60 protein-coding genes and 2 tRNA genes (2 of these 62 only partly in view) are annotated in these 56,787 nt (G+C 44.7%); 35 read left to right on the top strand and 27 right to left on the bottom strand.

Going from position 1 to position 56,787, the window contains the following annotated elements; genetic code table 11:
• From N746_RS0108590 to N746_RS0108580, 3 genes are all read right to left on the bottom strand, one after another.
• Positions 1-836, bottom strand: partial view of an anhydro-N-acetylmuramic acid kinase gene (locus N746_RS0108590; RefSeq protein WP_081836011.1) — the 5' portion only. It extends 259 nt beyond the left edge of the window; 836 of the gene's 1,095 nt are visible here — the first part of the coding sequence; the start codon lies at positions 834-836; its stop codon lies off the left edge, out of view.
• Positions 829-2,118, bottom strand: a complete 1,290-nt coding sequence (locus N746_RS0108585; protein ID WP_029935786.1) for a M23 family metallopeptidase — start codon at positions 2,116-2,118, stop codon at positions 829-831. Before N746_RS0108585 ends, N746_RS0108590 begins: the two co-directional genes overlap by 8 nt.
• A 144-nt stretch (positions 2,119-2,262) precedes the next feature.
• On the bottom strand, positions 2,263-2,499 hold the full coding sequence (locus tag N746_RS0108580; protein ID WP_029935784.1) for a sulfurtransferase TusA family protein: 237 nt from the start codon (positions 2,497-2,499) through the stop codon (positions 2,263-2,265).
• A 123-nt stretch (positions 2,500-2,622) separates the two neighbouring features.
• On the opposite strand from N746_RS0108580, the gene glyQ reads away from it, so the two are divergent.
• The 7 genes from glyQ (at position 2,623) to N746_RS10710 (ending at position 9,253) form a co-directional block, all read left to right on the top strand.
• Positions 2,623-3,555 (top strand): glycine--tRNA ligase subunit alpha, encoded by a 933-nt coding sequence (glyQ, locus tag N746_RS0108575; protein ID WP_029935782.1) that lies wholly within the window; start codon positions 2,623-2,625, stop codon positions 3,553-3,555.
• Positions 3,552-5,624 carry a glycine--tRNA ligase subunit beta gene (glyS, locus tag N746_RS0108570; protein WP_029935780.1) on the top strand — a complete coding sequence of 691 codons (2,073 nt, stop codon included), beginning with the start codon at positions 3,552-3,554 and terminating at the stop codon, positions 5,622-5,624. Before glyQ ends, glyS begins: the two co-directional genes overlap by 4 nt.
• A 93-nt stretch (positions 5,625-5,717) precedes the next feature.
• Complete coding sequence (gene gmhB / locus N746_RS0108565) at positions 5,718-6,257, top strand: D-glycero-beta-D-manno-heptose 1,7-bisphosphate 7-phosphatase (protein WP_029935778.1); 540 nt, start codon at positions 5,718-5,720, stop codon at positions 6,255-6,257.
• Positions 6,258-6,262: 5 nt separating this feature from the next.
• Positions 6,263-6,982, top strand: coding sequence for a lysophospholipid acyltransferase family protein (locus N746_RS0108560; protein ID WP_245603375.1), 720 nt, complete (start codon positions 6,263-6,265; stop codon positions 6,980-6,982).
• Positions 6,983-6,991: 9 nt separating this feature from the next.
• Positions 6,992-7,816 carry a motility protein A gene (locus N746_RS0108555; protein WP_029935775.1) on the top strand — a complete coding sequence of 275 codons (825 nt, stop codon included), beginning with the start codon at positions 6,992-6,994 and terminating at the stop codon, positions 7,814-7,816.
• A 22-nt stretch (positions 7,817-7,838) separates the two neighbouring features.
• Positions 7,839-8,582 carry an OmpA/MotB family protein gene (locus tag N746_RS0108550; RefSeq protein WP_051678598.1) on the top strand — a complete coding sequence of 248 codons (744 nt, stop codon included), beginning with the start codon at positions 7,839-7,841 and terminating at the stop codon, positions 8,580-8,582.
• Positions 8,579-9,253 (top strand): OmpA/MotB family protein, encoded by a 675-nt coding sequence (locus N746_RS10710; RefSeq protein WP_029935772.1) that lies wholly within the window; start codon positions 8,579-8,581, stop codon positions 9,251-9,253. Before N746_RS0108550 ends, N746_RS10710 begins: the two co-directional genes overlap by 4 nt.
• A gap of 13 nt (positions 9,254-9,266) precedes the next feature.
• Here the strand turns inward: N746_RS10710 and N746_RS0108540 are convergent, their stop codons facing one another.
• The 3 genes from N746_RS0108540 to pdxH form a co-directional block, all read right to left on the bottom strand.
• Positions 9,267-11,021 carry a methyl-accepting chemotaxis protein gene (locus N746_RS0108540; RefSeq protein WP_051678597.1) on the bottom strand — a complete coding sequence of 585 codons (1,755 nt, stop codon included), beginning with the start codon at positions 11,019-11,021 and terminating at the stop codon, positions 9,267-9,269.
• A gap of 109 nt (positions 11,022-11,130) precedes the next feature.
• Positions 11,131-11,817, bottom strand: a complete 687-nt coding sequence (gene ung / locus N746_RS0108535) for a uracil-DNA glycosylase (protein ID WP_029935769.1) — start codon at positions 11,815-11,817, stop codon at positions 11,131-11,133.
• A gap of 5 nt (positions 11,818-11,822) precedes the next feature.
• Positions 11,823-12,476, bottom strand: a complete 654-nt coding sequence (pdxH, locus tag N746_RS0108530; protein ID WP_029935767.1) for a pyridoxamine 5'-phosphate oxidase — start codon at positions 12,474-12,476, stop codon at positions 11,823-11,825.
• 233 nt (positions 12,477-12,709) lie between these two features.
• Between pdxH and parE the strand changes: the two genes are divergently transcribed.
• The 8 genes from parE to N746_RS0108485 all read left to right on the top strand — a co-directional run bounded on the left by parE (position 12,710) and on the right by N746_RS0108485 (position 20,284).
• Positions 12,710-14,596, top strand: coding sequence for a DNA topoisomerase IV subunit B (parE, locus tag N746_RS0108525; RefSeq protein ID WP_029935766.1), 1,887 nt, complete (start codon positions 12,710-12,712; stop codon positions 14,594-14,596).
• A complete protein-coding gene (locus tag N746_RS0108520) occupies positions 14,596-16,317 on the top strand; it encodes a tetratricopeptide repeat protein (RefSeq protein ID WP_051678596.1) in 1,722 nt (573 codons plus the stop codon). Before parE ends, N746_RS0108520 begins: the two co-directional genes overlap by 1 nt.
• Before the next feature lie 207 nt (positions 16,318-16,524).
• Positions 16,525-16,599 (top strand) — tRNA-Gln (locus N746_RS0108515).
• Positions 16,600-16,650: 51 nt separating this feature from the next.
• Positions 16,651-17,610, top strand: a complete 960-nt coding sequence (locus tag N746_RS0108510; protein WP_029935763.1) for a ribose-phosphate pyrophosphokinase — start codon at positions 16,651-16,653, stop codon at positions 17,608-17,610.
• Positions 17,611-17,792: 182 nt separating this feature from the next.
• Positions 17,793-18,380, top strand: coding sequence for a 50S ribosomal protein L25/general stress protein Ctc (locus N746_RS0108500; protein ID WP_029935762.1), 588 nt, complete (start codon positions 17,793-17,795; stop codon positions 18,378-18,380).
• Positions 18,381-18,422: 42 nt separating this feature from the next.
• Positions 18,423-19,001, top strand: coding sequence for an aminoacyl-tRNA hydrolase (gene pth, locus N746_RS0108495; protein ID WP_029935760.1), 579 nt, complete (start codon positions 18,423-18,425; stop codon positions 18,999-19,001).
• A gap of 20 nt (positions 19,002-19,021) precedes the next feature.
• On the top strand, positions 19,022-20,113 hold the full coding sequence (ychF, locus tag N746_RS0108490; RefSeq protein WP_029935759.1) for a redox-regulated ATPase YchF: 1,092 nt from the start codon (positions 19,022-19,024) through the stop codon (positions 20,111-20,113).
• Positions 20,114-20,207: 94 nt separating this feature from the next.
• Positions 20,208-20,284 (top strand) — tRNA-Met (locus N746_RS0108485).
• Positions 20,285-20,344: 60 nt separating this feature from the next.
• Here the strand turns inward: N746_RS0108485 and N746_RS0108480 are convergent.
• Positions 20,345-20,824: a host attachment protein gene (locus N746_RS0108480; protein WP_029935757.1), complete on the bottom strand. Its 480-nt coding sequence runs from the start codon at positions 20,822-20,824 to the stop codon at positions 20,345-20,347.
• 210 nt (positions 20,825-21,034) lie between these two features.
• Here N746_RS0108480 and N746_RS0108475 point away from each other — a divergent pair, with 210 nt between their 5' ends.
• From N746_RS0108475 to N746_RS0108465, 3 genes are read left to right on the top strand one after another with little or no spacing between them, the layout of a single operon-like run.
• A complete protein-coding gene (locus N746_RS0108475) occupies positions 21,035-21,331 on the top strand; it encodes a DUF1840 domain-containing protein (RefSeq protein WP_029935756.1) in 297 nt (98 codons plus the stop codon).
• Positions 21,332-21,371: 40 nt separating this feature from the next.
• Positions 21,372-23,552 carry a TonB-dependent receptor plug domain-containing protein gene (locus tag N746_RS0108470; protein WP_029935754.1) on the top strand — a complete coding sequence of 727 codons (2,181 nt, stop codon included), beginning with the start codon at positions 21,372-21,374 and terminating at the stop codon, positions 23,550-23,552.
• Complete coding sequence (locus N746_RS0108465) at positions 23,542-24,072, top strand: hypothetical protein (RefSeq protein WP_029935752.1); 531 nt, start codon at positions 23,542-23,544, stop codon at positions 24,070-24,072. The genes N746_RS0108470 and N746_RS0108465 overlap by 11 nt, the downstream gene beginning before the upstream one ends.
• A gap of 21 nt (positions 24,073-24,093) precedes the next feature.
• Here the strand turns inward: N746_RS0108465 and ubiB are convergent, their stop codons facing one another.
• From ubiB to N746_RS0108435, 6 genes are all read right to left on the bottom strand, one after another.
• Positions 24,094-25,719 (bottom strand): ubiquinone biosynthesis regulatory protein kinase UbiB, encoded by a 1,626-nt coding sequence (ubiB, locus tag N746_RS0108460; RefSeq protein WP_038125938.1) that lies wholly within the window; start codon positions 25,717-25,719, stop codon positions 24,094-24,096.
• 21 nt (positions 25,720-25,740) lie between these two features.
• A complete protein-coding gene (locus N746_RS0108455) occupies positions 25,741-26,007 on the bottom strand; it encodes a hypothetical protein (RefSeq protein WP_029935748.1) in 267 nt (88 codons plus the stop codon).
• Entirely contained in the window at positions 26,007-26,765 is a 759-nt protein-coding gene (gene ubiE / locus N746_RS0108450) for a bifunctional demethylmenaquinone methyltransferase/2-methoxy-6-polyprenyl-1,4-benzoquinol methylase UbiE (RefSeq protein ID WP_029935747.1), read from the bottom strand. The genes N746_RS0108455 and ubiE overlap by 1 nt, the downstream gene beginning before the upstream one ends.
• A complete protein-coding gene (locus tag N746_RS0108445; RefSeq protein ID WP_038125936.1) occupies positions 26,762-27,145 on the bottom strand; it encodes a gamma-butyrobetaine hydroxylase family protein in 384 nt (127 codons plus the stop codon). The genes ubiE and N746_RS0108445 overlap by 4 nt, the downstream gene beginning before the upstream one ends.
• Before the next feature lie 56 nt (positions 27,146-27,201).
• Positions 27,202-28,521, bottom strand: coding sequence for an ATP-dependent protease ATPase subunit HslU (gene hslU / locus N746_RS0108440; RefSeq protein WP_029935743.1), 1,320 nt, complete (start codon positions 28,519-28,521; stop codon positions 27,202-27,204).
• Positions 28,522-28,667: 146 nt separating this feature from the next.
• Entirely contained in the window at positions 28,668-29,759 is a 1,092-nt protein-coding gene (locus N746_RS0108435) for a hypothetical protein (RefSeq protein ID WP_156018316.1), read from the bottom strand.
• A gap of 352 nt (positions 29,760-30,111) precedes the next feature.
• Here N746_RS0108435 and dapF point away from each other — a divergent pair, with 352 nt between their 5' ends.
• Genes dapF through N746_RS0108410 form a run of 5 tightly spaced genes read left to right on the top strand, consistent with a single transcriptional unit; the run spans position 30,112 to position 33,826 of the window.
• Complete coding sequence (gene dapF / locus N746_RS0108430; RefSeq protein ID WP_029935740.1) at positions 30,112-30,960, top strand: diaminopimelate epimerase; 849 nt, start codon at positions 30,112-30,114, stop codon at positions 30,958-30,960.
• A complete protein-coding gene (locus N746_RS0108425) occupies positions 30,953-31,621 on the top strand; it encodes a DUF484 family protein (protein ID WP_245603358.1) in 669 nt (222 codons plus the stop codon). The genes dapF and N746_RS0108425 overlap by 8 nt, the downstream gene beginning before the upstream one ends.
• Before the next feature lie 55 nt (positions 31,622-31,676).
• A complete protein-coding gene (locus tag N746_RS0108420; protein ID WP_038125934.1) occupies positions 31,677-32,645 on the top strand; it encodes a tyrosine recombinase XerC in 969 nt (322 codons plus the stop codon).
• 12 nt (positions 32,646-32,657) lie between these two features.
• Entirely contained in the window at positions 32,658-33,215 is a 558-nt protein-coding gene (gene hslV / locus N746_RS0108415; RefSeq protein ID WP_029935734.1) for an ATP-dependent protease subunit HslV, read from the top strand.
• Positions 33,212-33,826, top strand: a complete 615-nt coding sequence (locus N746_RS0108410) for a YqhA family protein (protein ID WP_051678594.1) — start codon at positions 33,212-33,214, stop codon at positions 33,824-33,826. The genes hslV and N746_RS0108410 overlap by 4 nt, the downstream gene beginning before the upstream one ends.
• A 105-nt stretch (positions 33,827-33,931) precedes the next feature.
• On the opposite strand, the gene N746_RS0108405 is transcribed toward N746_RS0108410, so the two are convergent.
• From N746_RS0108405 to N746_RS0108395, 3 genes are all read right to left on the bottom strand, one after another.
• Positions 33,932-35,470, bottom strand: coding sequence for a methyltransferase regulatory domain-containing protein (locus N746_RS0108405; RefSeq protein ID WP_029935730.1), 1,539 nt, complete (start codon positions 35,468-35,470; stop codon positions 33,932-33,934).
• Positions 35,471-35,542: 72 nt separating this feature from the next.
• Complete coding sequence (locus N746_RS0108400; protein ID WP_029935728.1) at positions 35,543-36,409, bottom strand: tetratricopeptide repeat protein; 867 nt, start codon at positions 36,407-36,409, stop codon at positions 35,543-35,545.
• A 34-nt stretch (positions 36,410-36,443) separates the two neighbouring features.
• Complete coding sequence (locus tag N746_RS0108395) at positions 36,444-37,268, bottom strand: YdcF family protein (protein ID WP_029935726.1); 825 nt, start codon at positions 37,266-37,268, stop codon at positions 36,444-36,446.
• 103 nt (positions 37,269-37,371) lie between these two features.
• On the opposite strand from N746_RS0108395, the gene clpB reads away from it, so the two are divergent.
• The 7 genes from clpB to N746_RS0108360 all read left to right on the top strand — a co-directional run bounded on the left by clpB (position 37,372) and on the right by N746_RS0108360 (position 45,833).
• The gene (gene clpB, locus N746_RS0108390; protein ID WP_038125933.1) at positions 37,372-39,942 is read left to right on the top strand and encodes an ATP-dependent chaperone ClpB; all 2,571 of its coding nucleotides are present in this window, start codon (positions 37,372-37,374) and stop codon (positions 39,940-39,942) included.
• Positions 39,943-40,131: 189 nt separating this feature from the next.
• A complete protein-coding gene (locus tag N746_RS0108385) occupies positions 40,132-40,695 on the top strand; it encodes a CPBP family glutamic-type intramembrane protease (protein WP_029935722.1) in 564 nt (187 codons plus the stop codon).
• 53 nt (positions 40,696-40,748) lie between these two features.
• Positions 40,749-41,219 carry a GNAT family N-acetyltransferase gene (locus tag N746_RS0108380; RefSeq protein ID WP_051678593.1) on the top strand — a complete coding sequence of 157 codons (471 nt, stop codon included), beginning with the start codon at positions 40,749-40,751 and terminating at the stop codon, positions 41,217-41,219.
• Positions 41,220-41,372: 153 nt separating this feature from the next.
• On the top strand, positions 41,373-41,705 hold the full coding sequence (locus N746_RS0108375; protein ID WP_029935717.1) for a DMT family transporter: 333 nt from the start codon (positions 41,373-41,375) through the stop codon (positions 41,703-41,705).
• A gap of 191 nt (positions 41,706-41,896) precedes the next feature.
• Positions 41,897-42,649, top strand: a complete 753-nt coding sequence (locus tag N746_RS0108370) for a hypothetical protein (RefSeq protein ID WP_156018314.1) — start codon at positions 41,897-41,899, stop codon at positions 42,647-42,649.
• A 583-nt stretch (positions 42,650-43,232) separates the two neighbouring features.
• Positions 43,233-44,303 carry a GGDEF domain-containing protein gene (locus N746_RS0108365; protein ID WP_029935713.1) on the top strand — a complete coding sequence of 357 codons (1,071 nt, stop codon included), beginning with the start codon at positions 43,233-43,235 and terminating at the stop codon, positions 44,301-44,303.
• Between the two features lie 291 nt (positions 44,304-44,594).
• Positions 44,595-45,833 (top strand): adenylate/guanylate cyclase domain-containing protein, encoded by a 1,239-nt coding sequence (locus N746_RS0108360; protein ID WP_029935711.1) that lies wholly within the window; start codon positions 44,595-44,597, stop codon positions 45,831-45,833.
• A gap of 39 nt (positions 45,834-45,872) precedes the next feature.
• Here the strand turns inward: N746_RS0108360 and N746_RS0108355 are convergent, their stop codons facing one another.
• On the bottom strand, positions 45,873-46,232 hold the full coding sequence (locus N746_RS0108355; RefSeq protein WP_029935710.1) for a DUF1801 domain-containing protein: 360 nt from the start codon (positions 46,230-46,232) through the stop codon (positions 45,873-45,875).
• A gap of 131 nt (positions 46,233-46,363) precedes the next feature.
• Here N746_RS0108355 and N746_RS0108350 point away from each other — a divergent pair, with 131 nt between their 5' ends.
• A complete protein-coding gene (locus N746_RS0108350) occupies positions 46,364-47,566 on the top strand; it encodes a multidrug effflux MFS transporter (RefSeq protein ID WP_029935708.1) in 1,203 nt (400 codons plus the stop codon).
• On the opposite strand, the gene N746_RS0108345 is transcribed toward N746_RS0108350, so the two are convergent.
• From N746_RS0108345 to N746_RS10460, 6 genes are read right to left on the bottom strand one after another with little or no spacing between them, the layout of a single operon-like run.
• Positions 47,563-48,204, bottom strand: a complete 642-nt coding sequence (locus N746_RS0108345; RefSeq protein ID WP_081836009.1) for a DUF459 domain-containing protein — start codon at positions 48,202-48,204, stop codon at positions 47,563-47,565. The two genes, N746_RS0108350 and N746_RS0108345, sit on opposite strands and share 4 nt — an antisense overlap.
• Entirely contained in the window at positions 48,158-48,376 is a 219-nt protein-coding gene (locus tag N746_RS0108340) for a hypothetical protein (protein WP_029935705.1), read from the bottom strand. The genes N746_RS0108345 and N746_RS0108340 overlap by 47 nt, the downstream gene beginning before the upstream one ends.
• A gap of 1 nt (position 48,377) precedes the next feature.
• Positions 48,378-49,049: a class I SAM-dependent methyltransferase gene (locus N746_RS0108335; RefSeq protein WP_029935703.1), complete on the bottom strand. Its 672-nt coding sequence runs from the start codon at positions 49,047-49,049 to the stop codon at positions 48,378-48,380.
• Positions 49,046-49,714 (bottom strand): hexitol phosphatase HxpB, encoded by a 669-nt coding sequence (gene hxpB, locus N746_RS0108330; protein WP_038125932.1) that lies wholly within the window; start codon positions 49,712-49,714, stop codon positions 49,046-49,048. The genes N746_RS0108335 and hxpB overlap by 4 nt, the downstream gene beginning before the upstream one ends.
• Entirely contained in the window at positions 49,714-50,265 is a 552-nt protein-coding gene (locus tag N746_RS0108325) for a pyridoxamine 5'-phosphate oxidase family protein (protein ID WP_029935699.1), read from the bottom strand. Before N746_RS0108325 ends, hxpB begins: the two co-directional genes overlap by 1 nt.
• Positions 50,234-50,677: a DinB family protein gene (locus N746_RS10460; RefSeq protein WP_051678592.1), complete on the bottom strand. Its 444-nt coding sequence runs from the start codon at positions 50,675-50,677 to the stop codon at positions 50,234-50,236. The genes N746_RS0108325 and N746_RS10460 overlap by 32 nt, the downstream gene beginning before the upstream one ends.
• A 445-nt stretch (positions 50,678-51,122) precedes the next feature.
• On the opposite strand from N746_RS10460, the gene N746_RS0108315 reads away from it, so the two are divergent.
• The 3 genes from N746_RS0108315 to N746_RS0108305 all read left to right on the top strand — a co-directional run bounded on the left by N746_RS0108315 (position 51,123) and on the right by N746_RS0108305 (position 52,955).
• Complete coding sequence (locus tag N746_RS0108315; RefSeq protein ID WP_156018310.1) at positions 51,123-51,272, top strand: hypothetical protein; 150 nt, start codon at positions 51,123-51,125, stop codon at positions 51,270-51,272.
• 107 nt (positions 51,273-51,379) lie between these two features.
• The gene (locus N746_RS0108310) at positions 51,380-52,108 is read left to right on the top strand and encodes an NAD(P)-dependent oxidoreductase (RefSeq protein ID WP_029935694.1); all 729 of its coding nucleotides are present in this window, start codon (positions 51,380-51,382) and stop codon (positions 52,106-52,108) included.
• A 67-nt stretch (positions 52,109-52,175) separates the two neighbouring features.
• The gene (locus tag N746_RS0108305) at positions 52,176-52,955 is read left to right on the top strand and encodes a PhzF family phenazine biosynthesis protein (RefSeq protein WP_029935692.1); all 780 of its coding nucleotides are present in this window, start codon (positions 52,176-52,178) and stop codon (positions 52,953-52,955) included.
• Between the two features lie 102 nt (positions 52,956-53,057).
• Here N746_RS0108305 and N746_RS0108300 read toward each other — a convergent pair whose 3' ends face one another.
• Positions 53,058-53,864, bottom strand: a complete 807-nt coding sequence (locus N746_RS0108300; protein WP_029935690.1) for a DUF2189 domain-containing protein — start codon at positions 53,862-53,864, stop codon at positions 53,058-53,060.
• 472 nt (positions 53,865-54,336) lie between these two features.
• Between N746_RS0108300 and N746_RS0108295 the strand changes: the two genes are divergently transcribed.
• Positions 54,337-54,903, top strand: a complete 567-nt coding sequence (locus tag N746_RS0108295) for a Tll0287-like domain-containing protein (RefSeq protein ID WP_029935688.1) — start codon at positions 54,337-54,339, stop codon at positions 54,901-54,903.
• 67 nt (positions 54,904-54,970) lie between these two features.
• On the opposite strand, the gene N746_RS0108290 is transcribed toward N746_RS0108295, so the two are convergent.
• The 3 genes from N746_RS0108290 to N746_RS0108280 all read right to left on the bottom strand — a co-directional run.
• The gene (locus N746_RS0108290; RefSeq protein WP_029935687.1) at positions 54,971-55,741 is read right to left on the bottom strand and encodes a transporter; all 771 of its coding nucleotides are present in this window, start codon (positions 55,739-55,741) and stop codon (positions 54,971-54,973) included.
• A gap of 125 nt (positions 55,742-55,866) precedes the next feature.
• Positions 55,867-56,502 (bottom strand): class I SAM-dependent methyltransferase, encoded by a 636-nt coding sequence (locus N746_RS0108285; protein WP_029935685.1) that lies wholly within the window; start codon positions 56,500-56,502, stop codon positions 55,867-55,869.
• Positions 56,502-56,787, bottom strand: partial view of a late competence development ComFB family protein gene (locus N746_RS0108280; protein WP_029935683.1) — the 3' portion only. It continues 2 nt past the right edge of the window; the window shows 286 of its 288 coding nt (coding positions 3-288); its start codon straddles the right edge of the window (only 1 of its three bases is visible, at position 56,787); it ends in the stop codon at positions 56,502-56,504. The genes N746_RS0108285 and N746_RS0108280 overlap by 1 nt, the downstream gene beginning before the upstream one ends.

The raw sequence follows: 56,787 nt of genomic DNA, 5'->3' as shown, positions 1-56,787 counted from the left end.
TTCATCAGTTCTGCGCCAATGCTTTCAACTGTGAGCTGGTTAAGAGTAGCGAGTAGGTCGTTAGGCTCAATATTTCGTGGAAGGTGTTTTAGCAACCAGGCCTGGTTAAATTTATCACGTCCGGTGCTTTTGGGTGTCGGTTGTTCAAAGTAAGGGTCGGACAGCAATGCGTTTAATAATGTATGATTTACTTGGCCCTGCGCCGCTAAATCGCCGTTTTGATCATATTCTAGCTTAAAGGCTTGTTGGCATACTTCATCCATCAACGCGTTACCAGGTCCGGTATCAAATCCGATAACGTCGTTATCCGTATTTATATAGCTAATATTAGCGATGCCACCAATATTTACCACGCAGATTGGCTTGTGGTGCTTGTCAAATAAGGCCTGGTGGAAACAAGGGGCAAGCGGTGCTCCCTGGCCACCAAGAGCCATGTCATCGACTCGAAAATCAGCGACCGTAGCAATGTTTGTTTGCTTGGCTATGATGGCGGGGTGGCCAATTTGCATACTCATGCCCAGCTCTGGAGCATGAAAAATAGTTTGGCCATGGCTGCCAATCGCATTGATGTTAGCGGTTTCGTAGCCATTTTGTTTGATAAGTGTCAGAGCGGCCTGACTAAATTCCTGCGCAATTTTAACCTGTAACTCTGCTAGTTCGGTTAAGCTGATTTTTGTATCTAGATTTAGTTTAGTGAGCTGAGGTTTAAGTTGAGACGGGTAGGTCAAAAAATCGATAAGTTCAATTTTATGACCATTGTTTAAGCGTACTAGTGCAGCATCAATACCGTCTGCACTAGTACCGGACATAAGTCCGATAAAAAGCGACTTATTCAAAGTTTAACGCCAGTTGGGTGAGTTCAGGATCAAAGCGCGTTAGTTGACTATGCATAATAGAGGCATATTGATCAAAGTCATTTCGATATGTTGCTAACACTGGCTCTGCATCAGGGAACTTAACTTTTAAAGGGTCACGATGTACGCCGTTGATGCGGAACTCATAATGCAAATGAGGGCCGGTGGCTAATCCGGTTTTGCCGACATAGCCAATGATATCGCCCTGTTTAACACTTTGGCCTCGCTTGGCTTTTCCATAACGAGATAGGTGCGCATAAACTGTTTCATAGCGTCCGGCATGTTTGATCACGACTTTTTTGCCGTAACCACCATTCCAGCCCTTGTAACTGATAACGCCATCACCCGCAGCATAAATGGGGGTGCCAGTCGGTGCGGCATAGTCTACGCCTCTGTGGTCACGGGTTTCTTGTAATACTGGGTGGTGTCGGCCACGTTGAAAACGAGAGCTTATACGTGTGTAGTTTATGGGGTTACGCATAAACGCTTTACGCAGGTTTTGACCGTTTTCGTCATAATAACCAATCAATTGATTTTCAATTTCTAGGCGAAAAGCACGCACTTTGCGTTGTCCACCAACTGTCAGTTCTGCGGCCAGAATATTACCATCCCCTAAAAATTCATCGTTTAGGTAGCGTTGTTCATAAATGATCTTAAGCTCATCACCACTACGAAGTTCACGCACAAAGTCGACCTCCCAAGCAAACAGGTCAGCTAGGTTCATAATAGTGCGTGGGCTAAGGCCAGCGGTTTCTCCGGCAATGTAAAAGGAATCGTGAATGGTCGCAGACGACATTTTAATTTTGGTATCAACCACTTTATGGTTTTCGTAAATACGAAATTGATCGTCTTTTTTTTCTAAGTGGTAGCTCAGGATGCGGCTACGATCCATGTCAATTTTTTGTAACTGGTTATCTGTGTCTGTCCAGATCACGAGTTTATCACCGACACGAAGATTGGTGAATAATTCAGAATTGTTAGATTGACTAATTTTTAATGCTGTTTGTGCGGTATCGGCTACTTTGTCTAATGCGTGGCTTAGGGTCTGATTTGGGCGAATAATAAATTCGAATTTATTTAAAGAAGTGCTTTGAGCAAGCTGTTCTGTTGAATTTGTAGATTCCTTTAGCTGGGTTGGCAGCTCAAGAATCTGTGTTTTAAATTCGGTTTTAGCGTGCGCTAAGTTGACAGGTAGGGTGATCAAAAATGCCAAGCTAATCCATTGTAAAGCCCGGCAAAACGGGTTTATTTCTTCATATTGCATAGCAATGCCTACTCCTTTCACGTTTTTCTAATCTAGTAGAAAAATCTTATTATGGTGTTTGTGCGTCGATTATAGCTTACAAAAGTTGTGCGAGTGAAGTAGGAAAGTCAAAAAAGTTAAGTTTTTTTATAAAAAACGAATAAATTAGCTTTTTCTGCCATCAATTTGAATGTAAATGAGCAGATGATCTATTTCTGATTTGACGTTTAAGAATGGGTGACGGTTTATTTTGCACCAGCTTCGAATGTCTTTTTCAGCGGCGGGGTCGGTACAAGCGATTTCAATTTGATCTCCAACTGAAAGTTGGCGGACTAATTGTTGAAGCTTGATAACTGGCATTGGGCACTTTAAGCCTTTTGCATTGAGTTGATGCGTGTTCATCAGGATTCCTTTAGGGTATAATCAGGCTAATTTTTTTGTTAGAAATGTACGGTCAATCCTAGTAACCGCGCTTGGTTAGCGTAGGTCATGTGATGGCGTAGATTATTGTCTAGGGGTTCTTTTGTGTCAAACGCTAATAACCGCACAGCGGGTATCCATACTTTTCAGGGCTTAATTCAAAGCCTGCAATCCTTTTGGGCTGAACAGGGCTGTGTCGTGATGCAACCCTATGATAATGAAATGGGTGCAGGTACCTTTCATCCGGCTACTTTCTTACGTTCAATTGGTCCAGAGCCATGGCGAGCGGCTTATGTGCAGCCAAGTCGTCGTCCAACGGATGGTCGTTATGGTGAAAACCCAAACCGTTTACAGCACTATTATCAGTTTCAAGTGATGTTGAAGCCTTCACCGGAAAATATCCAAGAATTGTATTTAGACTCCTTAAAGATGTTGGGCTTGGATCCGTTAGAGCACGACATTCGTTTTGTTGAAGATAACTGGGAATCCCCAACTCTAGGGGCCTGGGGCTTGGGCTGGGAAGTTTGGTTGAACGGAATGGAAGTTACGCAGTTTACCTATTTTCAGCAGGTAGGTGGACTAGAGTGTCGTCCAGTTACCGGCGAGATCACTTATGGTCTTGAACGTATTGCCATGTATTTGCAGGGTGTGAATAGCGTATACGATTTAGTTTGGGTGGATGGCACAAGCGGAAAAGTCACTTATGGGGATGTTTTTCATCAAAATGAAGTCGAAATGTCGACCTATAACTTTGAATATGCCAATACCGACGTATTATTCCGTCAATTTGATGAATGTGAGCAAGCCTTTAAGCAGCTGATTGAAGCCAAGTTGCCTCTACCGGCTTATGAGCAGGTTTTAAAAGCCTCTCATACTTTTAACTTATTAGATGCGCGTCATGCGATAAGTGTTACAGAGCGTGCACGTTTTATCGGGCGAGTGCGTACTATGGCGCGAGCGGTGGCCGAAGCCTATTATACAGGCCGTGAAGCCTTGGGCTTCCCTTTAGTGAAACATGCACAGGAGGCATCAGTATGAGTTCGGTTCGCGAAGATTTTTTAGTTGAAATCGGTACAGAAGAATTGCCTCCAAAAGCGCTTAAGAAATTGTCAGAAGCCTTTGCAAGGGGTTTAACGGAAGGTTTGGAGCAAGCCGATTTAAGTTTTGAAACGGTTACAATTTACGCCGCACCACGCCGTCTAGCGGTGTGGGTTCAAGCACTGGATATGGCACAAGCCGATAAGGTGGTGGAGCGCAAAGGGCCGGCGAAAAAAGCGGCCTTTGATGCGGAAGGAAATCCTACAAAAGCCTTAGAAGGTTTTGCGCGTTCATGCGGTGTAGGTGTCAATGACTTGATGGAAATCGAAACCGATAAAGGCACCTGGATGGTGTATGAGCAGGCGGTCAAAGGTCAAACAACAGGCGACCTATTACCAGGCCTGGTGGAAAGCTCTTTAGCTAAATTACCGATTCCTAAACGTATGCGCTGGGGTGCTTCGGATGTTGAGTTTGTGCGTCCGGTACATTGGGTATTAATGTTATTAGGTGAGCAAGTTGTGCCCGCTACTATTTTAGGTAAAACAGCTTCTAACGTTACGCGCGGCCATCGTTTCCATGCACCACAAGAGATTGTAATTGATACGCCGGCTGATTATTCAACTGTGCTCAAAAAGCAAGGTTATGTTTTAGCCGACTTCGCCGAGCGTCAAGCAGTAATTCGCCAGCAAGTATTGGCTATCGCCAGCCAGTCCGGTGGTGAAGCGGTGATTGATGAAGATTTACTGGAAGAAGTAACGGCGTTAAACGAATGGCCAACGGCCGTAGTGGGCTCATTTGATGAAGACTTTTTGAGCGTGCCTCCAGAATGTTTGATTTCAGCGATGAAAGGCCATCAAAAATTCTTCCATTTATTGGACCCTAAAGGCAAATTGCAAGCTAAGTTTATTACGGTGTGTAATATTGAAAGTACTAATCCGCAGTCTGTTATTTCCGGTAATGAACGTGTGATTCGCCCGCGTTTGTCGGATGCTAAATTTTTCTGGAATCAAGATCGAAAACAACCGCTGGATGACTTACTACCGAGCTTAAAAACCGTGGTTTTTCAACAAAAACTGGGCACCTTGTATGACAAAATTGAGCGTTTAGAAAGTTTGGCCGTCAAAATTGCGCGTCCATTGGGCGTAGCGAGTGAGTTGGCTGAGCGTGCGGCGCGTTTATCAAAATGCGATTTAATGACCTTGATGGTGGGCGAATTTCCAGAGTTGCAGGGCGTGATGGGGCGTTATTATGCGTTAGCTCAAAACGAGCAGGCGGATGTGGCTGACAGTTTAGATCAACAATACAAGCCGCGCTTTGGTGGTGATGGTTTGCCAGACACGGCCTTAGCGCAAACACTAGCCATTGCCGATAAACTAGATACCATTACCGGTATTTATGGCATTGGTGAATTACCTACCGGTGACAAAGATCCGTTTGCCTTGCGTCGTGCCGCATTGGGTTTGATCCGAATTATGATCGAAAAAGAACTGGACCTAGATTTACAGTATTTAATTGAAGCCAGTTTAAACTTGCATCCTAAAGTCGAGTCGTCGCCTGAGTTGGTGAATGCGATCTATGATTTCATTATCAGTCGCCTAAAAGCCTATTATGCCGATCAAGGCATTAGTGCCGAAGCATTTGAAGCTGTGCGTGTATGCCGTCCGGCACATCCGATTGATTTTTCAAAACGTATCGATGCGGTGCGTGCGTTTGCCGCCTTGCCTGAGGCTGAAAGCTTGAGTGCCGCGAACAAACGTATTCAGAATATCCTTCGCAAAATTGAAGGAGAATGGCCGCAAGAGGTGGACTCAAGCTTGTTTGAACAAGCCGTTGAAACTCAACTTTGGCAGGCGATTGAAGCCTTGCGTGAACAAGTTAGCTCGCAAATCGCCGATCGGAACTACACCCAGGCGTTAACCACCTTGGCACAAATTCGCGAGCCGGTCGATCAGTTTTTTGATCAAGTTATGGTGATGGCCGAAGATGAAACCTTAAAGCGTAACCGACTAGCGATGTTGAACCAGATTCATCAGCTATTTTTGGCCGTTGCTGATATATCGCGCTTGTAATTCGATATGAATTATTCAAGTTACTAAGAAACCACCAGGCCTGGTGGTTTTTTATAAGACACAAAAAGACATAATGGGAGCTAACAGACGCTCATGACAAAAATTATTGTGCTGGATCGGGATGGCGTGATAAATGAAGATTCAGATAACTTCATTAAATCGGCTGGTGAGTGGCAACCTATCTCAGGCAGTTTAGAAGCGATTGCGCGTTTAAATAAAGCCGGTTGGACGGTAGCAGTAGCGACCAATCAGTCAGGCATTAAACGCCGTTATTATGATCGGGCCACTCTAAGCCAAATGCATATGAAAATGCAAAAATTACTGCAAGAACATGGTGGTCGGGTAGATTGGTTGAATTATTCGCCTTATTTGAGTGATTGCGGTTCGGTGTGTCGTAAACCTTTAGACGGGATGTTACGCGCGATTGAGCTGCGTTATGACTGTGCCTTAAAAGGTATGCCGATGGTAGGTGATAGCTTAGCCGATATTCAGGCGGCCAAAATGTTGGGTTTACAGCCTTTTTTAGTTCGAACCGGTAAGGGTGAACGTAGTTTAGCCTCGGGTGATAAATGTTTGCAAAATGTCCCTGTTTATGCGAACTTATACGAATTCGTTGAGGAGTGGTTAGCTTGAAAATCATGTTGTTATTACGTTCGTTAGCGTTTGAAATTGGGCGCGGGCTTTTGATTTTTGTTTTTGGCATTCTAGCTCAGCTTTTATGGGTAGCGCCGGTTAGAGTGCGTTATGCTTTTTTGCAAAATTGGACAGGACTCACGCTCTGGTGGTTAAAAGTGACCTGTGGTCTGACTTATCGGGTGCATGGAAAAGAACATATTGATACTAGCACACCCAGTATTATTATGTCGCATCACGAATCCGCTTGGGAGACTATCGCGATTCAGCGCGTGTTTCCACGTCAAAATTATGTCTTGAAAAAAGAAATCCTACAGATTCCTATTTTTGGTTGGACCATGGCGATGCTAAAGCCAATTGCGATTGATCGTAAAGCCGGAAGACAGGCTTTGAAGCAGTTGATTGACCAGGGGCGTACACAATTATTAGAACGGCACGATTGGGTGGTAATTTTCCCCGAAGGCACGCGTGTGCCAAGCGGTACTACCGGAAAAATCAATAAGGGCGCGGCTATGTTAGCTAAGGAAACCGGCGTGCCAGTTTATTTGGTTGCGCATAATGCTGGGCAGTTTTGGCCTAAAAATAGCTTAATACGAACGGCGGGGGTGATTGATCTTTATATCAGCCCGCCATTAGATACAACCAATATGAGTGTAGAAGAAATTAATCAAGCGGCACGAAGTTGGTATCAATCCCATCAAACACCCCATTTAACTGATAAATAAGGTTTCATCATGAGTAAGTCAGCCACTATTCTGGGTTTGTTATTTGGATTAATCATTGTGCTGTTAAGCATGGTGGATAAAGATAGTGGTCAAATTATTGGTTCGTTTTTTAACTGGCAAGGCTTGTTGGTGGTACTGGGTGGAACCCTGGCGGCTGTCTTGGTGAATTACCCATTAAATATGTTGGGCTGTGTGTTTCGTGGTTTTGTTAAGGTGGTGGTGTCGGAACCTAGCAAGGTTGATAATATCATTCATGAAGTTGAACGTTTGAGTCACATTTCTCATAAACAAGGATTGCTCAGCTTAGAGCGTGAGATTGATAATGTGGACGATGATTTTCTGCGTTTCTCGCTGACTGAAATGATGGTTTATCAAGATCAAAGTCAACTTCTCGCGAGTGTGAATAACCGTCAATACAACACCCAGCTTCGGCACATGCAATGCCAAGAGTTATTTAATAACATGGCATCTTATTCGCCCGCCTTCGGTATGATGGGAACCGTGATGGGGTTGATTATTATGATGACTTCCCACGTTGGCGGTGCTGGCGGCGATGTTTACGAAGGCGGCTCTGAAGATATGTTGGCTGGGTTGTTAGCCGGCATGGGTTTGGCCTTGGTCACTACTTTTTATGGCGTATTGTTTGCAAATCTTTTTTATATTCCAATAGCCGGAAAGTTAAAGGTGTTATCCGAAGCCGAAACACTCAAGAATGAAGTTATTATCCGTGGGGTTGTCGGTTTGAAATTGGGACAATCGCCGATGCTGGTCATGGAAAGCATGCTCAGTTTTGTAAATGAGAAAACTAAAGAACGGCTTGAAAATCGTCATTAGTCATGAGCTTTAGGAGGCTGAGATGTCGGTAAAACCTAACTCTGCTCTGATTACTCATGAACAACTTCAAATCAGTTCTTTTAAACGTAACCGCATATGGATGATGACCTTTGCGGACGTGTTTACCGCGTTGTTAACGTTTTTTGTGTTGATTATGACCATCTCAGAAATGGAAACCATCCCGCCCAAACGTGCTTATCAAAAAATAATGACTGGCCTGCATAATGAGGTCCGTGAAATCAAACACCGTGACAGTTTGGCCTGGATGGAGGTAGAAAATACCTATTCAAAGGGTATCCGTATTACGATTGACCCTGAACTGTTTGAGAGTGCCCCTTTATTTGAACCGGCTCGTGCCGATATTAATCCACGTTATTTTCCGTATCTAAATGAACTCTCACGTGTTTTAGATGAGTTGGAATTAGATCACATTAATCAGCGCTATGAACGTTGGATCAAAATGATAGAGCAAGCGGGTTTTGAGGTAACCTTTACGATGAGTGTAGAAGGCCATACGGATGCGATTCCTTTAGCCTCAGGTGCACGCTATCGTGACAATATCGAACTTAGTACCCACCGTGCCTACGAGTTGATGCAATATTTGCAAGCTCGTGTTGACTTAGAGCCGAGTGTTTATTCAATGGCTGGTTACGGCAGTTTTCATCCAATTACAAATAATCCAAACGATGCCGAAAATCGTCGCATCGAACTCTACCTGGTACCCCAAATGGTTGACCCGGTTCCAATCTTGGAGCCTGAGCTGTGAGTGCGGCCTCTCTAAAAGCGCGCAACGGCTGGTTGTTGTCCTTCGCCGATGTGGTGACCTTGTTAATCACTTTTTTTATTATGATGTTGGCACTCAATCATACAGAAATCTCACGCATTCAAAACTGGACAGATGATCAGTTAGATCAAAGTTATCTAAGTTTGTCCCAAGCGGTGCAAAGCTATAATCTGCAATACATTAATGTCAACCGCAATACACAGGGGATTTTTTTGTCAATTTCACATCCTGAAGCGTTTGAGCGGGGTGGCTTTGAAGTGTCACCAGGTTTGGCGGCAGAATTATCTCAAGTGTCTACCTTGCTGTCAGGCATTGCCGTGTTTAATGCGCATGAAACTGAGCTAGGCCAACGTATTATTCAAGAGGCGGATCAAGATGGTATGGATTGGCGTGTTGAGGTGGTGGTAGAAGGGCATACCGATAATGACCCCATTCCAAACGGTTCAATTTTACGAAATAACTGGTTTTTGAGTACCATGCGAGCGCAAAATGTGATGCAGTTGTTACATCGAAACTCCGGCTTACGTAACGACTATTTTTCGGTTGCTGGTTTTGGTGAACACCGTCCAGTGGCGAGTAATGAAACCCTAGAAGGGAAAGGCCAAAATCGACGTGTCAATATCGTGATTAATGCGGGCTTTACCCGCAAATAATCAGCACCTCAATTTATGGCTTATGCGTTAAGCTAGGTTGTGTGCCAGTTGTAAAGCGTTCTGATTCGGTGCGTAAGTTTTGCTCTAAACTCTGTAGATTATTCGCGAGTGAGGTATTGTTCTGTACCATCCTCGCGTTTTGTTGAATCGCTTCGTCCAATTGATTTACCGATTGGTTAACTTGTCCAATGCCTTCTGCTTGCTCTCCTGAGCTTACTGCAATTTCGCTCACTATATCATTCACACTTTGCATGCTTTGAAAAATGGCTTCGAAGGCTTCTTGAGTGGTCTCAAGTTTATTCGCACCTTGATTCACCTGTTGTACTACTTGCTCTATCAAATGACGAATATTGGTAGACGCTTCAGCCGAGCGTTGTGCTAGTTGTCGTACTTCACTGGCGACTACCGCAAATCCGCGACCTTGTTCGCCCGCTCTTGCCGCCTCTACTGATGCATTTAACGCCAATAAATTAGTTTGAAATGCAATGCTATCAATCAAGCTAACAATGTCGTTTATTTTTTTGCTAGAGTCCTGGATTGAATGCATGCTGTCGACGGATTCTTGCATAACATTCCGACCTTGTTCGGTTTGTTCGCGGGCATGCAAGGTTAATTGGTTAGCTTGGCGAGCATGATCGGCCACTTGTTGGATACAAATTGTAATTTGTTCTAGTGTTCGTGCACTGTGTTCAACCGATAAGGCTTGCTGGCGTGTGCGTTCCTCAAGAGATAGATTACTAGACACAATATCGTGTACCGTATTTTCCATTGCTTGAGTGCTACTTTTAACCCCAGTCATGGCTTGGTTAAGCTGTGTCATTGCGGTGTTTAAATGAGTTTTTAAGCGTTCCATTTCGCCACTGAATTGGCCTTGGATTTGATGGGATAAATCGCCCTCTGCTAAAGCATCAATCGCCACAAAAATACCTGATAAGCCTTGTTCAAGTGTATTCATAGCTTGGTTTGTGTGATTGATTAACTTGGCAAGTTGGCCTTTACCGTCTACTTCAATGCGGGCACTTAAGTGGCATTTAGAAACACCTGACATAACTTGGTTAATTTGCTCAACCACCTCGTCCAGGCTTTGCATGGCGTCATCTACTTCCAAGCGTAACTGGCCTTCTACCGACTGATCCATACGCTGGTCAAATTCACCTTGTGATAACGCACCCGCGATTGTTTGGAGTGATTGCATGGTGCGTTCTAGGCTTGAGATGGCATCATTTACATAATTTTTGAATACTAATAAATCGCCACCTACATTCACGCTGAGGCGCTGACTATAATCTCCTTTAGCTACTTTCGACAGGCTGGTATTGGTTTGATCAAATACCGATTTTAGGTTTTGAGTTAAGCCATTAAAAGCGGTAATCACGGCGCCCATTTCATCTTGATAACTGACCGGTAAAGGTTTTGAAAAGTCGTTTGAGTGCGTAATGGCTTCGATGCCTTTTTGCATCGCGGCTAACGGTCGTGCAATCTTACCGACCAGAGTGGCGACCATTAAGGCTAAAAACAATGACATTGTAATCAGGACAGCCAAAATGAAAAAATCTAGACTGTTTAACAAATGTTGAAGAGTGGGATCAATCGCTAGGTCGGGTTCATTGATAAGTTGTTGATCAACCAATTGCTGTAACTGACTTTTTAAGTAGAGAAATACGCTGGTGAAAAAAATACCGGCAAAGACCATTAAAATCAATAATAAACGAATTAAACTCGCTATTTTAAGACGGCTCCAGAACGAAGCGTGAGCAGGTTGTTTCATAATGGTTTTTCCCCAAAAAATACTGTTGCAATCATACTCTTATCGAAAGCAGTATGTAAAGAAGTATAGAGTTTACACTTAGGTGAATTATGGTCGAAAAAAGAACTGGTTACGCCTTGGTAAGCGACCAGTTAATAGGGGTTAGGTTGTGTTGCAAAAGATAGGTGTTCGTTTGTGAAAAAGGTCGGCTACCAAAAAAACCGCGGTGGGCGGATAAAGGCGAGGGGTGAGGGCTACGAATAATTAGGTGTCGACTTTCATCAATGAAGGCGCCTTTTTTTTGAGCATAAGCACCCCATAAAATAAACACAAGGTTGGAACGGTGTTGGTTAAGCTGATGAATAATAGCATCGGTAAATACTTCCCAGCCGTGTTTTTGGTGCGAGTTGGACTGGTTAGCTTCAACCGTTAACACCGCATTTAGCAACAAAACTCCTTGTTTTGCCCAAGGCATTAAATAGCCGCAGCTTGAATTATCAATATTAAGATCGCTGAGTAATTCCTTATTAATGTTAAGCAGCGATTTAGGTAAGGGTTTAACATCCGGCAACACGGAAAAACTTAAGCCATGAGCATGGCCGGGCGTGGGGTAAGGATCTTGACCAAGAATAACCACTTTAACCTGCTCAAATGGCGTGCTATTGAGCGCATTAAACCATTCTGACGACTTTGGTAGAATGGTTTTGCCGAGTTGCTTTTCGCCCACCAGAAAAGCACGAAGTTTGTGCATATAAGCTTTATCAAACTCCGGTTGCAAGTACTTTAACCAACTTGGATCAAGTTGAATGTTAGGCATAAAGTTTATGGCGACAGTCTCACAGATGACCAGGCCTGTGGATCGGTCGGGTGGATCGAGAACTGTAAACGGTCATGTAAACGGTTGGGGCGACCCTGCCAGAACTCAAAACGTTTGGCGACTAAGCGATAACCACCCCAGGTTTGAGGGCGCGGCACGGTTTTACCAGCAAATTCGGCTTTGGCTTTTTCCAGGCGTTGTTCCAGCACTTGGCGATTTTCGACTGTTTGGCTTTGGCGAGAAATATAAGCACTTAATTGACTATCAAGTGGGCGACTGTGAAAGTAGCGGTCCGAATCTTCTGGTTTTATTTTTTCTACCAAACCTTCAATCCGAATCTGGCGTTCTAGCTGTGGCCAGAAAAAATTGATTGCGGCGCGTTTAGAGGTAATGAGTTCACGTCCCTTCGCACTTTCATAATGAGTGTAAAACACAAAGCCATCACGATCAAACGCTTTAAGAAGCACTACACGCGCATGAGGTTGTTGAGTGGCATCCACTGTGGCTAATGTCATGGCGGTAGGTTCAGCGACTTTATTTTCGAACGCTTCATCCATCCATTCTTGAAACAACGCATAAGGGTTGTGGTTTAAAAAATCGTCACTTAATTCACCCATTTGGTAGTTTAACCGATGGTCGTGATAGTCGCGATTAGGCATGGATTCAGTCTCTTATTTATCAATATAAATAGTCATAATAAACGTCATCGTATTTTATTTCTATGGTTTTCAGGCAAAAAATAGGGTTTTTAAATGCGTTATTCAAACGCTTTGTACGGGTAAGGCTTTAACAATGCTTTACTTTAAGTAGAGACTCACCAATAATATGGGTTGTTTAAAAACGAATAAATGGATCACCAGGCCTGGTGGATGGTTGAGTTAAAGGAGAGTTTGTGAGTCAAGCGTACAATTCGGCAGAAATTGAGGTTTTAACAGGACTGGATCCTGTCCGTAAACGCCCTGGTATGTATACCGATACCACTCGCCCCAATCATTTAGCCCAAGAAGTTATCGATAACAGTGTCGATGAAGCCCTAGCTGGCCATGCTTCTGAAATCAATATAACGCATTATGCAGATGGCTCGATCAGTGTGGAAGATAATGGCCGCGGCATGCCAGTTGATATTCATCCAGAAGAAGGTGTTTCTGGCGTTGAAGTAATCTTAACGCGCTTGCACTCTGGTGGTAAGTTTTCCAATAAAGCCTATCAGTTTTCCGGCGGTTTGCATGGCGTAGGTGTATCGGTTGTAAATGCGCTGTCTAAACGTGTCGAAGTTGAAATTAGACGTAACGGTGAGCAGCATGCGATTGCATTTGAAAATGGTGTATTGGTTGAACCTTTAAAGGTCGTCGGTAAAGTAGCAAAAAAAAATAGTGGTACAAAATTGCGTTTTTGGCCAGATGCTTCATTTTTTGACACACCTAAATATGCTTTAAACCGCCTCAAACATTTATTAAGAGCCAAAGCGGTTTTATGTCCGGGTTTAACTGTTAACTTTTTAGATGAAGTCAGTGGGGAGCAAACCAGTTGGTATTACGAGGATGGTTTAAGAGACTATTTGAACCAGTCATTGGAAGGATTGGAGCGTTTGCCGTTAGAGGGTTTTGTAGGAACGGAGTCGTCGGAAAACGAAGCCGCTTCTTGGGCGATTGCTTGGTTAGAACAGCCGCATGAAGCGCTCAACGAAAGTTATGTAAACCTGATTCCAACCCCACAGGGTGGCACACACGTAAACGGTTTACGCCAAGGCACCACCGATGCAGTGCGTGAGTTTTGTGAGTTTCGTAATTTGATTCCACGTGGTGTTAAGTTGTCACCGGATGATGTTTGGCAAAATGTCGCGTTTGTTCTGTCTGCTAAGTTGCGTGATCCCCAGTTTGCTGGCCAAACAAAAGAACGTTTATCATCACGTGAATGCGTACCGTTTATTTCTGGTGTCGTTAAAGATGCTTTAAGCTTATGGCTTAATCAGCATACTGAAGTGGCTGAAAAAATTGCCGAATTGGCAATTAATAATGCTCAAGCTCGTAATAAAAAAGCACGTCAAGTCTCGCGTAAGAAAATTACATCTGGTCCGGCCTTGCCAGGAAAGTTGGCCGATTGTACCGAAACGGATTTGAGTTTAACGGAATTGTTTCTAGTGGAGGGTGATTCAGCTGGTGGCTCGGCCAAGCAAGCCCGCAATAAGCGCTTTCAAGCGATTATGCCGTTAAGAGGTAAAATTTTAAACACCTGGGAAGTGGACTCTAATCAAATTTTAGCATCGCAAGAAGTCCATGATATTAGTGTAGCGATTGGTGTCGATCCTGCGTCAGAAGACCTATCGAGTTTACGCTATGGCAAAATCTGTATTTTGGCGGATGCTGATTCTGATGGTGCACACATTGCAACGCTTATTTGTGCACTATTTGTACGGCACTTCCCAACGTTGGTTGAGAACGGTCATGTGTATGTCGCAATGCCGCCTTTGTATCGTATTGATGTGGGTAAAAATGTATTTTACGCGCTGGATGAGGCTGAGCGTCAGGGGGTATTGGATCGCATTCAGGCCGAGAAACTAGCGGGTAAAGTACAAGTTACACGCTTTAAGGGCTTGGGTGAAATGAACCCAATTCAGTTAAGAGAAACCACTATGTCTCCGGAAACCCGTCGTCTTGTGCAATTAACCCTTGAAGCCGAACATGCTTATCCAATGATGGATATGATGTTGGCTAAAAAACGTGCACCAGATCGTAAAGCTTGGCTAGAGCAGAACGGCGATTTGGCTGAGGTGGTTTAGTGATAGTAATTAGCCGGGCAATTTTGGGCGCTTGTGTGTTGGGTCTAATTGGCTGTAGTCAATTGGAAACCAAGTCGACCTCAGCAGACCATGCCGTTTCATCAAACTCTTCCGTCAATAAAACACCTAAAATCAAGCTTGAACCCTCCACGATGTTTGAAATTATGATGGGGGAAATGTTTGCACAAAAAGGCGATTTACTCAGTGCATATAACCTGATTTATGAAGTGGCTGAAAATACGCGTGACCCTGTCCTAATTGAACGCGCTTTTCAGTTGGCAATGAGTGCATTTTACGCAGAAGGTATTGATAAAAGCGCGCGTTTGTGGCGTGAAATGAACCCGGAAGATGCCACTCCTTGGAGGGTGGGTTACATCATGTCACTAAGACAGGGCAAGTTAACGGAGGCATTAGATTATTGGCAATCTTATCGAACAAGATCCGAGCTTAGCCTAGAAGATGACCTAAAAAATGCCGCCGCCCAAGTGGTGCAATCCACCCCGACTGATACCGGTTTGGATTTCTTTAAAGCGCTTTACGAACTTTACCCTCAAGAATGGGCGGCTGGTTACGCTTACGGTTATGCGGCTGATCAATATGGCCGCGTAGAGTTAGCCGTTGATATGCTCGAAGCGGTTATTGAACGACACCAAGCACCTGCGGAAGTTTATTATGCGTTGGCGAACTTGTATGTAGAAAACGATTTAATCCAGCGCGGGTTAACCAAGTTAGAAAGTTACGTTCAATCCCATTCAAAAGATTGGATGATGCAGGAACGTTATGCACGTTTAGAAGCCAAAGCTTCGCTTTATAGTCAAGCCAAGCAGCGTTATAGTCGGATTGTTGCGGCGAATCCCAAAGCTTATACGTCCAAGCTTTCACTTGCCTTGCTGGAGTTGGAGCAGGGGGATTTAGGTGTTGCAAAAAAACAATTGGAAAAACTATTAAAAGTCGAAGGTTACAGAGATGTCAGTTATTACTATCTCGGTGTAATCGCTAAAAGCCAAGGTGATTATGCTCAAGCGCGTTCACAATTAGAGCGTGTCGTGCACCCTAATTATCAGCTGGATGCGAACTTGCTCATTTCACAAATATTGTTTGAAACGCAAGGTCTTGATGCGGTATTGCAATATTTGGATCAGTTGCAACCGGCGGATGATCAAGAGCAAGTCAAAATATTGCGCGCCCGCGGTATTTTTTATGGGCAGTCTGGCGAATGGGCCAGTGCGGCGGATCAATATCGGTTAGCTTTAGAATTATCGGTTGATCAGCTAACTATGAGCTATTCTTTAGCCATGGCACTCTATGAGCTGGGGGCGTATGATGAATATGAAGACATTATTAAAGGCATTCTAAAGGATCATCCAAACGAGCCAGATGCGTTAAACGCACTAGGTTTTTATTATGTAGAACAAAATCGCCAATTGGGTGAAGCGGAGCGCTTGTTAAACAAAGCTTTAGAGCTTGCCCCCAATAGCTTTCATATTATCGACAGCTTAGCTTGGTTAGCTTATAAAGAGCGACGCTACGTGGAGGCTGAAAAATACATAGAGCAAGCCTGGTCGCTTAATCAAAATGACGAAGTGCTGATACACATGATCAAAATTAAGTGGGCGCTAAAAAAATACGACCAGGCCCAAAACTTATGGCAAAAACATCATAAGCAATTCCCCGATAATCCGGTGCTGCCGAATTTAATGCAAGAACTAAAAACTAAGTGATTGATTTTGAAAGCTTGTCCTTAGCCAGGCCTCATTGTATAGTGAAGCCTAAATAGGACGATCGGATTTATCAACTCGATTAAGTTCTATACCAAGGTGAGAATGAATGAAGATTCAGCGTATAAAATTTCAAAAAAACCTCAACTTTTACTTGATCTTTTCCTTAATCAATGGATAATACGCACCTGTCTTACGACAGAGATCTTTTGGGCCGTAGCCAAGCGGTAAGGCAGCGGGTTTTGATCCCGTCATGCGAAGGTTCGAATCCTTCCGGCCCAGCCATCTCATCCTTATTCCCCAAATTCAGTTTATCCTCGACAGGAGCCGCCATTAATGGCTAACAAAAATGTCATGATATTTGCGGGAAATGCAAATGTCACTCTTGCAGAGAACATCTCCCTCTATTTAGATCAACCCTTGGGTAAAGCAAATGTCGGCCGGTTTAGCGATGGCGAAATCATGGTCGAGATTACCGAATCTGTCCGTGGTAGAGACGTATATGTCTTGCAGCCGACTTGTACGCCAGAACCGGCTGTCAACCTGATGGAAATGTTGGTGATGATTGACGCACTTAAGCGAGCTTCAGCCAAACGCATTACGGCTGTTGTGCCGTATTATGGTTTTGCTCGCCAAGATCGTCGTCCTCATTCTGCACGAGTCCCAATTACCGCACGTTTAGCGGCGGATATGATTACCTTGGCGGGTGCTGACCGTGTTATTACAGTGGATTTGCACTCTGATCAGATTCAAGGTTTCTTTGATATTCCTGTGGATAATATCTACGCTTCGCCCGTCTTGGTTGAAGATATGCTGAAAGAGTTGGACGTGAGTAATGTAACCGTGGTTTCGCCTGATGTTGGCGGTGTGGTGCGTGCTCGAGCAGTGGCGAAAGCCTTAAATGCCGATCTAGCGATTATTGACAAACGTCGTCCTAAAGCCAATGTTTCTCAAGTTATGCATGTGATCGGTGAAGTCAAAGGTCGCGATTGTATCGTAGTTGATGATATGGTCGATACCGCGGGTACTCTATGTAAAGCCGCCGCGGCTTTGATCGAGAACGGTGCGAAAAGTGTAACTGCTTATGCTACTCACGCAGTTTTATCAGGTCCGGCGGTAGAAAATATTCGAAAGTCGGCTTTGAAAGAGTTAGTTGTGACGGATACGATTCCGCGCTCAGCTGAAGCGATGGCTTGTGATAAAATTCGTCAAGTGTCTATTGCCTCAATGTTAGGTGAAACCATTCGCCGTGTGAACAACGAAGAGTCGGTTACGGCTTTAATGCCTGAAATCTAAACGTTAACTAAGTTTGTTTTAAAAGCCGATAAGTACCAGGCCTGGTGCTTATCGGCTTTTTTGTTTGTTAATTTAGATTGGAAAATAGGTGCGAAATCAGTATAATGCACGCTTTCCTTTATCTGGTCGCGGTTAAAGGCTTATTGAATTGGGGTTGAAACCCTGTTAACGGAGTAATCACTATGAGTGAAGTATGGACAGCAGAAGTCCGCTCGACTGAGGGGAAAGGTGCGAGCCGCCGCCTTCGTCATGCGGGCAAAGTACCGGCCATTATTTATGGTTCTGAAAAAGACGCCGTATCGGTCACCTTTGAAGGCAAGTTTGTAAAAAAAGCCTTGGAAAATATTGATGTGTATAACACCGTGCTTACGGTTGATGTACAAGGTGGCAGCAAAGAAAAGGTCATCATCAAAGACATGCAAAGACATCCGGCGCGTGCTGATGTTATGCACTTGGATTTACAGCGTGTAACCGATAAGACTCGTGTGACTAAGCGTGTGCCAATCAAGTTTGCTGGCGCATCAAAAGCACCAGGCGTTAAGCTAGGTGGCTTGATGACTTTCTTCCAGAAGACGGTAGAAATTCGTTGTACGGCTAAAAATCTTCCTAAAGCCATCGAAATCGATGTATCTGGAATGGAAGCGGGTGCTAACCTACGTTTGTCTGACCTTCAATTGCCAAAAGGTGTTGAAGTCGTAGCCTTGTTACATGGCAACACAGACTACGACCAAGCCGTTGTCGGTATTGGTAAAGTTAGAATCAAAGGTTAATTAAACGGTTCACACGAACCTAACCTCTAGGAACCAGCGTTTATGTCCTCTGTTCAACTCATTGTCGGTCTGGGAAATCCGGGCGAACAATATGACCAGACCCGACATAACGCTGGTTTTTGGTTTGTGGAGGAAATAGCCCGTCAACAAAATGTGGTGTTTCGTCCAGAAACCAAATTTCTAGGTGAGGTGGCCAAGATTGATTTAAATGGTCACCAGGCCTGGTTGCTCAAGCCTATGACCTTTATGAACCGTTCAGGTCAGTCTATTCAAGCCCTCGCTAAGTTTTATCGTCTATCTATTGACCAAGTTTTAGTCGCGCATGACGAGCTCGATTTACCGGTTGGCGTCGCAAAACTTAAAACCGCGGGTGGGCATGGTGGTCATAACGGGCTGCGAGATACAATAGCCGCCTTAGGTGGCCCTGGGTTCCATCGCTTACGTTTAGGAATTGATCACCCTGGCGATCGACATCAAGTCGTCAATTATGTATTAAAATCCCCGTCTAAAATTGAGCGCGAAAAAATAGATGACGCTATCTATGATGCCTCAAGGGTGTTGCCCGATATTTTAGCGGGTGATTTTGCCAAAGCGATGAATCAACTTCATACGCGCAGTTAACAAATTTTAAGGAGTGTTCGATGGGAATTAAATGCGGCATTGTAGGTTTACCAAACGTGGGTAAATCCACATTATTTAATGCCTTAACCAATGCAGGTATTGATGCGGCTAACTACCCATTTTGTACTATCGAACCTAACGTTGGCATCGTACCTGTGCCAGATCCACGTCAAGACAAGCTGGCCGACATTGTGAAGCCAGAGCGTGTTTTATCTGCAACCATGGAATTTGTCGATATTGCAGGCCTGGTGGAAGGCGCTTCAAAAGGTGAAGGTTTAGGAAACAAGTTTCTAGCGAACATTCGTGAGACCGACGCCATCACCCAAGTGGTACGTTGTTTTGAAAACGATGATATCGTGCACGTTGCGGGCAAAGTGGATCCGTTATCGGATATCGATATCATCAATACGGAATTAGTCTTGGCCGACATGGAGTCGATTGATAAAGCGATTCAAAAAGTCCAGCGTGTGGCCAAAAGTGGTAACAAAGAGGCTGTAGCACGTTTGGCTGTGTTGGAGAAAGTATCGGCTGAAATCGCGGAAGGTAAATTAGTTCGTAATGTCGATTTAACCAAAGACGAGCAAGCCGAACTTTATGATTTACACCTATTAACCATCAAACCCATGATGTACATTGCCAACGTGAATGAAGACGGATTCGAAAACAACCCTTATTTAGACGCAGTGCGCAAGATAGCCGAAGAGCAAGGTGCGGTAGTGGTGCCGGTATGCGCTGCGATTGAATCTGAAATTGCCGAGCTGGATGACGAAGACAAAATGGACTTCTTGCAAGGCATGGGCTTAGACGAACCTGGTTTGAACCGCGTAATTCGCGCAGGTTACAGCCTATTAGGCCTGCAGACCTACTTTACCGCCGGTGTGAAGGAGGTACGCGCCTGGACGGTTAAAGTTGGCGCAACCGCACCTCAGGCGGCTGGTGTGATCCATACCGATTTCGAAAAAGGTTTTATTCGTGCCGAAGTGACCGCTTATGAAGACTTTGTCAAATACAACGGTGAACAAGGTGCAAAAGAAGCCGGCAAGTTACGCCTAGAAGGCAAAGAATATATCGTGCAAGATGGCGATGTTATGCACTTCCGTTTTAACGTATAACCAAGATCACCAGGCCTGGTGGCAAGCAAACGCTCGTCACCCGCATAAAAGTTTTGACAAAATCTGAAACTTCCTTATAATACGCGCATCTTTCGGCTACATAGCTCAGTTGGTTAGAGCACATCACTCATAATGATGGGGTCCCAGGTTCGAATCCCGGTGTAGCCACCATATATCCAAAAAAGCCCGTCTTGTACGGGCTTTTTTATTGTCTAAAATTTAGTGTTTAAGTTAATCAAAATGGGTAAGAAGTTTTTCTTTATCAGTCTTTGTTAAATCCAAGGGTAAAGACTTTTTTAAAGTTGACTGGGTTAGTGGTAGCAGTGAACTCACTAACTGCTGATGGGTTTGTTTGGGAAAGGCTAAATACCAGCTATCGGGTGATTCAGAGTTAATCAGTTCCTTAATATCCTCACTGATTTTATTTAGGCCGCGTTTGGACATTTCGGTTTCTAGGTTATGGTTTTCACCACTGGCGTTATTAAAGTTTCCGGCTTGGTCACTCAGTAGTTCACTGGTTTTTTGGCGAGCTTCGCTGTAATCGATTTCTTTAATGAGATGCAGTTGAGTGGTTGTTTTAGGTGTGCCCTGGTTTCGGGTGTGACTTGTTTGGTTGGTTTCGTGTCGATCAATGGCGGGTGCCTGTGTAACCCGGTAAGCGGTTAAACGGCTTAAGTTACCAATAACTAGAATGGCTTGATTGAACTTCATGGTGACCTCCTGAACGGAATTCGAATGAAAACTTCACTATTAATCATATACCTATCTATAATTTAATCAACCGACCCAAATTAAGGGTTTTGTTTTATAGTCTCGTTTTGGCCAATGGTGGCGTTAATCAAAAGCTTCTTAGTTTGCTTATAAATTTAAGGTGTCTTGATTGAGTTATGGCATACTGAAGACTTAAAACAGGAGTTTAAAATGATCGTATTTCAAACTAAAAATCATGCCGATGTCAGCATGTTTGATCATGTGGCACTTAAGTTAATTGGCCTAATGGGGCATAGTGGAAGTGTGCCGGGTGCCCTAACCGAAGAAGAAGTTGAGCAAGCGTCAAGTAAGTTAAGTGAGGCCGTGCTTAATCCATCCGCTCAATCTGGGGATAGTTGGGATGACGATTCAGTGAGTTTGGCGCACCGTGCACAACCGTTATTAGACTTATTGGATGCGGCAAAACGCGGCCATAATCATGTCATCTGGGAAAAATCGTTACGTTAATATAGAATGACCTTACTAAAAATAATATATTGAACTTTCTATGCTTAAATATCGATTAATCACCTTAAGTCTTTCTGTTGCAATTCTACCTTTCCAGCTTCATGCAAACGATTCTGATGAACAAGCCTACCAAGAGTTAATGGCGTTATTGAATGCGCAAACCGAATTGGTGACACGCACCAAAGTGAATGCGGACTATGTACCGGGTTCAATTAGCGTGTTACGTGGCACGGAGTTAATGCGTTATGGGGTGCGAACGGTAAAAGACGCCTTGTCTATGACGACCTCGATTGAGGTTCAGCCCAATCACTTGGGCCAGTCGGTTTTGGTTATGCGGGGGTTAGGCACGCCTTATTCTGGTGGCACGGTTAAGTTGATGCTAGACAATGTCAACATGGTCAACAGTTCGGCCGGTTATAGCGAAGGCATTTTGCATATGCCGATCGAGCAGGTCGAGCGTATTGAGGTCATTCGCGGCGCGGCTTCGGTCTTGCATGGTGACTTTGCTTATTCGGGTGTGGTGAATGTTATTTCAAAAAAGGATCGCCATTTTTCAGTTGGTGTTGGCAGCCGTGCTTACAATCATGTTAGTGCGAGCGAACAGTTTGAGTCTGGGTCAAAACAAAGTCAGCTTTCATTAAGCTTTTCGCAATGGCAGCAAGACAAAAGTGGTCGTAGAGTAGAAGGGGATGTGTTAACCGAGGCTGACCCTCTGATAGCTGGTGGAGCTCTTGATTTAGCAAGCTACTCACAAGCACCAGGCCTGGTGAACGACCGCAAAGCTTTTCGTAACCTGTTAGTGAACCTTTCTCATAACGACACTGAATTTTATTGGCAAACGCAGGAATATCAAACCGGTGATTACTTTGGTTTTATTGAGTTTTTACCTAAAGAAACTCAAGATTACAACCAGCGTTATCGCGATATGTTGCTGGGCGTACGTCAATCCAGCGATCTGACTCCTGGTTGGAATTATGAATGGCATCTAGGTGCGCAGCAAAAAAATTATCAGCTTAAAACACTTTATACTTCTGAAGATATCAGTTTTATGCAACCAGACCCTGACGTTGGTTTTTTAGCCCATCAAAGCCCGATTGAAAGCTATTTAACCGAGCGTGTGCTGAATTTATCGGGTCATTTGGTATACGATGCAAATTCGCAGCATCGTGCCTTATTGGGCGCGGATGTTGAGCGAGTCGAAATCATTAAGTTAACTTCAGACTCGATTCTTGGTAATGAGAATCCTGACGATGACATACAAAAAGATCTAGAACAAGGTTCAGAGGGTGATTTACGCCTGGTGTTTGCTGTTTATGTGCAGGACGAATGGCGTCCGAATGATCAGTTTACTTTGACCACTGGTGTTCGTGCCCAAAAAGCGTTTATAGGCTACCAGGATCGCACAGAAGCTGATCCTCAAACCAACCCATTTGAAAAGCTTGAAGAGCTAAATATCACTCCTAAAATTGCAGGCGTTTGGCGTTTAACCGATCAACACATCATTAAAGCCCAGTTCAGCCGCTCATTGATTACACCGCCAATTGGTCAAGTGACGGATGTAGGGGGAGCGCCTAATCCCAAACCTTATGTTAGCGAAACCGACCATTATGAACTAGGCTATATTTTTCAAGGCTTAAAGCAAACGCATAGATTTACAGGATTTTATTCTGACTATAACAACATGCCAAGAGGTAGTGTTTACTTCGGTTATTTCGATGGAGACTATAGTGCTGAACCTTTCAAAAATGTGATCTCAAAAGGCGTCGAATGGGATACCGAATTTAATTTGGCACAAGACTTAATTGGTTTTGCGAACGCGAGTTGGCTAGATACCAAAGATGTTGATAATGACGTGCGTTTAGTCGGTTCGACGGATCGAATGGCGGCACTCGGTTTAAATTATGAGCTTAACTCGCAATGGAGAATGACGGTTTGGTCGAAATATATCGGCGAACGTTTCCGTGAACCCTATGATGGTCGGGAAAACCTGAAACCCTATAGTGTGACGAATTTGACGGCTTCTTATGCTAGTGAGACGTTTAAGGGCTTAATTTTTAGATTGGGCGTGGAGAATTTAGCCGATACCGATCAGCGCTACGCTTCGCCAATAAACGGCACTCTATCTGACTTAGCCGGTGCAGATAAATACCTCGCCGCCTATCAGGCCGACTACCCGGGTACTGGCCGTCAGTTTTGGGCTAAGATGCAGTATGAATTTTAAACAGTTTGGTGTGCTGGCGGGCTTAAGTTTGATGAGCCACCAGGCCTGGTCAGCTTGTGAGTTAGTGGCGCAGTTAGCCGGTAAAGGCTATGTGACCAGTCCGCAATATGCCGCGAGTATGCAGTATCAAGCGGCACTCAACCCACTCACACAAGTCGGTATTTGGCATGTGTATGACTACCCACAACAATCATTAAGTGACCCAAAGTCATTTCAAACCTGCGCACCCATTCAGCGAGCCGGTGTTGAGTTCTTTCCGGTGCTGCAAGTTCAAAACCGATTTGCGGTTATCAATGGCTTGTTTATGATCATAACCCATCGAGAACCCGATATTCATCGCATGGCGCAACGTTATGGCTTTAAGTTAATTTCGGGCTTACCGAATCGTTTTACGGCGGTGTTTGATGTGAATGCCCAAGTCGGTTCGACGCTGGATTATGATGCGATATTGCGTAAATTAGATCGGGATAAAGATATTAAAACTGTGATGCCGGTTTTAATCGAAGCCGACACCCGTTAATGCAATCTTAAAAAACAGGCGTTATTTCTTAACGATCAAATAAGCCGCAATCGCTACCAAACCGGCTTGCACCCAAATCGCCCAATCCCATCCCCAGGTTTGAAACTCTAAATATAACGCCCCGCCAATTAAAGCGAGCGCAATGCCACGTTGGCGTTGCTGATTGGCTTGGTTTTCTAAAGCTTTCTCTAAGCGAGATAACTGGCCGGAATGTAACTCCAACTGACCATGCGCGGCTTTGTTTAATACCGAATGCACCAGGCCTGGTATTTGCGGTGCATTTTCAATCCAGAAAGGCAGGTTGCGTTTGGTGTTTTTAATTAAGCTTTTCAGGCCTACGCGCTCTTGCATCCAATCCTCTAAAAAGGGTTTAGCCGTGTCCCATAAATCTAACTCGTCATCTAGCTGACGCCCTAGGCCTTCAATATTGAGCAGCGTTTTTTGTAACAACACCAATTGCGGCTGCACTTCCATGCCAAAACGACGCGCGGTTTGGAATAAACGCATTAAGAACAAACCAAACGAAATGTCTTTTAACGGGCGATCCCAAATCGGTTCACATACCGCGCGTATGGCCGACTCCAACTCGTTAACACGTGTATCGCGTGGCACCCAAGCCGATTCAATATGCAGTTCCGACACACGCAAATAGTCGCGATTAAAAAACGCCAAAAAGTTTTCGGCTAAATAGCGCTGATCTTCCGGCGTAAGCGTACCCATAATGCCAAAGTCGATCGCGGCATAACGCCCGTCGGGCAATACAAAAATGTTGCCCGGATGCATGTCGGCATGGAAAAAGTTATGTTTAAACACCTGAGTGAAAAAGATGGTGACACCCTTAGCCGATAAATCAGTTAAGTCGATACCAGCCTCGATTAGCTTTTCGGTTTCAGAAATTCGAATACCGTAAATGCGCTCCATCGTCATGACGTTTTCGTTGGTATGCGACCAATAAATCTCGGGGACATACAGCAAATCCGAGTTTTCGAAGTTACGTTTTAATTGCGCGGCATTGGCGGCTTCGCGCATCATATCCATTTCATCTAAAATGGTTTTTTCAAACTCACCGACCACTTCGACTGGATGCAAACGTCGGCTTTCTTTAACCGCTAACTCTAATAGGCGCGCCAAGCTATACATAATCGACACGTCTTGCTGAATCACGGGTTTGATATTCGGGCGCACCACTTTAATTACGACATCTTCACCGGTTGGCAGCGTCGCGCCATGCACTTGCGCCATCGAAGCGGAGGCCATAGGCGTGGCCTCAAATTGAGAGAAGGCTTCGTTAATAGGACGCTTTAAAGCTTTTTCAATAATACGGCGTGAGTGATCTTCATCAAATGGTGGGCAATCATCTTGCAGTTTAGTCAGTTCAACCGATAAGTCTTCTGGCAGCAAATCTTTACGTGTTGATAAAGCTTGTCCAAGCTTGATAAAAATCGGTCCGAGTTCTTCTAAAGCTAAACGCAAACGTACCCCGCGATCCGCTTTGTTGGTTGGTCGCCAGTTCCACGGAAACAGTAAACGGTTAACCCAAATCAGTGCGCGATATTTACTGTTCGCCAACACCATATGATCCAAACGATAGTGAGTGATGACACGGTTGATTTTGATGAGGCGAAACAGTTGTTTAAATGGATTCATAAGGGTCTTTTGCTGTTGAATTTAGGATTGGATAAGCTTATTCAGCCGCGTTTCTAGATCGGCCAAACGGCTATCGAGCAGATCAACATGTTGGTTAAACGTGTTAACTTGCGAAGAAGAGGGCAGTAAATCTAATTCGTATTGCAGGTATTCGCTTAACATTTGTTGGGCATCAAGCTTGATATGACGGGTTTGATCTTTGAATTCACGCACCCGGTAACCCACTTGAAAGGCCAACGGATCGCCAATCAACTGGGCTAAATCTTCTTCCCAATCACGAGAAGCCATTAGAACTTCCAACCTCGGTGGAGCGCGACAATACCTTCGTTCATATTGATGTATTCCGCCTTATCAAATCCGGCTTCCAGCATCATGCCCTTTAAGGTTTCTTGATCCGGGTGCATGCGAATCGACTCGGCCAAATATTGATAACTGGCTTCATCGTTGGCAATCAATTTGCCCATTTTGGGCAGAATATTAAACGAGTAGAAATCGTAAACTTTAGATAACAAAGGTTGATGTACTTTAGAGAACTCTAAGATCATCGCCTGACCGCCGGGTTTTAACACGCGCGCGATTTCGGCTAACGCCTTGTCTTTATGCGTCACGTTACGCAAACCAAACGCCATCGTCACCACATCAAACGTGTTGTCCGGGAAGGCCAAGGCTTCGGCATTTGCGATGGTATAGTCCACCTGCGCGCCAATGCCTTCGTCTAACAAACGATCACGCCCTACGCGCACCATGCTTTCGTTAATGTCCGCCAAAATAACTTTGCCATTTGCACCCACGCGTTTAGCAAAAGCCTTGGTTAAATCGCCGGTACCGCCTGCTAAATCTAACACTTTCATGCCGGCACGCACACCACTGAGTTCAATAGTTTGACGTTTCCACAAACGGTGAATGCCTAAAGACATCACATCGTTCATTACATCGTATTTCTGCGCGACGGAATCAAATACGCCTTTTACTTTTTTAACCTTCTCATTGAGTGGCACTTCGCTAAAGCCGAAATCGATGGTTTGATCCTGTTTGGATGACTTCATTTGCCGGACTCCTGTTTGAGTTTGGTCAGCTCGGGATGGTCGTGACCCGCCCGCATTAATTGGCGTAAATAAGCGACCCAGTAAGATTGGTAATGTTCGCCCAGGTCGTATAAACGCTCCCAGGTGTATAAACCGCTGTCGTGGCCATCGCTAAAATGCAATCTTACGGCGTAGTTGCCTACCGGGCTAATCGCCTTAATATTCACATCCTGTTTCCCAACCTGCAGCACTTCCTGGCCGGGTGCATGGCCGGTCACTTCGGCAGACTGAGAATACACACGCAGAAATTCGCAAGTGTATTCAAACGCTTTGCCATCATCAAAACTCACGGCCAGTTTGCGTGATTTTTGATGCAGCTTAATATCGGTCGGGTTAGGCATAAAGGCGTTCAAACTTTTAAATTATGGGCGAGGGAAATGTATTCACTCGCCGGATTTTATAAAATATATTGCGACAAATCCTGGTCTTTCGCCAGCTCGCCTAAGCGCTCGTCTACAAAAGCGCCATCCACGAGCACGGTCTGACCCGCTTGATCGGGTGCGTTATAAGACACCTCTTCTAACAAACGCTCCATTACGGTGTGTAAACGACGTGCACCAATGTTTTCTGTACTTTCATTCACCTGATAGGCAATTTCCGCCAAGCGTTGAATACCATCTTCGGTGAATTTCACTTCCACACCCTCGGTTTGCATTAAAGCCGTCGCTTGGGTGGTTAAAGCCGCTTTAGGTTCAGTCAGAATTCGCTTAAAGTCCTCAACGCGTAAAGACTTGAGCTCAACACGAATTGGCAAACGCCCCTGAAGCTCGGCAATTAAATCCGACGGCTTGGTAACGTGGAACGCGCCCGAGGCGATAAACAAGATATGATCGGTTTTGATCATGCCGTATTTGGTCGAGATGGTGCTGCCTTCGATCAATGGCAACAAATCACGCTGTACGCCTTCGCGCGACACATCGCCACCACTCGAATCAGAACGTTTCGCCACCTTGTCGATTTCATCCAAAAACACAATGCCGTTTTGCTCAACGTTTTCGACCGCTTGGCTTTTGAGGTCGTCGTCATTAATCAACTTGTGAGCTTCTTCTTCGGTTAACAGTTTGAAAGCTTTTTTAATCGGCAATTTGCGTTTCTGTTTTTTGCTTGAACCCAAAGATTCAAACATATCTTGCAATTGTGACGTCATGTCTTCCATGCCGGGCGGCGTCATAATCTCGACATGCGCAGGCGCCATCAAAATATCAATTTCAATTTCTTTATCGTCCAAATCGCCTTCGCGTAATTTTTTACGGAACTTCTGACGCGTTTCCGACATAGCTTCGTGACTATCTTCCTCGCGACCACGAGCCGGCGGCAATAGAATGTCTAAAATTCGGTTTTCAGCCGCATCTTCAGCGCGGTTCTTCACATTTTTAATCGCTAAATCACGCTGGATTTTGACCGCGTTATCCACCAAGTCACGAATAATCGAATCAACATCGCGCCCAACATAACCCACCTCAGTAAATTTAGTGGCTTCGATTTTGATAAACGGCGCGTTCGCCAATTTAGCCAAACGGCGCGCAATTTCAGTTTTACCCACACCGGTTGGACCAATCATTAAAATATTTTTTGGAGTGACTTCCGGGCGCAAATCGCTACTTAACTGCATTCTGCGCCAACGGTTACGCAAGGCTACCGCGACCGCACGCTTAGCGTCAGCCTGGCCAATAATGTGTTTGTCGAGTTCGTGAACGATTTCTTTTGGCGTCATCATGCTAATCGCATTCCTTAAATCAATAACAAGTAAAGCCTAGCATTATAAAGCAAAAGCACGCAGCCTGCTAAACCAGCCATAGTGAAAATAATGTGTTCAAATTTGCAGAATAGGCGTGTAAGAATGGGAAAGGATTGGAAGATTTTTTATCTAAACAGCTCATCGAACAATACATTTTTTAATTTAGCCATATCCTCTGGACGATCTTTTCCAATGGCAAATATCTTATCCAGCTCATTGCGAGAGACTCGTAAGAAAATATTTCTTGATGATTGGTTACCAATACGAATATGAAATGACAACACAAAGGTATTAATTGAAACTTTAGATTCATGCAATCGCTTTGCAAGGGCGTGTGCATACTCTAATACATTGCTTCGAACTTGCTCGGGGGTGACATTAGAAACATTCACATTTACATTAAAATGTGCTTCGTCATTATCTTGTTTATCCAGAAAGTTCACAGAAATATCGCCATCAATAAAATGACGCGGGGTTGCGACATTCAGCTCACTAACACCATGATTAGTTAGAAATTTACTTAACGCTTGTTTTTCTATGATATTTTGCCGCTTTTGTTCATCGGATTGTTCTTCTGAATAATTTTGTGATCTTGCAGACATCTCCATTCCTGTATAAACAAAGAACTCTGGGATAAATTTTGTGATTTTATAAAGAGTGTAAAGTAGTGGTATGAGGCAACTATAAAAGATGGCGGTCTTTGTAAGGTATAGCGAACCAGTTTCAATGATAGATATAGCGTAGGGATATACAAGAAACAAAATGACTGGAAGCAAAAACAAGGTGTTCTTCAGTGCGCCACGATTGGCTATATACCTGAAATAGGTGCGTATTGGTCCATAATGTCCGGGCACAGGCTTATTGGAATGTATGGTTAATATATACCCCTCTTGTTTGGCATAATCCAATGTGGCCCTCAAGAAATATAAAAAGAACAAAGCGTATAGCCAGGAAATCATCGCAAAACTATCTGAAAAGAATAATACTAAAAAAGGTGCGGCTGTCAGATACGCTAAAGAGTAGAGCAATTGGCGTCCAAAGTGTAAATATAGTTCCAAAAACATTCTTCGTGAGAATTTGAACGACGAAAACCCGCTTTGCAAAACGAATAGCATAGCAGCAAAAGCGATACCGAACAGAACTCCAGATACGGAGAGCAATAACGTATAAAACTCTTCAAGGGCTATCGGTAATGGAGGGTTGAGAATTGTTTCCAAACTTGTTTTTCCATTTAACATTTCAAAGAAAGGAAGCGAACTCCCCAATTAGATTTAGATAGCTTCTATGATTTTTAAAAATTTACGGTCATAGTTAAACTTGCTTTTAAGGATAGTACATTAATAAAACGGACGTTACTAGATGAATTACGGATGATAGGATATTGAAAATCTTGTTTTCAGTATTGAACTATTGTTGATATAAGTTGGTCGTTTATTTAACTGGGCGGGTTAACTTAGTAAGTCCACTTGATTGCTGGTAAGTGGTTTATAATTTGTCTGTCTCTTTTAATATATTCATTAGGCTTTGGGGTGGTTCAAGCACCTAGCCTGGTGGTTTTAGGAATATTGCATGGGTTTACGTTTTACAAAAATGCATGGTTTAGGTAACGATTTTATGGTGATTGATGCCATTTCGCAGCCTATGACTTTTAGCGCGAAACAAGTTAAAGCTTGGGCGAATCGCCATACGGGTGTGGGCTTTGATCAGTTGTTGGTGGTGGAAAAGTCCAGCAATGATCAGGCTGATTTCCGTTATCGGATTTTTAATGCGGACGGGTCAGAAGTTCAGCAGTGCGGCAATGGTGCGCGTTGTTTTGCGCGTTTTGTGTTTGATAAAGGCTTAACCCAAAAACGCGAAATTCCGGTCGAAACCGCGTCGGGTTTAATTGTGTTGTATTTGGAGGACGATGGCCAAGTGCGTGTGAATATGGGCGTGCCTAAGTTTGCACCCCAAGCCTTACCGTTTGATGCGCCAGCGCAAGCCGAGCAATACGAAATCGAAGCCCTCAACCAGGCCTGGTGCATTGGTGCGGTGTCGATGGGTAATCCGCATGCGGTGTTGGCGGTAGAGAATATTACGACTGCGCCAGTTGAGTCTTTGGGCGCGGCATTAGAATCGCATGCGCGTTTTGCTGAACGGGTGAATGTGGGATTTGCTCAAGTCATCTCGCCTCAACAAATAAAATTGCGTGTGTTTGAACGCGGCGCGGGCGAAACCCAAGCTTGTGGCACGGGCGCGTGTGCAGCGATGGCGGTGATGCGCTTATGGGGCAAGGTAGACGATTCGGTTACCGTTAGTTTGCCTGGTGGCGATTTGTTGATTCACTGGACAGGCGAAGCACAAGCTCCTTTATGGATGACTGGCCCGGTGGCCACGGTATTTGAAGCGGAATTAACAGGCGAGGTGGTCGGTGATTGATCGCGATGAAATTCACGCTGAACACGTAGCTGACTATTTGGCACACAACCCTGAATTCTTTCATGTGTTTCCGAATTTACTGGATAAATTAAGCATTCCGCATCCGGCATCTGGCAAAGCGGTGTCTTTGCTGGAACGTCAGGTTTGGCAGTTGCGCGAACAGAAAGAAAAGCTGCAAGACGAAGTGGATTCTTTAGTTGATATCGCGGGTGACAACGGGCGTTTATTGCAAAAAGTGCAACAGCTTACACGCCTGATGATGGCGGCGGAAACCGAACAGCAAGCTGTGGATGCACTTTACGAGCAAATGCGTGATGTCTTTAAGGTGGACTATATGACCCTGGTTTCTTGGGAAGTGCCCAATCAGGGAATCCATGGCTTAAGCCAATTAGGTGTGCGTCAAGACTGGGTTAAGACCCTGCGCGAAACGCTGCAGCCCGGCAAGCCAGTGTGCGGCTTGATTGAAGAGAAATGGAAAACCGGCTTATTTCATGGGGCGTCGGATGTGCATTCGGTGTGCTGTTTACCGCTAGGCTGGGATCGGGTTTGGGGTGTGTTGGCTCTCGGTAGTCCAACCGATCGCTTTCAACCAGATTTGGGGACCTATTTTTTAAAGGTCATGGCGGAGCTGATTACCGCGAGGTTGAATCGGTTGTTTTAATTTTTGAACCACGAAGGCACGAAGTGTGCGAAGGTGCAAAAACAAAAAGGCATGTATGCAGCAGATTAAACGTTTTTTAGATCAGATGCAGGCGCATAATAAATCAGCGCATACGCGCAGCAATTATCAGCGTGATTTGCTGACGTTTGTTTCGTTTTATTTGAGCGTCCAAGCGCAAAGTGCGACTGATAAATCTGATGAGCACCAGGCCTGGTCGTTTGACGAATTATGGCAACAAATGCCAACAATGAACTGGAACGAACTCACCTCGAAAGATATCAAACGTTTTGTGATGCAACGCGTTAAAATCGGCATCAGCGCCAGTAGCGTGGCACGTCAGTTGTCGGCTTTACGCAGTTTCTTTCAGTTTTTACTGACCGAAGGCTTGATGCAACATAATCCCGCCAAAACCGTTAAAGCGCCCAAACAACCCAAACCCTTGCCAAAAAGTTTGGATGTAGACCAAACTCGTCAACTGCTCGAACAACCTATCGAAGGCTGGCAAGCGATTCGTGACCAAGCGATGTTTGAATTGCTTTATTCGGCCGGGCTGCGTGTGGCCGAGCTGGTGAGTTTAGATTTATCACCCGGCCTGGATGGTTTAAGTGCGGGCACGATTAAGGTGTTAGGTAAAGGCAATAAACAACGCGTCGCTTTAGTGGGTCAACAAGCGCAAAGCGCTATGCAGGCCTGGTTGTTAGCGCGTGCCGAATGGGCTAAATCGGATGAACCAGCGGTGTTTATTAACCAAAAAGGTCAACGTTTAAGCACGCGTTCGGTGCAATTAAGATTAGACAAACGCACACGTGAAGCGGGGCTGGCCACTAAAATGTCGCCGCATCGCTTGCGTCACGCCTGCGCCACGCATGTGTTAGAATCCAGCGGTGATTTGCGCGCAGTGCAGGAGTTATTAGGGCACGCCAATTTATCCACCACTCAGATTTATACCAAATTAGATATGCAACACCTCGCACAGGTGTATGACCAAGCGCATCCTAGAGCGCGCAAGACGGGCAAGAAATAGAAGGATTTAGGCATGAAACATCATCCAGAAACAATTTACGGTACCACGATTTTATGCGTTAAACGCGGCGGTAAAATGGTGATCGGCGGCGACGGCCAAGTGACGTTGGGCCATATCGTGATGAAAGGCAATGCACGCAAAGTTCGACGCTTATACGATGGCAAAGTGTTGGCGGGTTTTGCTGGCGCCACCGCCGATGCGTTTACCTTATTTGAACGTTTCGAAGGCCGTTTGCAAACGCATAATGGCCAATTGATGCGCTCTGCGGTAGAAATGGCGAAAGATTGGCGCACCGATCGCGCACTGCGTAAATTGGAAGCCATGATGATTGTGGCGGATGCCGATACCATGTTGTTAATTTCCGGTACTGGTGATGTGATCGAACCGCAAGACAACTTTATTGCCATTGGTTCAGGCGGCAGTTACGCACACGCAGCGGCCCAAGCTTTGATGCGTCATAGCGACATTGGTGCGGAAGACATGGTTAAAAACGCTTTAACCATAGCGGCGGATTTATGTATTTACACTAATCACAATTTTACGATTGAAACATTAGGGGATGAAAAATGAGCGACAAAATAAATGAAACATTTGGTGCTTGTGAAACCAAAAGTTCAGGGGTTAAAGGCTTTGAAGCGGTATTGTGGCATAGTCGCCTGGTGGTTTTGTCTGCGGTTATTGCCAGCTTGGTGATCGCGTTTGTGATGTTTTATATTACCTCTGTTGAAGTCTTTCATTTACTGGCTTATTTAGGCGAGTATCACAGCTTGGAATATGCTGAGCGTGCCGCGGTTAAATCCAAGGTGATCGGTACGGTGATTGGCGCAGTAGATGGCTTTTTGATTGGCGCGATTATGTTGATTTTTTCATTGGGTTTATATGAGTTGTTTATTTCTAAACTGACCATTGCCAAAAAAGCCTATGGCGCGAGTCAAATTCTGGTGATTAACAGCTTGGACGACTTAAAAGATAAGTTGGCGAAAGTGATTTTGCTGGTGTTGGTGGTGATGTTTTTTGAAGCCGCGATTTATTTAAAACCGAGCACGCCAATTGATTTATTGTATTACGCCATCGGTATTGCTTTGGTTGGTTTAACCTTGTACTTTTCGCACATTGCTTTTGCCAAGAACAAAAAAGACAAAACGCAAAGTTCGCTTCTGTCGGAAGAGTCAGACAGCTAAGCGATGATTTAAGCTCGGCTTGGTCGAGCGAAATAAAAAAAAGCAGGCCTGGCGCCTGCTTTTTTTATACTTGAAAATAACCACCAGGCCTGGTGGTAAGCCTAATTATGCTATTTGCAAACCTTGTAACATCGGCAAATCTCGGCGCAAGAAGTCTTCGGCGCGTTCGTTTAAATCGGCCTGTTTTTCTTCGTCGGTCTGTAGAGCGCGACCGTATTTGATCATGTCTTCGCCTAGGGGTTCTAAAATTGACCAAGCAAATTCAGCCAAAGCCGGGGCTTGTTTGTGGCCCTGTTGCAAACCTAATAAAAATAACTGTTGGTAACGATTGACTTCAATGCCACCGCCGGTGACCGGGCTGGCAAGATATTGCACATCACTGCTACCACGTGCGCGCTCAATTAATGTGTTGTTAAGTTTTTGGGTGCGCTGAAACACTTGGCTAATTACCGAGCCGTCTTGGGCGGCCTGAATTTCGCCTCGATGGGTGAAGATAAACATGGCTTGCACAATTTCTTGTAAACCGATTTTTGGGTGTGAGGCCATCGCTTGTTCAATTTCGCCTAGACTATGAGGTTGGTAATCGGCGAGGAAATCCAAAATAGGATCATAGACATCGGCGGCTAAGTCCGCTACACCAAACGCGCCTTCCAATACCAACGAAATCACACCACGCGGTTTGGTCATCACCACGCGTTCGGCGCGTAAACCGTCCACCACCTGTACCGGATTTAAATTACGCGCACCACGCACCCAGTAGTCTTTACGGAACTTTTTGTCGACACAAAAATCGCGCGTATTTTCTCGCAAGGCGACATCACCAATTTGCGCTAATAAGGCTTGTTGTTCAGCACTTAAGTTGACCGCTTCAATTAAATCCAAATAGGTCGCCGAGCTGGCATATTCGAGCTTAGCTAATTCCATGTATTCGGCCATATCGGCAAAATCCATTGGCTGCCAATCACGATTGAAATATTCGTGGGCTAAATAATGCGGGTCTTGGCTCATCAATTCTTGTAACTTAGGGGCGACCTGCGCGTTATTTTGTGCGTGGAAAGGTTGGGTTTTCATCACCTGATCGGCAAACTGCAAGGCTTGGCGAATACGTTGGGCCGTGCCTTCTCCGGGGGCGCCCATGCGTTGGGTGTGCTGAACCAATAAACGACGCAGCGGCATCATTTGTGCCCAGCCAATTTGGGTGTTGTAGCTCACATAAACGACACCGCCGACGGCTAAGTTTTTGCGAATAAAGTCCATGATCAGTTGACGATTATCCTCCGAAACCCAGGTCCAAACCCCATGCAGACTAATAAAATCGAACTTTGGTAAATCGTCACGCGCTAAAAATTCGGCAAAGGATTCATCACTAAATTGTGCATCCGAACCTGATGCTTCAACCAAAGATTGAGCAAATGCGGCTTGCGCTGGTAAAAAGTCATTACCAAACCATTGGGTATCGCTAGCCGCTGCGTGAATCGCCGCACTCAAGCCTTGTCCAAATCCTAGTTCGCAGGCTTTAGCTTGTTTGGGTGGTGCGATGCCAGCATTTAAAAACGCCAAGCGCATACGCAATGGATTTAGTTCTTTATAGTAGCCATAGGTATAACCAATGTCGGCGACATAACCGGCTGTCCAATCGCTCATGTTGTGATCCTTTTATTGCGAGTTTGGCCGGGCAAAGTCACCAGGCCTGGTGGTTGGGCTAATCGAATCTTATTAGTTCAAAAGATTGTTTAATTGTTGACGGTAACGTTTTGCCAAAGCCGGATCAGTCGCCGTGATCAAATTGCACAAGGTGATAATGGTCTCTTTGGGCGCGCCGTTCTGAAAATCCGGTTGGCTAGTTTGCAGTTCGAATAGGTGCGTCATCGCTTCATCAAAGTTTAAATTAGAGATGTGGCAAATCGCGAGGTTAAAACGCCCCTCGTGATCTTGTGGATTGGCTTCTATTTGTTCGCTTAAAGCCACCAGGCCTGGTGTGTTAGCCGCCATTTTTTTGAAGGTCATTTGGCTGGTGATATTGCGTCCGACTTGGCTCTGCTTGGCTTCATCAGGCAACTTATTAAACAGGCTGGTCGCACCTTCGATTTGATCTAGGTCGAGCATGATTTGCACCATGTCTAACGCGACCAAGGTGCGGCTTGGGTCAAGTTGAATTGCTTGGGTTAATAAAGCCACCGCGCCCGCCGGATCGCCCGCCATGTATTTATCGTGCGCTTCCAAACGCATCTCTTCAACGGGATCATAAACCCCAATCTGACGCAACATTAAAGCGATGTCTTCGGGGCTGATGGCGCCTTGCTTTGCGTTTTGAATTTCGCCGTTGATAAAGATCACCGTGGTCGGGGTTTGTTCGAGTTCAAAGGCGCCGGCCAGCTCGGTTTGTTCGTCAACATTCACTTTAGCGAAAACAAATTGTTGCGCAAAGGTTTGTGCAAAATGGCTCAGATCTTGGGCGAGGGTCTGTGATTCGGTGTCCGCGTTTAAAAACGCGACCACCACCGGAATTTGAGCTGAGTTTTCCACGACCAGTGTGTCGAAGTTGTCTTCTGTTACATCAAAAATATAAGCCTGTTTCGCCATGTTGAATCCTAGTCTTTAAAAATTATGTGCCCCATTATAACGGGGAATCGGGGTGAAGGGGCATAGGTGCAGGTAACCAAGCACTGGTTTTACCTGTCCAATAATATACGCTCAGACCAATCCATTCGCGCCAGCCCGATTCCAGCGCTTTTAAATGGTCAAACAAGTCAAAATCCAGATGCCGATAATCGGCATGATTACTGCGATAATCCACCGGATAAGGAGTGACATTCAGGCCAAATTGGCGTGCAATGCCAACCGAACGCGGCATGTGAAACGCTGAGGTGACCAATAAATATTGACCATCAGGCCTGGTGATGGGTTGCAGATTACGGAAGTTTTCATAGGTATTGCGTGAGTTAGATTCCAAAATCAAACGTTGCGAATCCAAACCCATCTGCTGGAAAAGGTCGGCGGAAATACTGGCTTCGCGCCCGCTATCTTGCAAATAAATCGAACCGCTACCACCGCTAAAAATAACAGGCGCATCGGGGTATAAATCGGCTAGGTATTTGGTCGCAATATAACGATCACCGCCTAAACCGAGTTCGGCCACGCCCCAGCTTAGTGAACGTTTAAGGTCCTCGCCACCGCCCAATATAATGATGCCATCAACTTTTTCAGGCATAACATAAGGTTTGGCAAAGCGTTTTTCGAGTGGTTGAATCAGCCAGTCACCTACTGGATAAACCAGTACCAAAGCCGCCGCGAGTGAGGTCGGAATTAAAATCCATTTTGAAGCGGAATAAGCCTTGAAATATACCAGTAGCGTGCCTAATATAAAGCTAATAACTAACAAATTTCCTGGGCTTAAAATCATCCAGCCCAGTTTTGATAACACAAAGAAAACTGTATCCATAATTCTTTTATTTTCAACTAATTAAAAATTAATTTAAGCGCGCTACTTGAAAACCTCTCGCTAAGTCCTATAAAACCACCAATAGAAACTGAGGTGACGCACTATGATGGACAAGTTTACTACACAATTCCAATCCGTTCTGGGCCAGGCACAGTCGCTGGCTGTGACGAACGACAATCAATTTATTGAACCTTTACATATTCTGGCCGCGTTAGTTCCAGAGCAAGGTCACTTGCTGCGTTTAGCCGGTGTGGACGTAAATGCGCTGAACCAAGCGGTTGAGACTAAACTAAGCGCTTTGCCGCAAGTATCGGGTACAGGGGGCGAGGTTCAATTATCGCGACAATCCGGTGCGATTTTAAACCTAATGGAAAAGCAAGCGCAGAAAAACGGCGATGCCTATATTTCGAGCGAATTGTTTTTACAAGCGGCGTTAGATTCGAAAGATCAAGTCGCCGACCTACTAAAACAAGCCGGTGCACAGCCCAATAAGCTGGCCGATGCGATTCAACAAGTACGTGGAGGGGAAAGCGTGCAAGATCAAAATGCAGAATCAACGCGCCAAGCGTTAGAAAAATATACCATCGACTTAACCGCGCGTGCCGAGTCTGGCAAGCTTGATCCGGTGATTGGTCGTGATGACGAAATCCGCCGTGCGATCCAAGTATTGCAACGTCGTACTAAAAACAATCCGGTGTTAATCGGTGAGCCTGGTGTCGGTAAAACCGCGATAGTGGAAGGTTTAGCCCAGCGCATTATTAATGGCGAAGTACCAGAGGGATTGCGTAACAAGCGCGTGTTGTCTTTGGACCTGGGTTCGTTATTGGCCGGTGCGAAATATCGCGGTGAATTCGAAGAACGTCTTAAAGCGGTATTGAAAGACCTGTCGAAAAATGAAGGTCAGGTGATTTTGTTTATTGACGAAATCCACACCATGGTGGGTGCGGGTAAAGCCGAAGGTGCAATGGATGCCGGTAATATGCTGAAGCCAGCCTTAGCGCGTGGCGAGTTGCATTGCATCGGCGCGACCACGCTTAATGAATACCGCGACAATATCGAAAAAGACGCGGCGTTAGAACGTCGTTTCCAAAAAGTGTTGGTGGACGAGCCAACTGAAGAAGACACGATTGCGATTTTACGTGGCTTAAAAGAACGTTACGAAGTGCATCACGGTGTCGCGATTACGGACCCCGCGATTGTGGCGGCGGCGCGTTTGTCGCAGCGTTATATCACTGACCGTCAGTTGCCGGATAAAGCCATTGACTTGATAGACGAAGCGGCTTCAAGAATTCGTATGGAAATTGATTCCAAACCGGAAGAAATGGACAAGCTTGATCGCCGTTTAATCCAGCTCAAAATGGAGCAGGTAGCGCTCAAAAAAGAAAAAGATGAGGCGTCGAAAAAACGCCTAGAAATCTTAAAAGACCAAATCAAAGAACTGGAAAAACAATATTCCGACTTTGAAGAAGTCTGGAAAAAAGACAAAGCCGCCTTGCAAGGCGCGCAACAATATAAAGAAGCCCTCGACAAAGCGCGTACCGAAATGGAAGCCGCGCGTCGCGAAGGTAATCTGGGGCGCATGTCTGAGTTGCAATATGGCGTGATTCCCGACTTAGAAGCCAAGATCAAAGCGGCCGATGAGCTGGAAGTCAACGCAGAAGACAAGGGCGAAATGCACCTGTTGCGCAATAAGGTATCCGAAGAAGAAATCGCCGAAGTGGTCTCGCGTTGGACGGGGATTCCAGTCTCGCGCATGATGGAGGGTGAACGCGATAAGTTATTACGCATGGAAGATAGCCTAAGTGCCAAAGTGGTGGGTCAAGACGAAGCGGTGAAAGCCGTATCGGATGCGATTCGTCGTTCGCGCGCTGGTCTGTCTGATCCAAACAAACCCAATGGTTCGTTCCTATTCCTTGGCCCAACTGGGGTGGGTAAAACCGAGTTAACCAAATCTTTGGCGGATTTCTTATTCGACAGTCAGGATGCGATTGTGCGTTTGGATATGTCTGAATTTATGGAAAAACACTCGGTTGCGCGTTTAATCGGTGCGCCACCCGGCTATGTGGGTTACGAACAAGGTGGTTACTTAACCGAAGCCGTGCGCCGCAAACCCTATTCGGTAATTTTGCTGGACGAGGTCGAAAAGGCGCACCCGGATGTGTTTAATATCCTGTTACAAGTGCTGGACGACGGGCGTTTAACCGATGGTCAAGGCCGCACAGTTGATTTCCGTAACACGGTGATTGTGATGACTTCGAACCTCGGTTCGCAGATCATTCAAGAACTGGCCGGCGAAGGCAATTACGATGCGATGAAGTCGGCGGTAATGGAAGTGGTGGGTGGACATTTCCGTCCCGAATTCGTTAACCGAATTGACGACATCGTGGTATTCCGCCCACTTGGTCAAAGTCAGATTCGTGCGATTACCGATATTCAGTTAGAAAGCCTACGCAAACGCTTGGCCGACATCGACCTGAAAATTGACGTCTCGATTCCGGCACTGGATGTATTGGGCGAAGCCGGGTTCGATCCGGTTTATGGTGCGCGTCCGCTAAAACGAGTGATCCAGCAACGTCTGGAAAACCCGCTCGCGCAACGCATCCTAAAAGGCGAGTTTCAACCCGGTTCGACCATCCACGTCGAATTGGAAGACGGCGAACTCAACTTCCACTAGCTGTAGCACTCTCCAACCTAACCCCGCGAAAGCGGGGTTTTTTTTATGCCTGAAATTCAGTAATCACCAGGCCTAGCGATTTTATTTTTAATGTATGATGTTTTACCTGGGTACTTAGGAGGGTAGTGGATTGTAGGTCAAGCGCGTGTTTAAAATATCCATAGCGCCCATTTACAACCAGGTTTGTTTATGAAATCAATTCATTTTCTTATCTTTGCGATTCTAGGTTTGGCTGTTGCCAAAATTGTGCCTGGTTTTCATCTCGATTTTGGGGTTTATTATCTGGATGTTGAGCGCGCGGTTTTTCTGGTTGGCGTGATTGCGGCGTTCTATTTTTATACTCATACTTTTTCTGAGTTTGGTCGTGTTGCGGCTTTATTTGTTGCGTTAGTTGGTCTGTCATTATTGGCGGGTTGGGTTTTGCAGTTAGATCCAATTCGGGTGGCGGTGGCGTTTGTGATGACGGCTTTGGTGGAGGAGATACTGCTTCGTGCCGTGTTGTTTGAGCTCTTGATTAAACGCGGTATTAAGAGCTGGAAAATCGTTTTAGGCACGGCCTTGTTTTTCACCTTGGTGCATCCGGCGATTTACTCTGATTACCTGTATGGCGTTATAGTGTTGGCAACTGGGATTCTACTCGGCGCGATATATCTAAATGTGCGCCAGAAATATGGCATCGTTTATGGTGTGCTTTGGGCAAGCGAGGCTCATACCTTGATTATTTTATTGGGTTGGAAACTCAACCTAATCTGACCACCAGGCCTGGTGGTTGTCCTCACCAAACAGTTAATCGTTAGGAGATGCAGATGAGTGTAAAAATTGAGATAGCCGAGACGACGGAGCAGTTTGAGGCAGGTGGTCAATTGTTTCGCGCTTATGCTGAGTTTTTGGGGTACGACTTGTCGTTTCAGGGTTTTGCCGATGAGTTGGAGACATTGCCTAAAATGTACGCCCCGCCCAAAGGCTCATTATTGTTGGCAAACCTAGGCGGTGTTTATGTGGGGGCCGTAGGGCTTAGGGAATTTGAACCCTATGTAGCCGAAATGAAACGTATGTTTGTACTGGCTGATTATCACGGCATGGGTATTGGTCGGGCTTTAACAGAGGCTTTTTTGGCTAAGGCTAGTGAAATGAGGTATAAGTCGGTGCGGCTGGACAGTATCCTTGAGCTGGATAAAGCATTGAAACTGTACCAAGCTTTTGGTTTCAAGGAAATTGCGCCTTACCGTTTTAACCCTCATCCAGAAGCCGTTTTTATGGAGTATATAATCGGCTAATTATAATACCCATTGCCAGATAAACCCTGCAAAATCGTTAGCAGCCTGAAGGAGATACTTCGCTTTGTTCAGTATGACGAGGTGTTTGCACCAGGCCTGGTTGGTTTTAGTTCGGCTAGAATAAGACTCTCTTTTATTATTCTGGGGGCGGTTATGAATGTTTGGGTATTGTTGGGTTTGGCGATTGCAGCGGAAGTGATTGGCACGACGGCGTTAAAAATGAGTGATGGCTTTAGCAAACTTTGGCCGTCACTGGTGGTGGTTGTCGGTTATGCGATTGCGTTTTATTTGTTGTCGATGACCTTAAAGTACATTCCAGTCGGTGTGGCCTATGCGGTTTGGTCGGGTGTGGGGATTGCGTTGATTACATTGATCGGCTGGGTTATGTTTTCGCAAACCTTAGATTGGGCGGCCTGGTTGGGTATCGGCTTGATTATTAGCGGCGTTTTAGTCTTACAACTCTTTTCGAATTCGACCGCGCATTAGCTAAGCACCAGGCCTGGTGGACGCTCATAAAACATAATAAAACCAGCGGTTAGGCCGTTGGGTTGACGCTTGAATCGGGTCGGTCTATAGTTAAGTAGTTGTTAACCCAACGAAAGGAGATCGACATGTATTACATAGGAAACTCCCACAGCAAAGAGTTGCACTACAATTATTGCCCTTGGGTGCGGCTCATGAGCTCAGAACACAAGGAACGCTATGAGACTTTAGAGGAGGCTCTGGCGGCAAAAGACTACGATCCTTGTGGACACTGTGAACCTTTTGAACGACAGACTCGTGCTGTTGCTTATGAATCTGAATTCGAACTCGTTTACCAGGGTGGCAGTGCCGATTGGAGTACTAATATTCCGCGTGGCCAACCGCTTGAATTAAAAGCAGACATTGAGTACAAGGGTACGGAAACCTCAGCCTTGGCTGGAAAGGAAGTTAAGTTTGCCATTGTCTATCATGCAGGTAGGGAATACCCCCTAGGATCAGCTATTACAGACGAAAAAGGTGAGGCGCGCCTTGTTCACACCTTTGAAGATAAAATTAGCACTTGTTCCGTCAATCTCATTGCCTATTTTCCTAACAACGTAACACCTCAATCTGTGACACGCCATACCAATGTCGCCGACCTGGTCACAGAAGCCAGTTTCAGTCCTAAGAATAAAACCTCTGGCACCACTCAGTTTCAATTCACACTAGATACTCAAGCGAGTGGTCGTATTCAGATCTATCGGCGTATGTTTTGGTTTTTCTGGAAACGACGCAAAACTCTGGACTGGCACTTTGATGAGGGGGGTACGAAGCGGGTGAACTGGAACGGCACCGATGACAGCGGAAAGAAAATGTGGGGTGTGTTTAAGGCTGAGATACGTGCAGACACATGGCCTATTCCTGGTTTTGATGTCATTGAATTGCGAGACATCAAACGTAAGCGTTAGAAAGGTTAATTTTCATCTTTTTCTAAAACGTAAAACAATTACGGTCGTGTTCATTATTATTTGTCATTAATTTGCCTTGTCAAAGTTGGATTAATGGCAAACTTTCTTTGATCAAGTCGTGTTAACTTTATTAAAACATTAGTTTCAAGGGGTGATGCTGGATATAGGGATACGTGGAGCCCGTGCTTGGTAAGCATTATGCGTCCTTATCTTAAAGCTTTTATGTGCCGCTTTTTATTAATGTCAGTTTTCAATAAAAATTTTTAAACCACCAGGCCTGGTGGTTGTCCCTTAGATATCCTCTAGTTATAAAAAACCTACTTAATTACATGGTTATTTCTATCCGCTAAACTATCTGGTATGATCTAAATATTAATGAGTGTTATAACTAGATTTTACTGTGTTTTACATGGGCTCAGTTACTAGTTTTTATGAGTGTTTTGTCATGTCTTTTTAGCCGGTGACAAATGATAACAATCATTGGTGTTTATATGCTTAATCGCTCTAAATCAGGCAGTTGGCTCGGCCGTTTATTGCATCATGCCTTACAGCTTCAACATTAGGTCAAGATAGGAGACTGAGATTGAAACGCACTGAGCAAACGCTTCTTGAACAAATGAAAATGAGTGATGTTGAAATATCACATCGCATGAACCTTCTGAGTCTAACCAGTGAAGAATTAAGTTTACTGCACGGCCATAAAAGCATCATCGAAGATAATATTGATGTGATTGTGGATGAGTTCTATGAGAAACAAACGGAAATTGATGAAATATCACTTTTAATAGGTGATGCGGATACTTTAATGCGTTTACGCGCGGCTCAGCGTAAATATGTTATGGATTTGTTTTCAGGTAGTTATGACAGTGAGTATGTTAATAATCGCTTGCGTATTGGTATGGTGCATAAACGTATTGGCGTTGAACCAAAACTCTATCTTTCTGCGGTTAGAACACTGAAAGAGATGATCATCAAAACTTTAAAAAGAATCATTTCTGATAAGGATCTATATGATCGGACAATCGATGCGCTTGAAAAATTGCTATATTTTGACACAACCTTGGTATTTGATACCTACATTGATAGCTTGGTCGGTGAAATAGAAAACGCTAAAAATAGAACGGAAATTTATGCAAAAAGCTTAGAAGAAAAAGTAGCTGAACGCACCTTGCAACTAGAGGAACAGGCTCAGCTCGATCCGTTAACTAATCTTTATAACCAAAGAGTCATGCAGGAGCTTCTTAGCCGGGATCTTGCAACGTCAAAAAGGCGACAGGTGAAGTTGTCTTTGGTCTACTTTGATATTGATCAATTTAAAAACATTAATGATACACATGGTCATCTTAAAGGGGATGATGTGCTCAAAAGCATCGGTAAGGCCATGCTTAATAATGTGAGATCAACGGATATAGCCTGTCGATATGGCGGCGATGAGTTTTGTATCATCCTGCCGGATTGTGGGGCAGATGAAGCTAAGGTTATCTGTAAAAAAATTATGAACGAATTTAATGAAAAATATCCTGACTATAGCTTTAGTGTAGGCATTGCCGAAACAGGGCTAGATGAATATATTGATGGTGACCAACTCATTAAAATAGCCGATGATAAAATGTACCAAGCTAAAAAAGATGGCGGGTTTCAAGTACGCACTTGAGTGGCTCTTGTTGCAACCCGTTCAAAGTGTTGTTTTACTACCTAATGCGAAGTGTTTATCCTCCATATAGGATATACAGACCACTTCATCGTTAGTCCTTTGGGCGACTCTAGCCATTACGGATTTCTGCACCATTTCTCCAATACTGAATAAGTTGGACACTAAAATATAATTTATTTTTTGTCTATTAGCTAATTCCCATTGATTGAAGTTTTATAATTACCACACAGTTGACATGGTTTAAAGTAATATCAGGTGTGTAAATCTGAAAATCAATAGAGGATACCAACCATGCACCGTCACCTGAAATCCTTTTTGGATGAATTGCTGTTTTATTCCGGTCAGTTTGCGCTGTTTTATATTGTCATGCGCATGTCGGAAAATGGGTTAGGGTTTCTTCTAGAGACGGATCATTTGTTGCTTTTGATTGCGTTGATTGTGCAATCCGCATGGCTGGCTATTCAGGGTCACCGACTTTGGGTTCGCTTGTTAGGTACCTTTCTTGTTCCTGTAATTTATAGTCTTTCTGAAATAAGCGAAGGGTTGAGTTATCTTTTTAATGCGGCCCACATGGGCTTCTGGATTTATGCGTTGCTAACGGCGTTGCTACAATTACATATTATGCACTTAAAAGAACAAGGCAAAAACCAACAGCTCACAGAGCTGGCGTTAGTTGCTATGACCATCAGTATTTTTCTGTTTCTGTATTTTTATTTTGATGTGACTAAAGAAGGGGTGCCTGAAGCTGAGTTAACCATTTTTGGAATATTTACTTATCTTCCGGAGTTTTTAGATGATCGGACTCATCTTTATATCATCTTTGGTGGATTGGTTCTGGCTTTGATTCTTGGGTTGGGGCGAATGGAAATAACCCGCTTAAAAGATCGGTTGAATCTACTTTTTGGCTTATATGTTGATGACCGTATTCGTGATCGTATTCTTTCTGGACAGGCAGCTCAAGCCGAAAAGGCGGAGCTTTGTGTATTGTTTGCGGATATACGAAATTTCACCGGACTGACCGAAACCCATGAAGCCGAACAAATCACACGTATGCTCAATGAATATTTTGAATTCTGGGATAGCGCCGTACGTAAAAACGGCGGTGTAATTGACAAGTTTATTGGTGATGCGGTGATGATGATTTTCGGCTTGCGACAGAAGGAGTTTGCATGTGAAGCGGCGGTGCGAACCGCGCGTGAACTTTTAGAAACCTGGCCTGACTTTCAAGCTAAGTTGCGCGAACAAGGGCTGCCGATTCCAGAGCGCTTTGGTTGTGGTTGCCATTTTGGTCGTGTCATCATTGGGAATGTGGGCAGCCTTGCCCGACGTAGTTATACCGTAATCGGTGATGATGTAAACTTGGCCGCTCGTTTAGAGTCTGCCTGTAAAACCCATCAACAATCGTTGATAATTTCAGATCGCGTTTACCAGCAACTGACACTGGAGACTCAAGAGGTTTTTCAGTCGTTAGGGCCAATTCCTGTGAAAGGCAAAAAGCAAAGCATCGAAGCTTGGGCGCTAATGCCGTAACCAGCAATGGCGTCTATCAAGACCACCAGGCCTGGTGGTTTAGGCTTGGATTGCCCATGTTAGATAATCATTCAGGTGCTTCGCATCCAGATCATTCAGATGTTTGAATTTTAGATGACGGCGATATTTACCGCAGCCTTCCAACGCTCGGTATGGATCATTAAGTTGCGCACCCTGGCTGAACTCTAACGTGACATGCCCTTTGTAAACAAACACACCACAAATAGTTGAAGATTCAGCTTTCGTTCGAGAGAACAAGATCCCACCATACTTTGGCGTTTCAATAAGTTCCGGCGCTTGTTGCCTGATGCGCTGAAAAATCGCCGCCGCTATCGGATAAAGCTCAGGCTTAGTGCTTTGCCAGTCTTCAAGAAGTTTAATAACATTTGGATGGCTCATGTTTATCTACTCTTGGTTTTGGCTGATTCAAAGCTCGATTTTACATTATTTATATACAAGCTATTTTTAAACAAATTGTGTAGCGGGCATTACAATTTGTTAGAATCGATTTTTTGAGCGGTGTTGTTTTTATGTCTCCCAGTGCCTTATCTCCCAAGTTTTTGATTGTTGTGGTGGCGCTTATCGGTATGATGGCGCCGTTTACTATTGATACCTATTTGCCTTCTTTTCCCAGTATTGAAGCGGAACTGGCCATTGATCGTGGGTTATTAACTCAGACGTTGTCGGTTTATTTAATTAGTTTTGCGCTAGCGACCTTGATTTGGGGGCCAATGGCGGATAAATGGGGGCGTAAGCCCATTATTCTGCTGAGTCTGACGGGGTATTTAGCGGCTTCTGTTTTGAGTGCATGGGCGCAAAGCATTGAAGTTTTACTGCTTGGTCGGGCACTGCAAGGCATTATGGTTGCCGGCAGCTTAGTGGCGAGTCGAGCGATGATTCGTGATTACTTTCAAGGTGATGAAGCGCAAAAAGCCATGGCGCTGATGATGATGCTGTTTGCCGCCGCCCCAGCCATGGCACCGATTATCGGCGGTTGGCTTGAAGTGCATCTCGGTTGGCGTTCGGTGTTTTATTTTCTTGCTGCATATGCCTTGCTGATTATTGTGATGTTTGCCGCGCGTGTGCCGGAAACTCAAGACCCAGAGCATATCCAATCGATTCATCCCATTAATATTGTTAAATCCTATTGGCAAAGTATCGTTCACCCACAGTTTTTGCGTTTGGTGGCGGCGCAAGGTTTTATTATCGGTGGTTTCTTTGTTTACGTGGCTGGGTCGGCGAGTATTATTTTTGATCACCTTAAATTAGGAGAACAGGATTTTTGGGTGTTGTTCGTGCCGGTGGTGTCCGGGATTTTGGTGGGGTCGATCTTGATTCACAGACTGACATATTTGTATAAACCGACTCGCTTAATTAATGTCGCATTCGGATTGGCAGCGATGGCGGTGATTATCAATATGGGGTTTGAAACCTATTTGCCAATTCAGGGCTGGTCGGTGGTCGCCCCTTTGGTGTTATATGCGGTCGCGTTTGCAATGGTGAATCCGGGTTTGAGTATTGTGTCTTTGGATTGCTTGCCGACCAAGCGTGGGTTGGCGAGCTCGGTGCAAAGTCTATTTCAAATGGGGATGGCTGGTTTAGTCGCTGCGCTGGTGGTGCCGCATGTGCACCATAGTTTGCAAGCGATGGCGGTAGCTCAAGCTTCATTGTTCGCGGTGGCACTTTTGCTGTGGTTAAGTGTTCGCAAAACCCTCAGCAGGCCTGGTGGCTAAAACCACCATTTTTCAGAGTCTAAGATAATACGAGCTATTTTGTTATAGCCGGTCGATTTTGGATGTGCGCCGTCATTTTTCGCGATTTCAGCCAGGTAAGCGCTATCTTGAATCAAATGATCGAACAGTGGAATAAAGGGCAACCCAGCCGTTTCAGCTTCGATCTGCATGGCATTGGAGAGGGTTTGGATACGTTGATTTTGTGGGGCGTCACCAACGGGCGGCGGGCCAACCACCAGGCCTGGTGATGATTCCATACGTTTAAATAATTCACGCATGTTATCTATCGTCGTTTCGAAATCGACACGCAAGGCACCGTTTTCCATCATGGTGTCGTTCACACCGCATGACAGTACAATGCGGTTATCGCTATCTGGATGCTGGCGTAGGGCAAGCTCAGGCCAGCGTTGCAGAATGTCGGTCGAGGTATGACGACGAATGCCCAAGTTGTAATAGGTGATGTCGTGACCTTGTTGTCGAGCTTCGGCGCAAAGACGACCGGCCCAACCCAGCATCATTTCGTCGCCCGTGCCATTCACGAACGAATCACCGATAAAACAAATACGTGTGTCTTGCATCGTTGAAGTCGTCTTAGGGAGAGGTTTTGAGTTCTTGACGGCGGCGTTCATATTCTTCATAACTCATATTGTTACTTTCAATGCAACGCTGGTAGTCTTCATCATTGGGAAGGTATTTTTGGCATTGATTTTTCTGGCTAAATTGCACCCCATAATAAGCTTGTTCTGCGCTACATGCGGCTAGGCTCGTAATGGCTAATAAAAAGCTTAATCGTATTAATAGGGTCATCATGCTATTCCTGTGTTTGCGTTGTAAGATGAAAAATAACCGAACAAGGTTTTCGGGTATCTGGGTGTGAGTTAATCTGGTGCCTTAATAGCAATAGATTCGCATATTTAAAGGTGTTTATCCAGGCCTGGTGATTACGCTTATACCAAGGTGCTGGGTCGGTAAATTGTTTAGAAAAGCCTTGCCAGGAGCCGGCTTGCCAGCCGGTTTGTTCATCTTCAACATATAAAGTCTGAATTAAAATCCGGCCGTTTTCGTTTAGCAAGCCTTTAAGCTTTAGCAATAAATCATCAACCGATTCATTACCGAATAGCGAGAAGTTGCAGACAATCAAATCAAACTTGCGTTGTAAACTGCCGATGTTTAACGCCTGGTAAGTCAGGTTAAGGTAGCTATGCTCCTGGTCAAGTTCCTGTGCCAGGCGAATCAAATCCTCACTGCCATCGATACCCATATAATCACCAGGCCTGGTGTTTGCGATTTCGCGTATCAGCCAGCCTTCACCACAGCCGACATCCAGCATGGATTGAAAGTCTTGTGCCAGGATTGCCTCGACAATCGCTTGATTGGTTACCTGATTTCGGCTTTCGATTTCTTGATTGCGCACCGCCTGCGTCCAGGCTTTGGCATTGGTGTCCCAGGACTTTAAAATAGCTTGTTCTTCCTTGACTGTCATGACGTTTTTCCGATCAAGTGGTGAGGGCGCAGCTCGCATAATGAGCTTAAGGTTACGTCGGCTAAATGTTTTAACGGTTCGTAATAATGGTGTTCAGAAGGAATGCCGATGACCTTTAGGCCTGCTGACTTCGCGGCTTTTGCCCCGGTTATAGAATCTTCTAAAGCCAGTGTCAGCTCGGCGGAGGCGTTTAATGTTTTGAGTGCATGTAAATACACGTCCGGCGCGGGTTTTCCTGCTTTAACCTGCTCGGACGACAAAATACAGTCGAACGCCGCGGCACAATTTAGGCTTTGCGTTATGGCACGACATAAGCGCAAAGGCGCGTTGGAGGCAAGTCCGACTTTTAAATCATGTTGACGGCAAAGGTCTAATGCCTGGTAGAAACCCAATTTGGCTTGGCATTGGGTTTTTAGCAAGGCTTCGACTTCCTCAATCACCGCCTGCTCGGCATGGTGTTTGGGTTGCTGCCAAGGTGATTTTGCAAACCAATACTCTGTCACTGCTTGAGTGGTTAAGTTGGCCGTGTGTTGTTGATCTTGTGGGGTGACTTCGCAACCCAGCGCTGAAAATACCTTATACTCGGCTTTTTTCCAGTAGGGTTCTGAATCCACAATTAAACCATCCATATCAAAAATCACGGCTTGCAAGGGTGGAGTCAACATCAGATATTTTTCTCAACAATATGCGTCGGCAAGCCGTCTAAACTGGTTTGGTTTTTCTGTTCCCAATATTGTTCGATGCCATCATCACCTTTTTTGACCGCCCATTCGTTCAACAGTTCACGTTCCTCGACATAGTCAAAAAACGGCACCGCCATGCCGCAAGAGGTTTGCACTAAATCAATGTCCAATACAAAAATCTGGCGTGCGCCTGGAAGGGGATGGAATTGACGATAGAGCTCATTCCATTGCGGGTCTTGGCGATGCACCAATTTCGCCGTGCCGTATAAACGCAAAATCAATGGCGCGCCTTCAAACGCGCAAAACATCAGTGTCATTCTGGGCTGCTGCTGCACATGGGCGGCGGTTTCATTGCCGCTGCCGGTGACATTCAACCAAGCCACTTGATTCGGCGAAAGCACTCGCAGAGAATCCATGCCTTTAGGCGACACATTTACGCGACTGTCTTTGGTGGCGGTGCCAACAAAGTAGATTTTCTGCTGCTCAATAAAATCGATTAACTTATCCGTTAATACGTCGAGTTTCTGACCCATACTGTTTCCTTAGCCCGTCTAAAACGGGAAATATCAGTGTCACTGAAATCATACCCAACTGACCAATCAGCGTCGTAACCTGACCGCGATGATGGGTTTGATGCAAGAAAAGATGCATCAAAATTTGATCAAGCCTAAACGCATTTTCAGTCTTGTTGGCAATGCTGGTATAGCGAATGGTGCCCGACAAATCGGCCTCGGATAAAGATTCGAAAAACGCCAGAATCCGCTGATCCGTGCGTTCACGTTCGACGCGCATTTGGCGAAAAACTGTCGGTTCATGGTCTGGTTGTATTGCGCTTGCCAAACCAAATTTTGCAATAAGTTCATGCCATCTCCTGAGTTTTTTCGATAAAGGCCTGCTTGAGTTGGCTAAACACCAGGCCTGGTGTTTAGCGCAAACGGTAACCATCCAGTTCGGCAATCGGAATCAACTCCGCACCACTGCCAGTTAAAACCCCCTCATCCGCATTATAAACATCATAAATTACATCGAAGTTTTGATACTGTAAGGTATTTTTACTCCAACATTAGTATCTAGTTAGATTGGAGTCCGCACTATAATTCGATGTGATAATGTAATCATGTGGGAAAGATAAAGTACGATTTTATATTTAAAAGCTTCGCATTATTTTAAAGGTAGGTTGAAAATTGTGGAAACATTAATATCGAGCCTTATTTAAGCAGGGCTTTCTGGTTTAGCTTTTCTAGCCTACAAGCATCCAGAAGCATTTAACCGGATTTACATACCGCTCATTATTTTAGGGGCAGCTGTAGTGATGTGTATAACACTATGGAATATAGCCGTTAGTTATACATATATTGAATTATACCCTTATATAAGTAAGGAAAGTGGTGTGCTTGAATCTTCAGAAGTGGCGGTAGAAGTACTAAAAATTCCATTTGGGTTAACAATATTAGTTTATTTTTCTGTAACATTTTTTCTTGTCTTTCTTTTAGCAATTCCATTTTTGATAAAGAAAGATAAGAAAAATGAAGAGTCATAAGTAACTTTATATATATATCAATTATCAAGTCGTACTTGAGCGGCACTTCCAAAGCTCTGGCACGGTTATTCGCAAAATGGTGTTTTTACACTCTGACTGGAGGTGTTATGTCGGTTTTAGTGGTGGGGGCGAGTGGTGCGACCGGGCGGTTGTTGGTTGAGAATCTGCTTAATCATGGTGTGGCAGTTAAGGCGGTGGTGCGTTCGGCGGAACGGTTACCGGAGTCTGTGCTGTCGAATCCTTTATTGACGGTGATTGAGGGCAGTGTTCTCGATTTTAACGACACTCAATTGGCGGATTTGGTGAATGGCTGTTCGGCCATCGCGTCGTGTCTCGGGCACAATTTGACGTTTCGCGGTATGTATGGCGCGCCGCGTAAATTGGTGACCGATTCGGTGAAACGTTTGTGTGAAGCGGTTAAGGTGAATCAGCCCGAGCAAGCGGTGCGCTTTGTGTTGATGAACACGTCGGGCAACCGGAATCGTGATTTGAACGAGCCTATTTCGTTTGGTGAACGTTTGGTTGTGGGGTTGATCCGCGCCTTGGTGCCGCCACACCCCGATAATGAACAAGCCGCTGATTATTTAAGAACCCAAATCGGTTCGAAGGATGAAGCGGTTGAGTGGGTGGCGGTTCGCCCCGATTCGTTGATAAATGAGGATGCGGTCAGCGAATACGAAATCCATCCTTCCCCGACCCGAAGCGCGATTTTTGACCCGGGCAAAACCAGCCGAATCAATGTGGCCGACTTTATGGCACGGCTTGCAACCGAAGAGTCGCTTTGGCAACAATGGAAAGGCCAAATGCCGGTAATCTACAATCAAGGCTTCGCGTAAAACTTATCATAATCACCAGGCCTGGTGGTTAAGTTATATGCTGGATTTAATATAGAGCGTAGTATTAATGAAGCTGACTATTTATCAAATTGATGCATTTTCCGATAAGCCTTTTTTTGGCAATCCAGCTGCGGTCATTCCGTTAGAGCAATGGTTGCCTGATAAGACTATGCAGGCGATTGCGGAAGAAAACAACCTTTCTGAAACGGTCTTTTTTGTTCCAGTAGAAGAGCATTTTCATATTCGGTGGTTTACACCTAATAAAGAAGTGAAGCTATGTGGACATGCTACTTTGGCATCGGCTTTTGTGTTGTTTGAATTACTGGGTTATAAGAAAGAGCAGATTATTTTTGATTCCTTGTCGGGTCCATTAATTGTTACGAGCCAGAATAGGGTTTTAACGATGGATTTTCCGGCACAAGTTCCGGTTAGATGTGATGTGCCGGAGGCGCTTGTTAATGGCCTGGGAGCAATGCCTTTTGAGTGTTATAAAAACGAAGATTACTTTGTTGTGTTTGACAATGAGGATGATGTATTAAACATTAAACCGAAGCATCGTTACCTAGAACAGCTTGATCTTCGTGGTGTTATTGTTACAGCGCCCTCGTTTAAACAAGATTTTGTGGCAAGATTTTTTGCACCTAAATTTGGTATTCCAGAAGATCCTGTAACCGGTTCAGCCTATACGCAGCTTACGCCTTATTGGTCGGAAAGAACCGGCAAAACAAAACTGAGTGCTAAGCAGGTTTCACAAAGAGGCGGACAGGTATTTTGTGAGTTAAAAAGCGACCGGGTTTTTATCTCAGGCCGTGCCGTGAAATATATGGAAGGCGTAATTGAAATATAAATGGTTACAAAAACATGTTTGCAAATATTTAAGCAACTACCAGTCTTGGTGTTTTGAGGTAAAGGGCTCTTAATAGAGCCCTGATAGGGAGGTTAATAAAGTTTATTTTTCAATTTCGATTAGGTCATTAAATGCATGCCAACTTGCATAGCCAAGTAATGGCATAACAATCAGCATTCCTAAACCAAGTGTTACGATACCGGCAATCAACATTAGGCCAATCACTAAGGCCCAAGCCGCCATAACTTGTTTATTTTCCATCACGATTTGGAAACTTAGAATCATGGCTTGAATGGCGCCGATTTTTTTATCATGCAACAGCAACGGAATGGTCACGACACTGATCGCAAACACAAATGCCGATATTAGCAAACTAATACCTGCAAAAAGAGCTAAGAAGGTTAGGCCCGCCTCAGAGACGATGAATCCTGTTAACCCCATGCTTGTGTCAACAATTAATAGTGAACTTGTCTCAAGTACAATAGCCGTTAAAAATGGCATAGAGTTAACCCAAATAGCCGCAATGATCACTAAAGACACAGCAAACAGCGCGAAATCAGGGATATTCCCTCGCCAGGAGATCATAGAGGACCCTAGTGAGGTTTGTTTTTCTTTTTCAAGTCTATGGGCTGTGTAATACAAGCCCGTTGCCAGAAATGGCGATAAGATAATAAAGGCGATGGCTACAATCAGCATATAGATTGGTTGTTGCTGAAAAACAAGAAACAAGAGTGCGACGGTTAAACTCATTACCAGTCCGTAGAATAGTGAAACGCCGGGTGCATGTGCAATGTCGTACCAGCCATTTTTTAACCATTTTCCGATGTCAGAAAACTTGGCATCATGCGAAATGATATGTTCACCCGCTTCAGTATAATGATCATGTGTTGATAATTCGCTTTTAAGCATTACATCCTCCTTACTTTGAAAATCATCAAAGGTTGAAGTTTTTAATATGGTTAAAACCTAATGTTTGGAGTAAGTTTTTAACCTGTAGTTTCTACACTATCAGAACAGGTACTACTGATGGTAATAGAATCTATATATTGCTTCATCAACTTTTCTTATAACCTTAAGTGTAAGATATTTAAAGATATTTTGTATTTATTGTACGGTGGTTAGTCTCACTTCCTACTAAATCTATATGCTTGGTCATGTGGAAGAGGCTATCAATTTTCGAGTTACCAGGCCTGGTGTGACTCGATAAGTCCTTGTGCCTTAATTCAAATCGAAACGAATGTTTAGGGTTATCACCATTACAAAATTAAGGTTTTGACAGACTCTTGTGGACGCTTTAGTATTTGAATTGACGGTTGCGGTTATGACAGTTTCGTCACTCGGCCGTTTGAGAATTGATAGGCAATAATTAAAGGGTAAGGCTATGAAACTTAGATATGCGTTAGTCCTCGGTTTTGGGGTGGCTTTAAGTGGGTTAAGTTTTGCCGATTCGGCAGATGTTAGCCAAGCTCGTGATTTAGCCAAACAATTTGCAGGTCAGTTGCAACCGGCATTGGGTAAGGCGATGAAGTCGGGGGGTCCAGTTAATGCGCTTGGTGTTTGTCAGACCAAAGCGCCAGAAATTGCACAGAGTTTGAGTGATCGTTCGGGCTGGGATATAAAGCGTGTAAGTTTAAAAAATCGTTCGGCCGATGCGCAACCTGATGCATGGGAAATTAAAGTATTGACGCAGTTTGATCAGCAGCGCGCACAAGGTGCCGATCCGACCAAAATGGAATATAGCGAAGTGGTGCAGGAGCGTGGTCAAAAAACCTTCCGTTATATGAAGGCGATTGCGATAGGTGAAGGTCAACCATGTTTGCAGTGCCATGGCACCAATCTTAATGACGACGTTAAAAAACGTTTGGGTGAACTTTATCCACACGATAAAGCGACCGGTTATAAAGTCGGTCAAATCCGTGGTGCGTTTAGTTTTAAAAAACATTTATAGCAAAAGCAACCAGGCCTGGTTGTTGATTTGACCACCAGGCCTGGTGCTCTATATAAATGGCTCTAATTTAGTAACGCTGGGTTAAGCCAAAAAACACCTCAAAATCTTGTCCTTTATCATCCATCGCAAGTTTAGACCCCAAGTCCCATTGTCGATTACGATTAGTTTGGTAAGTAAAGCCTAAGCTTGCATAAGGAATATATGTATCCTCCGTGTCGAACTCACCAATCTGTTCAATATAGCCGCCGACATTATGATTGATGTCATAACCAAGTACCGCCGCATAGCTCCCAACAAAGTTCATTTCGTCTTTAAGCTCATCGTAAACATAATCAACCTGCAATTGAGCGCCAATACTATAGTCCGCTAGGCCTGAACCGTAGGTAGCAATGATCCCGCCCTCTGTTTTGTCATTCGAAAACTCTCCTGTGGCCAGTTTGATATATGGCAGCAGCGCCATGGCGCTGTTACCACCATCATTGCCCCAAAGGTTTATTTTGGTGCGCAATTCTAGATCACTATGACCTTGTTCAGAAGTGTTAGACGTTTCTTGATGAATATAGGGCGTAAACACCACATGAATATCAACGGAATTTGTTAAACCGTATTTTAAGTTGGTATTGAGAGCTTGATAGGTTCGAGTTGTTTGACCATCTTGTTTGTCTTGTGCGTAACCCAGAATCGACGTTTCAACTTGCCAATGTCCTCTATCAACAGTTTGTGGACTTTCAGTTGCATCCGGTCGGTCAGCCGCCAGCGGACGTAAGTCCATCGCATTAGCTAAGACGGGTAAAGTGAGGTTGGTTAATCCTATTAATAACCACGTTGTTTTTTTCAAAATTCAGATCTCCTTTTAGAATGTAAAAAAATAATTAGCTACAGCTAAATTTTTTATAAGTCTAAACAAATGGCTAGGGGGTTTGCAAGTTTGTAAGTGTTTTTATTTTTGATCAGGCTTGCTGGTTAGGCTTTTTTTAGAGTCACGACATCGTTATGGGGAAATTCGATTCGAGTTTGCCAGCGTTGCGCAAGCCAGAGGAAACTGGGTTCGCTGAAAAAACTAATGTGGGTTGGGTCGTTACGATAATGCCAGTTACAAAAACGTGTATCGTCTAAAACCCGTTTGGTTTGAATTACTAATACACCACCAGGCCTGGTGATCGACCAGAGCTGCTCCAGAATCAGCCGTGGATTGGCTAAATGTTCTACCACTTCGGTGCAGGTAATAAAATCGTATGTTTGGCTTAATACTTCGGGTTGGTCAGCATAAAACTTATCGTAAGCTTGCATTTCATAGCCGAGTTCTTCCGCCATTTTAATTAAGGCCGGGCCTGGACCACAACCAAAATCCAAACCTTGCGCAGGCGGGGCGATATGTTCGATTACTTGATTTAAGCTACGGCTTAGAAATTGTCGATAACCGGGGTCGTCTAGCTGATTCTGGTGGATGTCGTAGATAGCTTTTTCAGCCGTTTCACTAAGGAGCTGGTCGCGTTTCAGCCAAACGAAATCGCATGACTGACAGCGCGAATAAGGCTTGTCGCGACAGCTGAAATCATAATAATTATCTGACGCGCAAAGCGGGCAAACGTGACTCATTAGTCGTCAAGGGTGGCGGATACTTCGGGTTTTTCGAGGTGGAGCATTTTGTGATAAGCGGTTTCGACGGCGAGCGCGACTTTCTGTTCCACTTCGTGGTGTTGCTGAGGTGTCATAAAAAAGCTCATGTCGATATCGTAGCGAATGTAGCGCGGTGGAATTTGATTTAAGGCTAAGCAAGCCATGTCCGTCAGCTGTTCTTCGCTGAGTTCTTTGCCAACGTAGTTTTCTTTGATTTCGTTAAACACCAAACGTTCGAAATAGTTATGAATCGAATCTAATTCC

The sequence above is a fragment of the Thiomicrospira pelophila DSM 1534 genome, assembly GCF_000711195.1.
Taxonomy (GTDB): Bacteria; Pseudomonadota; Gammaproteobacteria; order Thiomicrospirales; family Thiomicrospiraceae; genus Thiomicrospira; species Thiomicrospira pelophila.
This window is presented reverse-complemented; position numbering and strand designations above follow the sequence as displayed.

Excerpts from the sequence above, each read along its gene's own strand:
- N746_RS0108585 (WP_029935786.1), bottom strand. The coding sequence starts at position 2,118 with ATGCAATATGAAGAAATAAACCCGTTTTGCCGGGCTTTACAATGGATT.
- N746_RS0108580 (WP_029935784.1), bottom strand. The coding sequence starts at position 2,499 with ATGAACACGCATCAACTCAATGCAAAAGGCTTAAAGTGCCCAATGCCA.
- glyS (WP_029935780.1), top strand. The coding sequence starts at position 3,552 with ATGAGTTCGGTTCGCGAAGATTTTTTAGTTGAAATCGGTACAGAAGAA.
- gmhB (WP_029935778.1), top strand. The coding sequence starts at position 5,718 with ATGACAAAAATTATTGTGCTGGATCGGGATGGCGTGATAAATGAAGAT.
- N746_RS0108560 (WP_245603375.1), top strand. The coding sequence starts at position 6,263 with ATGTTGTTATTACGTTCGTTAGCGTTTGAAATTGGGCGCGGGCTTTTG.
- N746_RS0108555 (WP_029935775.1), top strand. The coding sequence starts at position 6,992 with ATGAGTAAGTCAGCCACTATTCTGGGTTTGTTATTTGGATTAATCATT.
- N746_RS0108550 (WP_051678598.1), top strand. The coding sequence starts at position 7,839 with ATGTCGGTAAAACCTAACTCTGCTCTGATTACTCATGAACAACTTCAA.
- N746_RS0108540 (WP_051678597.1), bottom strand. The coding sequence starts at position 11,021 with ATGAAACAACCTGCTCACGCTTCGTTCTGGAGCCGTCTTAAAATAGCG.
- ung (WP_029935769.1), bottom strand. The coding sequence starts at position 11,817 with ATGCCTAACATTCAACTTGATCCAAGTTGGTTAAAGTACTTGCAACCG.
- pdxH (WP_029935767.1), bottom strand. The coding sequence starts at position 12,476 with ATGCCTAATCGCGACTATCACGACCATCGGTTAAACTACCAAATGGGT.
- N746_RS0108510 (WP_029935763.1), top strand. The coding sequence starts at position 16,651 with ATGGCTAACAAAAATGTCATGATATTTGCGGGAAATGCAAATGTCACT.
- N746_RS0108500 (WP_029935762.1), top strand. The coding sequence starts at position 17,793 with ATGAGTGAAGTATGGACAGCAGAAGTCCGCTCGACTGAGGGGAAAGGT.
- pth (WP_029935760.1), top strand. The coding sequence starts at position 18,423 with ATGTCCTCTGTTCAACTCATTGTCGGTCTGGGAAATCCGGGCGAACAA.
- ychF (WP_029935759.1), top strand. The coding sequence starts at position 19,022 with ATGGGAATTAAATGCGGCATTGTAGGTTTACCAAACGTGGGTAAATCC.
- N746_RS0108480 (WP_029935757.1), bottom strand. The coding sequence starts at position 20,824 with ATGAAGTTCAATCAAGCCATTCTAGTTATTGGTAACTTAAGCCGTTTA.
- N746_RS0108475 (WP_029935756.1), top strand. The coding sequence starts at position 21,035 with ATGATCGTATTTCAAACTAAAAATCATGCCGATGTCAGCATGTTTGAT.
- N746_RS0108470 (WP_029935754.1), top strand. The coding sequence starts at position 21,372 with ATGCTTAAATATCGATTAATCACCTTAAGTCTTTCTGTTGCAATTCTA.
- N746_RS0108465 (WP_029935752.1), top strand. The coding sequence starts at position 23,542 with ATGAATTTTAAACAGTTTGGTGTGCTGGCGGGCTTAAGTTTGATGAGC.
- ubiB (WP_038125938.1), bottom strand. The coding sequence starts at position 25,719 with ATGAATCCATTTAAACAACTGTTTCGCCTCATCAAAATCAACCGTGTC.
- N746_RS0108455 (WP_029935748.1), bottom strand. The coding sequence starts at position 26,007 with ATGGCTTCTCGTGATTGGGAAGAAGATTTAGCCCAGTTGATTGGCGAT.
- ubiE (WP_029935747.1), bottom strand. The coding sequence starts at position 26,765 with ATGAAGTCATCCAAACAGGATCAAACCATCGATTTCGGCTTTAGCGAA.
- N746_RS0108445 (WP_038125936.1), bottom strand. The coding sequence starts at position 27,145 with ATGCCTAACCCGACCGATATTAAGCTGCATCAAAAATCACGCAAACTG.
- hslU (WP_029935743.1), bottom strand. The coding sequence starts at position 28,521 with ATGATGACGCCAAAAGAAATCGTTCACGAACTCGACAAACACATTATT.
- dapF (WP_029935740.1), top strand. The coding sequence starts at position 30,112 with ATGGGTTTACGTTTTACAAAAATGCATGGTTTAGGTAACGATTTTATG.
- N746_RS0108420 (WP_038125934.1), top strand. The coding sequence starts at position 31,677 with ATGCAGCAGATTAAACGTTTTTTAGATCAGATGCAGGCGCATAATAAA.
- hslV (WP_029935734.1), top strand. The coding sequence starts at position 32,658 with ATGAAACATCATCCAGAAACAATTTACGGTACCACGATTTTATGCGTT.
- N746_RS0108410 (WP_051678594.1), top strand. The coding sequence starts at position 33,212 with ATGAGCGACAAAATAAATGAAACATTTGGTGCTTGTGAAACCAAAAGT.
- N746_RS0108405 (WP_029935730.1), bottom strand. The coding sequence starts at position 35,470 with ATGAGCGATTGGACAGCCGGTTATGTCGCCGACATTGGTTATACCTAT.
- N746_RS0108400 (WP_029935728.1), bottom strand. The coding sequence starts at position 36,409 with ATGGCGAAACAGGCTTATATTTTTGATGTAACAGAAGACAACTTCGAC.
- N746_RS0108395 (WP_029935726.1), bottom strand. The coding sequence starts at position 37,268 with ATGGATACAGTTTTCTTTGTGTTATCAAAACTGGGCTGGATGATTTTA.
- clpB (WP_038125933.1), top strand. The coding sequence starts at position 37,372 with ATGATGGACAAGTTTACTACACAATTCCAATCCGTTCTGGGCCAGGCA.
- N746_RS0108385 (WP_029935722.1), top strand. The coding sequence starts at position 40,132 with ATGAAATCAATTCATTTTCTTATCTTTGCGATTCTAGGTTTGGCTGTT.
- N746_RS0108380 (WP_051678593.1), top strand. The coding sequence starts at position 40,749 with ATGAGTGTAAAAATTGAGATAGCCGAGACGACGGAGCAGTTTGAGGCA.
- N746_RS0108375 (WP_029935717.1), top strand. The coding sequence starts at position 41,373 with ATGAATGTTTGGGTATTGTTGGGTTTGGCGATTGCAGCGGAAGTGATT.
- N746_RS0108370 (WP_156018314.1), top strand. The coding sequence starts at position 41,897 with ATGAGCTCAGAACACAAGGAACGCTATGAGACTTTAGAGGAGGCTCTG.
- N746_RS0108360 (WP_029935711.1), top strand. The coding sequence starts at position 44,595 with ATGCACCGTCACCTGAAATCCTTTTTGGATGAATTGCTGTTTTATTCC.
- N746_RS0108355 (WP_029935710.1), bottom strand. The coding sequence starts at position 46,232 with ATGAGCCATCCAAATGTTATTAAACTTCTTGAAGACTGGCAAAGCACT.
- N746_RS0108350 (WP_029935708.1), top strand. The coding sequence starts at position 46,364 with ATGTCTCCCAGTGCCTTATCTCCCAAGTTTTTGATTGTTGTGGTGGCG.
- N746_RS0108345 (WP_081836009.1), bottom strand. The coding sequence starts at position 48,204 with ATGAAGAATATGAACGCCGCCGTCAAGAACTCAAAACCTCTCCCTAAG.
- N746_RS0108340 (WP_029935705.1), bottom strand. The coding sequence starts at position 48,376 with ATGATGACCCTATTAATACGATTAAGCTTTTTATTAGCCATTACGAGC.
- N746_RS0108335 (WP_029935703.1), bottom strand. The coding sequence starts at position 49,049 with ATGACAGTCAAGGAAGAACAAGCTATTTTAAAGTCCTGGGACACCAAT.
- hxpB (WP_038125932.1), bottom strand. The coding sequence starts at position 49,714 with ATGTTGACTCCACCCTTGCAAGCCGTGATTTTTGATATGGATGGTTTA.
- N746_RS0108325 (WP_029935699.1), bottom strand. The coding sequence starts at position 50,265 with ATGGGTCAGAAACTCGACGTATTAACGGATAAGTTAATCGATTTTATT.
- N746_RS10460 (WP_051678592.1), bottom strand. The coding sequence starts at position 50,677 with ATGGTTACCGTTTGCGCTAAACACCAGGCCTGGTGTTTAGCCAACTCA.
- N746_RS0108310 (WP_029935694.1), top strand. The coding sequence starts at position 51,380 with ATGTCGGTTTTAGTGGTGGGGGCGAGTGGTGCGACCGGGCGGTTGTTG.
- N746_RS0108305 (WP_029935692.1), top strand. The coding sequence starts at position 52,176 with ATGAAGCTGACTATTTATCAAATTGATGCATTTTCCGATAAGCCTTTT.
- N746_RS0108300 (WP_029935690.1), bottom strand. The coding sequence starts at position 53,864 with ATGCTTAAAAGCGAATTATCAACACATGATCATTATACTGAAGCGGGT.
- N746_RS0108295 (WP_029935688.1), top strand. The coding sequence starts at position 54,337 with ATGAAACTTAGATATGCGTTAGTCCTCGGTTTTGGGGTGGCTTTAAGT.
- N746_RS0108285 (WP_029935685.1), bottom strand. The coding sequence starts at position 56,502 with ATGAGTCACGTTTGCCCGCTTTGCGCGTCAGATAATTATTATGATTTC.